The sequence below is a fragment of the Massilia luteola genome (assembly GCF_034420155.1).
Lineage (GTDB): Bacteria > Pseudomonadota > Gammaproteobacteria > Burkholderiales > Burkholderiaceae_D > Telluria > Telluria luteola.
In genome coordinates this window covers 1-56116 of the sequence record NZ_JAXOFN010000033.1, presented here as the reverse complement: position 1 = coordinate 56116, position 56116 = coordinate 1, and the positions used below count along the sequence as shown (strand labels likewise).

At 64.9% G+C, this 56116-nt stretch carries 46 protein-coding genes, 4 tRNA genes and 1 pseudogene; 14 read left to right on the top strand and 37 right to left on the bottom strand.

Annotation, left to right across the window (positions count from 1 at the left end):
* The first annotated feature begins 36 nt into the window (after positions 1–36).
* Genes U9J41_RS24740 through U9J41_RS24730 form a run of 3 tightly spaced genes read left to right on the top strand, consistent with a single transcriptional unit; the run spans position 37 to position 5381 of the window.
* On the top strand, positions 37–2526 hold the full coding sequence (locus tag U9J41_RS24740; protein WP_322404828.1) for a type VI secretion system Vgr family protein: 2490 nt from the start codon (positions 37–39) through the stop codon (positions 2524–2526).
* A gap of 18 nt (positions 2527–2544) precedes the next feature.
* Complete coding sequence (locus tag U9J41_RS24735; protein ID WP_322404827.1) at positions 2545–4707, top strand: glycoside hydrolase family 19 protein; 2163 nt, start codon at positions 2545–2547, stop codon at positions 4705–4707.
* On the top strand, positions 4704–5381 hold the full coding sequence (locus U9J41_RS24730; RefSeq protein WP_322404826.1) for a hypothetical protein: 678 nt from the start codon (positions 4704–4706) through the stop codon (positions 5379–5381). Before U9J41_RS24735 ends, U9J41_RS24730 begins: the two co-directional genes overlap by 4 nt.
* Before the next feature lie 329 nt (positions 5382–5710).
* Here U9J41_RS24730 and U9J41_RS24725 read toward each other — a convergent pair whose 3' ends face one another.
* The 9 genes from U9J41_RS24725 to U9J41_RS24685 all read right to left on the bottom strand — a co-directional run bounded on the left by U9J41_RS24725 (position 5711) and on the right by U9J41_RS24685 (position 13711).
* Complete coding sequence (locus tag U9J41_RS24725) at positions 5711–5995, bottom strand: hypothetical protein (protein WP_322404825.1); 285 nt, start codon at positions 5993–5995, stop codon at positions 5711–5713.
* Positions 5996–6083: 88 nt separating this feature from the next.
* A complete protein-coding gene (locus U9J41_RS24720) occupies positions 6084–6416 on the bottom strand; it encodes an HNH endonuclease signature motif containing protein (protein WP_322404823.1) in 333 nt (110 codons plus the stop codon).
* A 41-nt stretch (positions 6417–6457) separates the two neighbouring features.
* Positions 6458–7552 (bottom strand): tartrate dehydrogenase, encoded by a 1095-nt coding sequence (locus U9J41_RS24715; protein WP_322404821.1) that lies wholly within the window; start codon positions 7550–7552, stop codon positions 6458–6460.
* 25 nt (positions 7553–7577) lie between these two features.
* Complete coding sequence (locus U9J41_RS24710) at positions 7578–8963, bottom strand: MFS transporter (RefSeq protein ID WP_322404819.1); 1386 nt, start codon at positions 8961–8963, stop codon at positions 7578–7580.
* A gap of 131 nt (positions 8964–9094) precedes the next feature.
* A complete protein-coding gene (locus U9J41_RS24705; protein ID WP_322404817.1) occupies positions 9095–9244 on the bottom strand; it encodes a hypothetical protein in 150 nt (49 codons plus the stop codon).
* A gap of 184 nt (positions 9245–9428) precedes the next feature.
* Positions 9429–9504: transfer RNA gene (locus U9J41_RS24700), tRNA-Asn, on the bottom strand.
* Positions 9505–9526: 22 nt separating this feature from the next.
* Positions 9527–10630: an acyl-CoA dehydrogenase family protein gene (locus U9J41_RS24695; protein WP_322404815.1), complete on the bottom strand. Its 1104-nt coding sequence runs from the start codon at positions 10628–10630 to the stop codon at positions 9527–9529.
* 109 nt (positions 10631–10739) lie between these two features.
* Entirely contained in the window at positions 10740–13454 is a 2715-nt protein-coding gene (locus U9J41_RS24690) for a pectinesterase family protein (protein ID WP_322404813.1), read from the bottom strand.
* A 181-nt stretch (positions 13455–13635) separates the two neighbouring features.
* Positions 13636–13711, bottom strand: a tRNA-Asn gene (locus U9J41_RS24685).
* Positions 13712–13824: 113 nt separating this feature from the next.
* Here U9J41_RS24685 and purT point away from each other — a divergent pair.
* From purT to U9J41_RS24665, 4 genes are all read left to right on the top strand, one after another.
* Positions 13825–15039, top strand: coding sequence for a formate-dependent phosphoribosylglycinamide formyltransferase (gene purT / locus U9J41_RS24680; protein WP_322404811.1), 1215 nt, complete (start codon positions 13825–13827; stop codon positions 15037–15039).
* Positions 15040–15248: 209 nt separating this feature from the next.
* A complete protein-coding gene (locus U9J41_RS24675; protein ID WP_322404809.1) occupies positions 15249–16421 on the top strand; it encodes a hypothetical protein in 1173 nt (390 codons plus the stop codon).
* 54 nt (positions 16422–16475) lie between these two features.
* Positions 16476–17396 carry a hypothetical protein gene (locus U9J41_RS24670; RefSeq protein WP_322404807.1) on the top strand — a complete coding sequence of 307 codons (921 nt, stop codon included), beginning with the start codon at positions 16476–16478 and terminating at the stop codon, positions 17394–17396.
* Entirely contained in the window at positions 17393–18217 is an 825-nt protein-coding gene (locus U9J41_RS24665; RefSeq protein WP_322404805.1) for a hypothetical protein, read from the top strand. Before U9J41_RS24670 ends, U9J41_RS24665 begins: the two co-directional genes overlap by 4 nt.
* Positions 18218–18302: 85 nt before the next feature.
* Here the strand turns inward: U9J41_RS24665 and U9J41_RS24660 are convergent.
* The 3 genes from U9J41_RS24660 to U9J41_RS24650 all read right to left on the bottom strand — a co-directional run bounded on the left by U9J41_RS24660 (position 18303) and on the right by U9J41_RS24650 (position 19911).
* A tRNA-Asn gene (locus U9J41_RS24660) sits at positions 18303–18378 on the bottom strand.
* 66 nt (positions 18379–18444) lie between these two features.
* Positions 18445–18520 (bottom strand) — tRNA-Asn (locus U9J41_RS24655).
* Between the two features lie 179 nt (positions 18521–18699).
* Complete coding sequence (locus U9J41_RS24650) at positions 18700–19911, bottom strand: amino acid aminotransferase (RefSeq protein ID WP_322404803.1); 1212 nt, start codon at positions 19909–19911, stop codon at positions 18700–18702.
* Positions 19912–20019: 108 nt separating this feature from the next.
* On the opposite strand from U9J41_RS24650, the gene uvrB reads away from it, so the two are divergent.
* Positions 20020–22116, top strand: coding sequence for an excinuclease ABC subunit UvrB (uvrB, locus tag U9J41_RS24645; RefSeq protein ID WP_322404801.1), 2097 nt, complete (start codon positions 20020–20022; stop codon positions 22114–22116).
* 154 nt (positions 22117–22270) lie between these two features.
* Here the strand turns inward: uvrB and U9J41_RS24640 are convergent, their stop codons facing one another.
* Positions 22271–22696, bottom strand: a complete 426-nt coding sequence (locus U9J41_RS24640) for a hemerythrin domain-containing protein (protein ID WP_322404799.1) — start codon at positions 22694–22696, stop codon at positions 22271–22273.
* Positions 22697–22783: 87 nt separating this feature from the next.
* Between U9J41_RS24640 and U9J41_RS24635 the strand changes: the two are divergent.
* Positions 22784–23212, top strand: a pseudogene (locus U9J41_RS24635) (hypothetical protein); the annotation flags it as partial.
* A gap of 135 nt (positions 23213–23347) precedes the next feature.
* Positions 23348–24136 (top strand): hypothetical protein, encoded by a 789-nt coding sequence (locus U9J41_RS24630; RefSeq protein WP_322404797.1) that lies wholly within the window; start codon positions 23348–23350, stop codon positions 24134–24136.
* On the opposite strand, the gene U9J41_RS24625 is transcribed toward U9J41_RS24630, so the two are convergent.
* Positions 24133–25044, bottom strand: a complete 912-nt coding sequence (locus tag U9J41_RS24625) for a LysR family transcriptional regulator (RefSeq protein WP_322404795.1) — start codon at positions 25042–25044, stop codon at positions 24133–24135. The two genes, U9J41_RS24630 and U9J41_RS24625, sit on opposite strands and share 4 nt — an antisense overlap.
* Before the next feature lie 100 nt (positions 25045–25144).
* On the opposite strand from U9J41_RS24625, the gene U9J41_RS24620 reads away from it, so the two are divergent.
* The gene (locus U9J41_RS24620) at positions 25145–26248 is read left to right on the top strand and encodes an aldo/keto reductase (protein ID WP_322404793.1); all 1104 of its coding nucleotides are present in this window, start codon (positions 25145–25147) and stop codon (positions 26246–26248) included.
* A 105-nt stretch (positions 26249–26353) separates the two neighbouring features.
* Here U9J41_RS24620 and U9J41_RS24615 read toward each other — a convergent pair whose 3' ends face one another.
* The 23 genes from U9J41_RS24615 to ndk form a co-directional block, all read right to left on the bottom strand.
* Complete coding sequence (locus tag U9J41_RS24615; RefSeq protein ID WP_322404791.1) at positions 26354–26899, bottom strand: PEP-CTERM sorting domain-containing protein; 546 nt, start codon at positions 26897–26899, stop codon at positions 26354–26356.
* Positions 26900–26927: 28 nt separating this feature from the next.
* A complete protein-coding gene (locus U9J41_RS24610; RefSeq protein WP_322404789.1) occupies positions 26928–28817 on the bottom strand; it encodes a S53 family peptidase in 1890 nt (629 codons plus the stop codon).
* A gap of 328 nt (positions 28818–29145) precedes the next feature.
* Positions 29146–31407 carry an ATP-binding protein gene (locus tag U9J41_RS24605; protein ID WP_322404787.1) on the bottom strand — a complete coding sequence of 754 codons (2262 nt, stop codon included), beginning with the start codon at positions 31405–31407 and terminating at the stop codon, positions 29146–29148.
* Positions 31408–31504: 97 nt separating this feature from the next.
* Complete coding sequence (locus tag U9J41_RS24600; RefSeq protein WP_322404785.1) at positions 31505–32749, bottom strand: glycosyltransferase; 1245 nt, start codon at positions 32747–32749, stop codon at positions 31505–31507.
* Positions 32750–32818: 69 nt separating this feature from the next.
* A complete protein-coding gene (locus U9J41_RS24595; protein ID WP_322404783.1) occupies positions 32819–33655 on the bottom strand; it encodes a helix-turn-helix domain-containing protein in 837 nt (278 codons plus the stop codon).
* A gap of 14 nt (positions 33656–33669) precedes the next feature.
* On the bottom strand, positions 33670–34149 hold the full coding sequence (locus tag U9J41_RS24590; RefSeq protein WP_425261064.1) for an FKBP-type peptidyl-prolyl cis-trans isomerase: 480 nt from the start codon (positions 34147–34149) through the stop codon (positions 33670–33672).
* A gap of 19 nt (positions 34150–34168) precedes the next feature.
* Complete coding sequence (locus U9J41_RS24585) at positions 34169–34765, bottom strand: MarC family protein (RefSeq protein ID WP_322404781.1); 597 nt, start codon at positions 34763–34765, stop codon at positions 34169–34171.
* 314 nt (positions 34766–35079) lie between these two features.
* A complete protein-coding gene (locus U9J41_RS24580) occupies positions 35080–35622 on the bottom strand; it encodes a phosphoribosyltransferase (protein WP_322404780.1) in 543 nt (180 codons plus the stop codon).
* A 37-nt stretch (positions 35623–35659) separates the two neighbouring features.
* Positions 35660–36970 carry an adenylosuccinate synthase gene (locus U9J41_RS24575; RefSeq protein ID WP_322404778.1) on the bottom strand — a complete coding sequence of 437 codons (1311 nt, stop codon included), beginning with the start codon at positions 36968–36970 and terminating at the stop codon, positions 35660–35662.
* 3 nt (positions 36971–36973) lie between these two features.
* Positions 36974–38128 (bottom strand): ATP phosphoribosyltransferase regulatory subunit, encoded by a 1155-nt coding sequence (locus U9J41_RS24570; protein ID WP_322404777.1) that lies wholly within the window; start codon positions 38126–38128, stop codon positions 36974–36976.
* A gap of 431 nt (positions 38129–38559) precedes the next feature.
* Positions 38560–39438, bottom strand: a complete 879-nt coding sequence (gene hflC, locus U9J41_RS24565) for a protease modulator HflC (protein WP_322404775.1) — start codon at positions 39436–39438, stop codon at positions 38560–38562.
* On the bottom strand, positions 39438–40826 hold the full coding sequence (gene hflK / locus U9J41_RS24560) for an FtsH protease activity modulator HflK (protein WP_322404773.1): 1389 nt from the start codon (positions 40824–40826) through the stop codon (positions 39438–39440). Before hflK ends, hflC begins: the two co-directional genes overlap by 1 nt.
* Before the next feature lie 3 nt (positions 40827–40829).
* Positions 40830–41993: a GTPase HflX gene (hflX, locus tag U9J41_RS24555; protein WP_322404831.1), complete on the bottom strand. Its 1164-nt coding sequence runs from the start codon at positions 41991–41993 to the stop codon at positions 40830–40832.
* Positions 41994–42022: 29 nt separating this feature from the next.
* Positions 42023–42259 carry an RNA chaperone Hfq gene (hfq, locus tag U9J41_RS24550; protein WP_036168820.1) on the bottom strand — a complete coding sequence of 79 codons (237 nt, stop codon included), beginning with the start codon at positions 42257–42259 and terminating at the stop codon, positions 42023–42025.
* 346 nt (positions 42260–42605) lie between these two features.
* A complete protein-coding gene (gene der / locus U9J41_RS24545; RefSeq protein WP_322404772.1) occupies positions 42606–43943 on the bottom strand; it encodes a ribosome biogenesis GTPase Der in 1338 nt (445 codons plus the stop codon).
* Positions 43944–43949: 6 nt separating this feature from the next.
* Positions 43950–45104, bottom strand: coding sequence for an outer membrane protein assembly factor BamB (bamB, locus tag U9J41_RS24540; protein WP_322404770.1), 1155 nt, complete (start codon positions 45102–45104; stop codon positions 43950–43952).
* 168 nt (positions 45105–45272) lie between these two features.
* The gene (locus U9J41_RS24535; RefSeq protein ID WP_322404769.1) at positions 45273–45923 is read right to left on the bottom strand and encodes a YfgM family protein; all 651 of its coding nucleotides are present in this window, start codon (positions 45921–45923) and stop codon (positions 45273–45275) included.
* 63 nt (positions 45924–45986) lie between these two features.
* Positions 45987–47333: a histidine--tRNA ligase gene (hisS, locus tag U9J41_RS24530; RefSeq protein ID WP_322404768.1), complete on the bottom strand. Its 1347-nt coding sequence runs from the start codon at positions 47331–47333 to the stop codon at positions 45987–45989.
* 173 nt (positions 47334–47506) lie between these two features.
* The gene (gene ispG, locus U9J41_RS24525) at positions 47507–48787 is read right to left on the bottom strand and encodes a flavodoxin-dependent (E)-4-hydroxy-3-methylbut-2-enyl-diphosphate synthase (protein ID WP_322404767.1); all 1281 of its coding nucleotides are present in this window, start codon (positions 48785–48787) and stop codon (positions 47507–47509) included.
* 28 nt (positions 48788–48815) lie between these two features.
* Positions 48816–49838, bottom strand: a complete 1023-nt coding sequence (locus U9J41_RS24520) for a helix-turn-helix domain-containing protein (RefSeq protein ID WP_322404766.1) — start codon at positions 49836–49838, stop codon at positions 48816–48818.
* A 10-nt stretch (positions 49839–49848) separates the two neighbouring features.
* A complete protein-coding gene (gene pilW, locus U9J41_RS24515) occupies positions 49849–50661 on the bottom strand; it encodes a type IV pilus biogenesis/stability protein PilW (protein WP_322404764.1) in 813 nt (270 codons plus the stop codon).
* A complete protein-coding gene (gene rlmN, locus U9J41_RS24510) occupies positions 50661–51833 on the bottom strand; it encodes a dual-specificity RNA methyltransferase RlmN (protein ID WP_322404829.1) in 1173 nt (390 codons plus the stop codon). Before rlmN ends, pilW begins: the two co-directional genes overlap by 1 nt.
* A 117-nt stretch (positions 51834–51950) precedes the next feature.
* Positions 51951–52376, bottom strand: a complete 426-nt coding sequence (gene ndk, locus U9J41_RS24505; protein ID WP_322404763.1) for a nucleoside-diphosphate kinase — start codon at positions 52374–52376, stop codon at positions 51951–51953.
* Positions 52377–52632: 256 nt separating this feature from the next.
* Between ndk and U9J41_RS24500 the strand changes: the two genes are divergently transcribed.
* The 3 genes from U9J41_RS24500 (at position 52633) to U9J41_RS24490 (ending at position 56014) form a co-directional block, all read left to right on the top strand.
* Positions 52633–53316, top strand: a complete 684-nt coding sequence (locus U9J41_RS24500) for a Bax inhibitor-1/YccA family protein (RefSeq protein WP_322404761.1) — start codon at positions 52633–52635, stop codon at positions 53314–53316.
* Between the two features lie 266 nt (positions 53317–53582).
* Positions 53583–53927 carry a hypothetical protein gene (locus U9J41_RS24495; protein WP_322404760.1) on the top strand — a complete coding sequence of 115 codons (345 nt, stop codon included), beginning with the start codon at positions 53583–53585 and terminating at the stop codon, positions 53925–53927.
* An 83-nt stretch (positions 53928–54010) separates the two neighbouring features.
* Positions 54011–56014: a TonB-dependent receptor gene (locus U9J41_RS24490; RefSeq protein WP_322404759.1), complete on the top strand. Its 2004-nt coding sequence runs from the start codon at positions 54011–54013 to the stop codon at positions 56012–56014.
* Positions 56015–56116: the final 102 nt, after the last annotated feature.

Below are 56116 nucleotides of genomic sequence, written 5' to 3'. Positions count from 1 at the left end.
GGAAATCAGATACCTAAAAACGCTCGGAGGCAACACATGGATGGAAACCAAGCGATCGCGGCGGGCGCTGCGCTGTCGGCGTTCAGTCACAATGCCCAGCACGACCGCCTGATGCGCCTGGACTTCCCCCTCGATGATGGACCGGAAGCGATCCTTCTGCCGAACCGGATGACCGCGCGCGAAGAAGTCTCACGCTGCTTTCGCGTCGAAGCCGAACTCCTGTCGGACGACGCCCGAATTCCCCTGAAGGCGATGATGGCCAGGATGGTGACGATTTCCGTCGTGCGCGAAGACGGCTCTCTGCGTTACTTCAACGGCTACGTCACCGAATTCCGCTTCGTGCGCGCCGACGGCGGTTTCGCGTTCTACCGCATGGTGCTGGAACCGTGGCTGGCATTCACCAGGCTGCGCAAGGACAACGTATCGTTCCACGGCAAGAGCGTCATCGAACTGACCGAACTTACCTTCGCCCATTACCGCCAGGCCGACTGGCGGACGCACATCATCGACGACGATCCGCGGCTGACCTGTGCGAACCAGTACGACGAGACCGACTACAACCATTTGCATCGCCGCTGGGAGGCACTTGGGCTGATGTATTGGTACGAGCACCGGGCCGATGGACACACGCTCTGGCTCACCGATAGAAGCACGCTCGTGCAACCGATCGATCCGACCGGGAGCGACGATTCCGCCGCAATTCCGTTCCGCGACAAGGCCGGCTCGCTCGAAGACGATGGCATCCGCGAATGGAGCCCCGTGCGCCGCATCGGTTCCGGCCAGACGACCCTGGCCAGCTTCGACTACAAGAACCCGATTGTGCAGCGTTCGACCGCCGAATCCCTCAACAACCAGGGCGACGTCTATCCATACGAGGTCTACGAAAACACTGGGTCGTACGGTTTTCGCACCCACGACGACGGCGAAAAGCTCGCCTACCGGCGCATGGGCGAGCGCGACGCGAACACCCAATATTTCGAAGCGCGCGGCAACGATCGGACCGCCCAGCCGGGCCGGTTCTTCAAGCTCGGCGGCCACTTCAGCGCCGAGCTGCAGGCCGCCAGGTGGGACGAGGCGCCGCACCCCAGCATCGCCGACCGGGACTACCTGATCCTGTCCGTCGACCACGAGGCCAGCAACAACTACCAGGCCGGACCGGGCGCGCCGTCGAACTACGAGAACACGTTCCGCTGCGTGCGCAAAGATATTCAGTGGCGCCCGGGCCGCAACTACAACAGCCAGCCCTGCACCTATCCCGGCATCCAGACAGCCATCGTCGTCGGACCTGACGGGGCCGAGATCCACACCGATGGCTACGGGCGCGTCAGGGTCCAGTTCCACTGGGATAGGCTGGGCAATTACGACGAGAACAGTTCTCCTTGGCTTCGCATCATGTCGCCCGGCGCGGGCAGTCGGTTCGGAAATATTCGCCTACCGCGGGTCGGCGAGGAAGTGGCGGTGGTCTTTCTGGACGCGAACATCGATCACCCGGTCATTCTTGGTGCGCTGTACAACTACACGCACATGCCGCCGTGGAAGTTGCCGGGACAGCAGGCCTTGTCCGGGCTGCGGAGTCGGGAATTGCAGGGAGGCGAAGGCGGCAGGCGCGGCAATCACCTGATCCTTGACGACACGGCCGGGAAGATCCAGGCGCAGTTGAAAAGCGATCATCAGTGCAGCCAGTTGTCGCTGGGCCATATTACCCGCATCGAAGATACAAACGGACGCAAGGATGCCCGCGGGGAAGGCTGGGAGCTACGGACTGACGGCCACGGCGTCGCGCGCGCTGCCAAAGGTATGCTGCTCACCACCGAACCGCGCAACAATGCCGTTCTACACAGCAAGGACATGGGCGAAACTGTCGAGCGCCTGTCTGCGGCCGGAGATATTCACGAGAATCTGGTGGAAACGGCCAGACTGAACAGTGCGCAAGAGTCGCCGACACAGCAGGGCGCCATAGTCGAAGTCATCAAGAAGCAAAATAACGGTATCAAGGGTAGCGGAACTAACGACGCCAAGTTTCCGGAACTGGCCGAGCCGCACTTAGTACTGTCCAGCCCGGCCGGCATCGCGACCTCCACGGTTCGTTCGACGCATATCGCCAGCAATGAGAATACCGCGCTTACCACTGGCCGCAGCCTGTCGATCGCCAGCGGAGACAGCCTGTTTGCCAGCGTTCGTCAGACCTTCCGCTTGTTCGTACACAAGGCCGGCATAAAACTAGTTGCCTCGGCAGGAAACATCGACATGGAGGCGCTGTCGGACAGCATCAACCTTCTTGCCAAGCTAAACATTACACAAAGCGCCAATACGATCACCATTACCGCCAAAGAAGACGTAGTGATCAATGGCGGAGGAAGCTATGTGAAGTTCTCTGCCGGTGGAATTGAACATGGCACCAATGGCACCTTTGTCGCGCATGCGGCGACGCACAGCTTCGTTGAGGCCAAGACCATGGACGCCAAAGTATTGATCCCTAGGCAGGGCGGTCACGATCCAAAAGGTTCTTTTATCTTCTCGGCATAAGCGAGCGGTGCAATTAAGATGATCATTACCTATCCCATCAACATTCCGTACACCAAGGGCAGTGAGCAACGAGTAATGCCCGGTGCGATATTCAACAATAGCGAAATCCTGAGCGGCACCTACCCAATGGGAAAGAACCGCTTTTGGCACGGCGGTGTGCATGTGCACCCAAGCGACCGCGCCACGGCAATCCGGGCAATCGCCGACGGAGAAGTGATCGCCTACCGCTACGACGAGACCGACTCCACAGACCTCTATTTCGACAAGATGCCGTATTCGCGTAGCTTCGTCCTGCTCAAGCATGAAACTGAACTCGGCCAGACTACGCTCGGCACCGCGAAGCTGACTTTTTACTCGCTCTACATGCACCTGCGCGCGTGGGGCGAAGTCAAGGGCAAGAGCGGTACGGATGCGGTGAACTTCCTAAGAAAAGCTGTAGCGGAACATGCACAACTTGATGCGAATGGCCAACCAGTGCTGGGCAAACACAAACGCCCCGTCGTAGATAAAGCCCATGTCGAATTCGTCGTGCCGACTGTTGACGGTGCCTGCCATTGCGGCAGCGGTTATCAGCGCGTGCAGCGCGGCGATATCCTGGGCTACTGCGGTTGCATTCCCGACAATATGACCACGCCATCACGGGGCATCCATTTCGAAATTTTTTTGGACGACGTGGCTTTCCTCGACAACGCAATGAAAACGGTGTGGGGTCGCTGTGTTCTCACTAGCGAACTGAGCGTATTGAGGGAACTGCAAATCAAGGAAGTGATTGCCGTGGATCCCGCCAAGCCGCTGACTGTCGCCAATGACGAATCGGGCGACGGCTACAAAAAAGTCTCCGTCGGTAAGCATTCCTATTGGGTGAGCGACGACCAAATCACCAGCTTCGAAGTTGATGTGCCGCCCCTCAAGAACAAAAGGCAGACAATCAAGCTAACGCAGCACCACGCGAATACCGGGGAACTGCGCTGCTACACGAAAAATCCGAGCAAGAACCGCAAAACCTTGCCCAAAGGCACGCTGATCATTCCTTGGGTTGATCCATGGATGAAAGTTGGCGAATTCCGGGAAGAAAGAATTGACGGCAAAAACTGGGTCCAACTGTACATGCCTAGCACGAACGAATTGTATTGGACCGAAAAGTGCACACTTCATTACAGCAGCGACGCCGACTGGCCAGATTTTCACAAATTTGAGGAGCATGGTCTGTTCAGCAGGGACGGCTTCATTGACGACGGCGGCATCCGGACGCTATGCGATGCTTACGAAAAAGACCGCGCGACCAAAAATCTCGGCGCATTGGACACCGACGAAGACAAGCTGCGGCACCTGATCACTTGCCACCCGACCGAATGGAGCAACCAAGACATTGCGAAGCGCTTTGGGCGAGTCACACAAGAAGATGTTGGCGCGGCCAAACTGACACCCGAGCAATTCACCAAGCTGACCGCGCATATTGAACGGCTAACATTTTGGGAGCAAGTGCCGGGTTTACCTGCTGCAACTACGGTATGGCATGTTCACCCCGTAAGGTTTATTGAACAACTGGCGAAATGCATGTGGCTGTCAAAAAATGAGCTGGAACTGATTTATCCTGAAAAGAGCGCATCAGGTGAGGCGATCAGCCATGGTACGACGGCTGAAGTGCGGGAGAAGTATCGTGTCGATATCAACAAGTGCTGCTACCGCTATGGTGTCAATTCACGGCTGCGTCAAGCTCACTTCTTCGGTCAGGGCGCAATCGAAAGCAGGAGCCTGAACCTGATGGTGGAAACTTCTTCAGGCACTCAATATGAGAATAAACATAATCTCGGCAACTACCAGCCTGGCGATGGCTTTCGCTTTAAGGGGCGTAGTTTCAAACAATTAACTGGTCGCTACAATTATTCAGAATATTGGTGCTTCAAGGGATGGCTGAAAAAAGGCAAGGATTTCGATGTGGGCTGGGAGCACGACCCAACTAAACGTTACCCGAAGATCGACAACCCTGAAAGAGTGATCGAGAGCACTTTCAATTGCATTGACGCCGGATGCTGGTACATCACCGTATTCCGGCACAACACCGTGGCCGCCATGGATCAGGACGATGTCATTAAAGTTACCGAAGCCATCAATGGCGGAGATAATGGCCTAGAGGAACGCACAGAATTCACCAACCGGATAAAGAGGATTCTTTTATGAGAGCGTTAGTTTTGACAGTATGCATAGCGATGTCATCCTGGGGCTCACAGTCGCAAGCGGCGGCAGCGGTTAATTATAACGTCCGTGACAGCAAGCCGATGAAAGATGTCTCGATTCAAATAGTGTCGTTCGACGCGCTCGCCGGCTTGGACCAAAACGCTATCAAAAAGATCAATACAACGTTGATAGCTGCATCTGCTTCGTTCGGCAAGGAAGCAAAGAAATGTGGCGCCGCCGCTCAAGGTCACCCATGGGGATACGAATTAGCGCTAGAAAAGGTCCTTCGCTCTGAAAAATATCTAAGTGTAGTTTTTGACAAGTCGACCGTGTGCGCAGGGTCGCCAGATATAGAGAAAGAAGCGCGTGTTTTTTCGCTCCCAACTGGCGACCTTGTTCCAGCCAGAAATTTATTTAAGCAGATTTTCCCAACCACCAAACTCATTATCGGCGCGTCACCTAACAAAGAATTGATTCGACTCGACGACGAAATGGCCGAGACCATGATCGACGACAGCAAAGAGATATTAAAAATTTACGACAGCCGATGCGATTTTTTCCTGAAGAATACCTCGTACCGAATTTGGATGGATGGGAAAAATTTAATTCTTTTCCCTGAATTCATACAGCCTGAATCTTTCTGCCAGAAAGAATATTTAATCCAGCTCGAGGATTAAATTGCACGGTCAGGGCTATCGTGGCCCAACGATCCGACGGATCACCGCAGTAAGATGATCAGCCGTTCGCCACCGCTTGGTATGGATAGGAAACCCATCTCACAACTGGTCATCGCCATCGGCGGCGAAGCGGCCAAAGAGATTTTTGATTCCTCTACTCTAACGGTAAGGTGACATGCAGCGCCGAGCCGGGAGAATGTTTGCGGAGCAAAGAAAAAGTGGTCTGCATCTGCCAGCCGCGTAGCAACTATCGCTGTTTCTTGATGTGAATCTACGAACTGGCGAAAGAATTTCTGGTGTGGGTCGCTAAAGCGTCCGCTCGGCCACCTTCAACCGGCGCCAGCCCGGATGTGCAAAGCGGGAACCGGGACCGCTGCGATACCGGACTCAAATTCAGCCAGCCGCTCGATAACCGACGGATTCTTTGCATACCGTTTCTTCAGTCGCGCGAGTTCCTTGTCCGTTCCCTTGGACAGCTTTTGTATTTCACGATTCACCTCCCGCATGCGCCGCTTTTCATTGAGGTCGGGTATTTCGCCGCGCATGTGATCGCACCCTTCGAGCCGGTCAACGAAATGTTGCACACCACCAGGCATCGATTCGTATGCCAGCAATCGCTACATCGGCATGGGCATCGGCAAGTAAAAGCCGAGCAGCAGTTTTCGCATCTCATCCTCCAATCGAAAGATGACTATACCCACATCAGCCGCTCTTCTTCTTATTCGCCATAAACGTCCGCGCATAAAACCCCAGCGGCTTCTTCGCCACCCAGTCGATGAACGCGCGAATGTCGTCATCGCCCCGCAGCGCCTCCCACGTGTAGTAGGCGCGCAGCAATTCGCGTTCGGAAAAGGTCGCGTGGATCTTGCGATGGCAGATCTTGTGGATCGGGTATTGCTCCCTGCCCTTCAGCGATTTCGGGATCAGGTGATGCCGGTCGATGTTGACTGTGCCGAGCGGCCGGCCGCACAGCGGGCACGGGCCGTCCGCCGCGGGCGGTTCGGGAATATCGGGGAGAAAGGGACGGCGCGCCATGGATCTCATATCGGGGCGGCCGCGCCCGTTTCAAAGCGCCATCAGCCGCGCACGCGCGCCGCGATGGCGTCGCCGACCTCGACCGTCGTCGCCGTGCCGCCCAGGTCGCCCGTGCGCGGGCCGCTCTTAAGGACGTCTTCGATCGCGGCCACGATGGCGTCGTGCGCCTCGCCGCAGCGCGGGTCGGGGTCGGTGCCGGCGGCGAGGAATGCGAGCATCATCGCGCCCGACCAGATCATCGCGATGGGATTGGCGATGCCCTTGCCGGCGATGTCCGGCGCGGAGCCGTGCACGGGCTCGAACAGCGACGGGAACGTGCGGTCCGGGTTCAGGTTGCCGGACGGCGCCAGGCCGATCGTGCCCGTGCAGGCCGGGCCGAGGTCGGACAGGATGTCGCCGAACAGGTTCGACGCCACGACGACGTCGAAGCGGTCGGGCTGCAGCACGAAGCGGGCCGTCAGGATGTCGATGTGCTGCTTGTCGACCGTCACCTGCGGGTAGTCGGCGTGGACGGCGTCCGCGCGGCCGTCCCACCACGGCATGCTGATGGCGATGCCGTTCGATTTCGTCGCGACGGTGAGGTGACGGCGCCGGCGCGCGTTGGCCAGTTCGAAGGCGTAGCGCAGCACGCGGTCGGTGCCGTGGCGCGTGAACACGGATTCCTGGATCACCATCTCGCGCTCGGTGCCCGGGAACATCACGCCGCCGAGGTTCGTGTACTCGCCTTCCGTGTTTTCGCGCACGACGAAGAAGTCGATGTCGCCCGGCTTGCGGCCGGCCAGCGGACACGGCACGCCTTCGAACAGGCGCACCGGACGCAGGTTGATGTACTGGTCGAATTCGCGCCGGAACTTGAGCAGCGAGCCCCAGAGCGAGATGTGGTCCGGCACGAGCGCCGGCCAGCCGACGGCCCCGAAATAGATGGCATCCATCTCGGACAATTGTTCCTTCCAGTCGGGTGGCATCATCTCGCCGTGCTGGATGTACCAGTCGCAACTGGCCCACGGAAAATGCGTGAACTCCAGGTGCAGGTCGAAGCGTTCGGCCGCGGCCGCCAATACCTTCAAACCTTCCGGCAGGACTTCCTTGCCGATGCCGTCGCCGGCAATCGCGGCGATCTTGAAACGTCGTGTCATTGTTTTCTTTCTTGAATGGTGCGGCTCACACGGCCGGCGCCGCGACGACGAGGCGCGAGAAGCTTGCCACGCTGGCCGCGAACGAAAACGCGGCGGCGATCCCGAGGGCGATCCACGGTCCGCGCACGTGGGAGATGGTAAGGCAGAACGCGACGAGCGCGGCGCCCGTTGCCTGCCCCGTCAGGCGCGCGGTCGCGACCATGCCGCTGGCGCTGCCGCTGCGGGACGCCGGCGCGCTGCCCATGATCGCCTTCACGTTGGGCGCCTGGAAGAAGCCGAACCCGATGCCGCACACGGCCATGCGCCAGCCGATGTCGAGGGCGGACGGCGCCGCCGGCAAACGCATCATCGTGACCAGGCCGGCCGCGAGAATCATCAGGCCGATGCCGCCCAGTAATCCCGGCGAATAACGATCGGAGAGCCGTCCGGCCACGGGCGCCATCACGCCGACGAGCACGGGCCACGGCGTCATCAGGAAGCCCGTCTCGACGGGCGAGCGGCCCAGCGTCGTCTCGAAGAAGAACGGCAGCGCGACGAAGGCGAGCGCCTGCGCGGCGAACGTGCAGACGGCGGTGACGGTCGACAGTGCGAACAATGGCCGGCGGAACAGATCGACCGGCAACAATGGCGCCGGATGCCCGCGCTCGCGGCGCAGCAGCAGGCCGAAGAACACGAGCGCGACGAGCGCCTCGGGCAACAGCGTCTTCATGTCGACGCGGTGCGCGGCATCGCCCAGCGCCAGCACGGCCATCGAGAACGCGACGACGTTGTAGATGCCCGCGACACGGTCGACACGGTGGCTGGCACGGCGCGTGTCCGGCAACACCTTGCGCGCCATAAAAAACGCGACGATGCCCGGCAACACGTTAATGCCAAACAGCCATTGCCACGACGACGCAGCGAGAATGATGGACGCCAGGCTCGGCCCGAGCGCGAAGCCGATCGCGACGACGAGCGCGTTGTTGCCGAATCCGCGTCCGTGCAGCCGGGCCGGATACGTGGCGCGCAGCAGTGCCGTGTTGACGCCCATGATGGCGCTGGCGCCGAGGCCCTGGAACAGGCGCGCGACGATCAGCACGGGCAGCGACCACGCGAGCGCGCACGCGAGCGAGGCGAGCGTGAACAACGCCATCCCGGCGACGTAGACGCGGCGGTAGCCGATGGTCTCGCCCAGCGCCGCGATCGGCAGCAAGGTGGCGACCATCGCCAGCTGGTAGGCATTCACGATCCACACGGAATCGGCCGGCGTGGCGTGCAATTGCTCCGCCATCGCGGGCAGCGCGGTGTTGGCGATGGCGGTGTCGAGCGCCGACATGCCCACCCCAAGCGCGAGGGCGAAGATGGCCCAGATACGCGGCCCCGGGGGCAATCCGTCCTGTTCGAGAATTGTTGTATTGACTGTTGCTTGCATGCTCGATCCTGACGGCAAAGGATCGATTGTAGGCCTGTTGGGCGAAGCCTGCAGGGCCGCCTCCGTTTGCATACGGCCCGTATTCACAGGCGATTCGACGAACCGGCCAGGTTCGACCGGCGCGCGCGACGTCAGCAGCCGCCCGCTTTCACGCATTCGACGGCTAGCCCGAACAGCGGCCGCAACCGCGTACCGAAGACGTTGCCGGTGAACGCGGCATGGCGCGCGTCTTCGGCCTGTGCGAGATACCAGGCGCCGAGCACGATGAGCAGCAGGGGCACGCCGAGCGGTTTCGGATTGACGCCGGCGCGACGAGGGAGAGCCGAAGAAGCCAGAGTGGACATCGGGGAACGAGCGATGGATGACGTAAGTCGTTATTTTCGCTCGTTTTTTGTTTCCTGCCGGCGAACGCCGGGAAAACGAAAAAGCCGCGCAGTGAGACACACGCGCGGCCTTTTGACATTCTGGCTCCCCGACCTGGACTCGAACCAGGGACCTGCGGATTAACAGTCCGTCGCTCTACCGACTGAGCTATCAGGGAATTGAGGCCGCATTATAACGGCTCAGCCTTGCGGCATCAAGAGCGCATGTTGCGACGCCGTGTGGAAATCGCGCCAGACGCGGTTGATGTCGCTGTCCGCGCGCGCCGCGAAGAGGCCGCAGTACGGGTACAGCGTGTCGACCGCGTGGCGCGACGCCGCCACCCATTCCTGCGCCAGCGCCTGCATCTGCGCGGCCTGTTCGTCCGCAACGCCGGCGCCGGCGCAGACGTCGGCCCAGCACGCATCGAGCAGAGAGTAGAAACGGCCGCGCACCTCCATCAGGCGGCCGCGCGCGCCATCCAGCGCGGCGCGCACGGCCGGCACCTCGATCAGCGGCCCGTTGTGCCCGCCGAAGCGGTTGCGCCGGCGCGCGATGCAGTCGGCGGCGAGGTCGACGAAGTGCGCCGCCATGCCGGCCACGTTCGCCGCGAGCGTGACGAAGGCGAACGGCAGGAACGGGAAGCGGTACAGCGGCCCTTGCGCGCACGCGGCGGCCGGGTCGATGACGAAGCCGTGGTCGGCGTGGACCCACGCGGCGCGGATGCGGTAGGCGTGCGAGGCCGTCGCCCTCAGGCCGATGCTGCGCCAGCGCGGCACGATCTCGACGATGTCCCTGGGGACGACGAAGGCCAGCATGCGCGGCTGGCCGTTCGCGTCCAGCAGCGGCACGCCGTTCGCGCGCAGGTATGCGTTGAACGTGAAGTGGGTCGCCATCGGCGCGCCGCTCGCGTAGTCCCACTCGCCGTCGATGCGCCAGCCGTCGCCCTCGCGGTCCGCGTGGCCGGTCGGGGCGCCGCTGCCGGCGAGGCAGGCGCGCGGCGTGGCCAGGATGGCGCGCGCCAGGTACGGCGGCAAAAAGCCGGCGAACCAGCCGGCGCCGGCGCACAGGGTGACGGTCCAGCCGACGCTGCCGTCGATGCGCGCGATCGCTTCTTCCAGGCGCACGACGTCAGGCAGCGGCCGCTCGTCCCCGCCGACGGCGCGCGGCGCCAGCATGCGCAGCCAGCCGCGGCGGTGGATGAGGGCCTGGTGGACCGGATGCAGCCAGCCGTCCGCATCGGCGGCGGCGGCGTGGCGGGCGATGCGGGCGGCGTCGCGCGCAGGAAGTGGAGACAAGATGGACATCGTGACGGGCGCGGAAGTGGAAAAAGACCGCGCATCGGTGACATGCGTACGCGGCTTTGCGGATTCTAGCGCCCCGGCACGGGGTCGGGCCACATGAGATTGCGCGTGCTCAGGGCGCCACCTGCCAGTTGGCGTATTCGGCCAGGTAGGGTTCGCCGCTCCGGCCGTCGCGATAGGCCGTCTGCGCGCCGCCGATGGTCGTCGGATTCCACGGCCCCGAACCGAACGCGATGTGCTCGCCCAGCACCGAGTTCCGGACGATCATCTTACCGATGGCACCCGGGCCGTCGTCCCACTGGCGCGCAAAAAACACGCTGGCGGGCTGCGTCGCGGCGTCGGCCAGGAATACGCAGCCGTCGAACAGGAAGCCGTAGGGCTGCGACGCCAGCGTGGACGGCGCGGCGATGTAGCCGCCGGCCGGCTTGCGCACGCCGGTATAGCGCACCGCCACCCCCTCGAACACGCCGACGCCGGGACCGAAGATGAAGTCGACGTCGCCGCCGATCTCGCCGCCCGTGAAATAACTGCGCTTGCCGCTGTTGGACAGGTACAGCGTGTCCTGTTTGCTCAGCAGCCGGGTGTTGTCGAACTGGACGCGGTCGGCCTTGTCGATCATGACGGCCAGCGCCTGCCCGTTGCCCGCGTCCGTGTTCTGGAACGTCAGGTTCGCGGCCTGGAACCCGTTGTTGCGCACGCGGATCGCCGTCGAGCATTCCTTGCCGACCGCCGTCGTCTTGCGCGAACACGCCTTGTACAGCGCGGCGGCATCGCCGTTGCCCGCATACGTCGCGGCGCTCACCAGCGCGTTGTAGCTCGCGCCCGGGCTGTTCTGGTTCAGGGGGCTGGTCACCACGACCCTGGACGCGTCGGCCTCCGTGCTGTACAGGGTGACCGGCGTGGCGGTGTTGGCCACGACCAGCAGCTCCGGGTAGGTGCCCGGCATGACGCGGATGGCGACGCGCTCCTTCGTCACGGTGCTCGCGGCGTTCAGGGCCGCCTGGATGGTCGTGAAGTTGCCGCTGCCGTCCGGCGCGACCGTGAAGTCCGGCACGATCCGGCCCGTGTCGACGTGGCCGGCATTCACCGCCTGCGGCGCCCAAGAGTCGGCGCCGGCGAGCGCCCTGGCGACCGTGTAGCCGGCGGCCTGCGCGTCGCTCAGGAACGGGCGCCTGGCGTTGGCGACCGCGTCCGGGTCGATGGCGAGCCTGCCGGCGCCGGAATAGGTCAGGTTGTGCAGCTTCAGGGCCGCGGCCGACGTGGCGCGCTTGTACGGATAGGTCGGCGTCCAGCCCAGCTCGTTGGTATAGGGGCCGACCGTGAAGTGGCTCGCGGCGGCCGCGGCGGTGGCCTTGGTCCAGTTGGCTTCCAGCGCGGCCCTGGCGGCCGCTTCGAGGTCGGCGGACGCGTGTACGCCGTTGATCCAGGAACCGACGTCCTTGAACTGGTAGCCGTTCGCATTCGCGATGACCCGGGACGCGGTGGCGTTCGGCCCGCTGATCTCGAAGACATTACCTTCGGACAGGATCTTCGATTCGGCGCCCATGCCGATGAAATAGCTGAGCCGGTAATCCGCGGCGGCGGTGTCGCCCTTGTAGTAGTTGTTGTAGACGTGGATGCGGCCGAAGCGGGCGCGCGGCGCGCGCTGCACGGAGTTTTCCCAGACGTCATTGCTGAACGTGAGGTGGTTGTAGTCACGCTCCTTGTAGCCGTTCTGGTCGCCCGAGCCGCCCACCATATTGGTCTTGTCGTGGTTCCGGAAGACCGTGTACGAGATGGTGACGTAGTCCGAGCTGTCCTCGATGTCGATCAGGCCGTCGTGCCGCTGCACTTCGCTGGTGACGCCGTTGATCGTCACGACCTCGGCCGAATCGAAGTGCGCGCCGTCGCTCAGCGTGCAATGGTCGATCCACAACTGCTTGCCGGTCACGACCGAGATCGCCTTGTAGCTGGAATTCCACTCCTTGCCGTTCCAGTTGGCGGTGAGGTCCTGCGGCGCCTGGAATTCCAGGTTGCGGATGACGATGTTCCTGGTCGCATTGACGGAGAAGTAGCCGTCGATCAGCTTCGCGTCCGTGCCCACGCCGAGGATCGTCGTGTTGGAGGGGATGATGGCCTGGATCTGCGCCTTCTGGTAGCGGCGCAGCGTGCTGCCCGCCGAGCTCAGCGCCGAGATCCGGGCACGCTGTGCGATGGCCGCGGCGTCGCCCTGCGCCACCCTGGCGTTCAGCGCCGCCATGTAGGCCGTGTCCAGGCTTTGCAGGTAGAGGTTCCAGTCCCACTTGGCCGCGGTGGCATTGAGCGTCTTGTAGTAGGCCTCGTCGGCCCGCCTGCCGTTGCCGAGGTCGGTACCGTAGATGGTGCCGGCGACGTAGACGATCTTCGGTTCGGCCTTGGCCGCCGCCGGATTCAGTGCGTAGGTGGGACTGTTGACGTTGGCCAGCGCGGCGTTCAGCTCTGCCCAGTCGTGGACGACATACACGTTGCTGGCCGGCGCGCCCGCGCCGCCCGTCGTGCCCTCGCCCTGCGAGGCCCAGCCGCTGACCGTCGTGGACTGCACCGGCATGTGCGGGATCGCCGGGGTGGCGGGCATGGCGGGCGTTGCCGGCGTACCCGGTCCGCCCGGCGTGGCCGGGGTGGCGGGCGTCGCCGGCGTCGCCGCAGGGACGGTGGACACGCTGGCCGCCGTCACCGCCTGCGCGCCGTGGCTCTCCGGTTCGCCGCCGCCGCCGCCGCACCCCTGCATCAGCATCGCGACGGCGAGCGCGCCGACGCCCGCCCCGCGCACCCGCCAACCTCGCTCGAACCCGATCGACTGCATGTCCATCTCGCCTCCTCATCGTTGGTATTGGTCGAGCCAGTTTAGCTGCGGTCGGACCAAAGATGAGAAACGTGGCCAAAAACATAATGCCGTCGGTTGGATTTCACAATGTCGGCATGCGCATCGCGCAGCACGGCGCCGGAAATAAGAAAGGCCGCTTCTGCAAAGAAGCGGCCTTCCGGAATTCTGGCTCCCCGACCTGGACTCGAACCAGGGACCTGCGGATTAACAGTCCGTCGCTCTACCGACTGAGCTATCAGGGAATTGAGGCAATATTATAGCAGGAAATCGGGGATTGCCAAATGCCCCTCCGGCGTGCGCACGGCGGCGCGGTTTGCTATAGTCGCCACTCCGCGCGACTTACACTATTCTCTCAATGACCACCGCACGCACCTTCGGCACGCCCCTCTCCCCTTCCGCAACCAAAGTCATGCTGCTCGGCTCTGGCGAACTCGGCAAGGAAGTCATCATCTCGCTGCAACGCCTCGGCGTCGAAGTGATCGCCGTCGACCGCTACCCGAACGCGCCCGGCCACCAGGTCGCCCACCGCGCGCACGTGATCGACATGACGGACGGCGATGCGCTGGCCGCGCTGATCGAGCGCGAGCAGCCGGACCTCGTCGTGCCCGAGATCGAGGCGATCGCCACCGGCAAGCTGGCCGAACTGGAAGCCGCGGGCCGCATCACCTGCATCCCGACGGCACGCGCCGCGCAGCTGACGATGAACCGCGAAGGCATCCGCCGCCTCGCCGCCGAGGAACTGGGCCTGGCCACGTCGCCGTACCGCTTCGCCTCCAGCCTCGACGAACTCGAGGCCGCATGCGCCGAGATCGGCTTTCCGAACATCGTCAAGCCCGTGATGTCGTCGTCGGGCAAGGGCCAGTCCAGGCTGGACAGCGCGGCTGACGTCGAGAACGCCTGGAACTATGCGGCGTCCGGCAGCCGCGTGGATGCGGGCCGCGTGATCGTCGAGGGCTTCATCGACTTCGATTACGAGATCACGCTGCTGACCGTGCGCGCGATCGGTGCGGACGGCGCAATCGAGACGCGGTTCTGCGAACCGATCGGCCACAAGCAGGTGCATGGCGACTATGTCGAATCATGGCAGCCGCAGCCGATGGCGCCGCTGGCCTTGCTGCGCGCGCAGGAGATCGCCGACAAGGTCACCGCGAACCTGGGCGGCCAGGGCGTGTTCGGCGTGGAGCTGTTCGTCAAGGGCGACATGGTGTGGTTCTCGGAAGTGAGCCCGCGCCCGCACGACACCGGCATGGTGACGATGGCCACGCAGGTGCAAAGCGAATTCGAGCTGCACGCCAAGGCCATCCTCGGCCTGCCCGTGAACCCGGCACTGCGCGCGCCGGGGGCGTCCGCCGTGATCTACGGCCAGCTGGAGGAAGCGGGCATCGCGTTCGACGGCGTGGCCGACGCGCTGCGCGTGCCGGGCTGCGATATCCGCCTGTTCGGCAAGCCGGAATCGTTCGCCCGCCGCCGCATGGGCGTGGCGCTGGCGACGGCGGACGATGTCGACACGGCGCGCGCGCGGGCGCTGGAAGCGGCGGGCAAGGTGAAGCCGATTCCTGGAAACAAATAACGCTCGCGTTTCGAAAACGCAAATAATAAAAAGGGGCATCGAGCGATCGATGCCCCTTTCTCTTTTTCCCATCCGCATTTCAATCGGGCGGCGCCGCCCATTCGATACATCACAAATTCCCGCCAATCGAAAAGCAGAGAATGCATGAAGCCCCGGTATTGACTGCCGTGCCTGAGCGTCCATAAGGAAATAATCTTTAAGGAATTATCATGCGATCGCTACCTGCAATATTGTTATTGATCGGCACCATGACATGTCGAATGGCGGAAGCGCAGGCACAGTCTTGCAGTCCGGTAGGCACCTGGACAGACGATTACGGTTATACCTATCAGATCAACCCGCAATTGACCGGGTCGGTGGCCGTCGTCGGATGCGGCGGATTATGGTCGCTCAGCGTCTCGGGCACGAATCCATTTACCGCAACGGCGACCAATCCCGCGCCCAGCGGGACCTGCGCCGCGTCGTTCACCATGGTCATGACGTTTTCCGCGACGTCATGCGACAGCGCGAGCGGCACCTGGACCAATTCCGCGGGATACTCTGGCACGGATACCTGGACCAGGCGTACGGGACTGAAGATTCTCGCGCCGGTCAGCGCCGCGACCTACCAGATCGCCACGCCCGTGCCGTTCGACGCGACCGGCGCCGACAACGTGCCGATCGACTGGAATCTCGCACTGGCGTACACGACGTCGGGCGGCCGCGGCCCCTTCACGAATGCCAGCACCCTGACGACAAGTTCCGGCGTCACCCAGACCAGGACATTCGATGCGATGGGCGGCCAGTTGACAGCGACGGCAACGCAAAATTCCAGTTCCGATCGCACGGTGGTCACGATTACCGGCATCACCATTTCTGCCGACGACATTACGAACAGGCTCGTCGGCCTTTACGCCGGCGGCAGCACACCGCATTTATTGACCGGTATTGCGCAACGAGAAAGCTCGTATGTGCAGTTTTCCCAGCTCACGTTATATGGGCAATCCGCATTATGGCCCCGCGAAAGTTTCGACGGGGGGAGTCATATCGGTCTCATGCAAATGCCGGTCAGCATGCAAATGGCGTGGGACTGGATGGCGAACACGCAGGGAGGCGCCGCGCTCTTCAAGCAAAAACTGACGTTCGCAACACGATTCGAAACCCGCATCCGGAATGCCCACCCCGGCCTGCCCGCGCTCACCGGCACGCAATCGGAAAACATGGCCCTGGTGTTCTATGGCCCCTATGCGACGGGCTCGATCACCGGCCAATACTACGACGCGACATGCGTCGGCGGCACCGGCCCCCAGTGCACCGGCGGACAATGGCAATGGATCGTCAATACCGCGGGCAACGGCAGCGGCGTGGGTTACGCCGATTCGATACGCTCGCTGATGCATTAACCCCGAACCCGCATGTGACCGAAAGTGAGAACTGAAATGAATACATGGAGAATCATGACGGTGGCGGCCGGGCTGTCCGCACTGTGTGCCCTGCCCGGCCAGGCCGGCGCCAGCGCCGGCGACGCGTCGCTGGCCGCGCGGGACTGGCGCGTCGACGGGTCGGCCGGATCGCTGCAGGCGAAGCCGCCGAGCAATGCGGACGTCCTGGCCTTTCTCGGCGGCCTCGGACAGGAAGGCATCCACCTCTGCGATTTCCGGATCGCGGATCTCGACGCCGACGGCCGGTACGAACTGGTCGCCTCGGTCGACTATTCGGGCAGGCAATTCTGCAATACGGTCCTCGTCACCGGTCCGGGCGCCGCGAAAACGGCACACTTCTTCGTTAGCACCGTCCAGGCATGGAGCGTGAACGATGTCGGCAGCATGTTCAAGTCCGACGGCCCCGGGCGCCGGGTCACGCTGGCGATTCCGCAGCCGCTCACCGATTACGACGGCGTCGAATGCGTCGCCACCTGGCCGGTCCTGTACCGGCTTGATCGCGGTCGCCTGAACGACGTGTCGGCGGCGCCCGAGTTCAACGCGTTCTACCGCAGCCAGTATGACGCGCTCGGCAGGGACACCGGCGCCGAAGGCTTCGGCACGACACCGGCGAGCCTCGCCAGTCCGGTCCAGGCGAAGAAAACGATCGCAGACCCCGATGCGGCCTGCAAGCTGGTCACGCAGGACAAGCTTGCCAGGTTTCTCGGATTTCATGCCACGGCGGGCTTCGAACGCGCGCAGCAGTGGATGAACAGCGGCGACACGGCGCTCAGACGCAAGGCAGTGCGCGTGTTCGCCGACATCGGCACGGACGCCGCGAAGCGCGGCCTGGCCACCATGTCGCACGACCGCGATCCCGTCGTGGCGCAATCGGCGCGATCCGAACTGGCGCACGCCGGAGGCTCGACCGCAAAACTCAACTGGGGGCAGCGATGAAAACATTGTTCAAATCAGGCGCTGCGGCGTTATTCCTGTGCATGGCGTCCGTCGCCGGCGCCGGGGGCTTACCGCAAGGGTGGACGTTATCGGATGGCGGCACGGGCGGCATTGCCGCTGCCGTCGCGGATCTGCCGCCGTCCGAAGGGCAGCAATTCGCCTTCATCGACAATACCGGCGCCACCGATCTCTCCGTCACCGGCGTCGCCGGCGCCACGACCGGGAGCGCCCTGCTGTCGTCGGTGTTCAGCGTCGATACGGCGCGCACGCTATCGCTGGATTTGAACTTTCTCACCAACGATGGCGAGGACTTCCCCGATTTCGCCGTCGTCCAGCTCATCGATGCGACGACCATGGCAAACGTGGCGACGCTGTACACCGCGAATACGACCTGCGACGTCTGCCGCGCGGTGCCGGCGATCGGCGGGCCGGGCGACGTCAGTGCCGGCGTGTCGCTGAATCCCGGTGCCGCCTATTTCGATGGCCAGTTCGCCGGATTGCTGGGCGGGATCCCGTATGGGCCCGGCAAATGGGTAAGCGGGACCGGCGGCGCGACGGGTTGGGTGACGACGTCGTACGATCTTGCGCCCGGGAGCTACCAGCTGGCGTTTTTCGTCGGAAACGTAGCCGATCCCGGCCTGGAATCCGCGCTGGCCATCGACAACATCCGGACCGATGCCGGCCTCATCGAAGGCTTCGAGATGGCGCCGCCCGTTCCCGAGCCCGGCGCCTGGTCCTTGCTGCTGGGCGGCTTGGCACTTCTGCTGGGAAGGCGGTTCGTCGGCCGGGGCCCACGCGCGCATCGAGGCGTGCCGGCCTGATCGCGGCGGCGCGGCACCAACGACAACGGCCGCTTCATCGAAGCGGCCGTCTTGCGTCTTGCGTCTTGCGTCTTGCTGATATTCTTGGCTCCCCGACCTGGACTCGAACCAGGGACCTGCGGATTAACAGTCCGTCGCTCTACCGACTGAGCTATCAGGGAATAGGTGTTGCTATTATAGCCGCTCACCAACGGCTTGCACAGGTTGAAGGTCAACCGTGCGAATTCTGGCTCCCCGACCTGGACTCGAACCAGGGACCTGCGGATTAACAGTCCGTCGCTCTACCAACTGAGCTATCAGGGAATTGGTGGGGCCTCGAATAACCTGCTGCGCGTTGCATTTTTGTCCTGCGATGCTCCGCTACGGCGGACCGGCCGTACCGTAAGTACGGCTGCGCTTCTCGGACAAAACTGCCGCCGCTCGCGACGGTTCTTCGAGGCCCTGATCCGCCAACAATGATTGCTTAGCGGAAGGCCGCGATTTTAGAGAACTTTTGCGATGGCGTCAACGACGGTGTCGATGTTCTTCGAGTTCAGCGCGGCCACGCAGATGCGGCCGGTGTCCACGGCGTAGATCGATTCCGCGCGCAGCTTCTCGACCTGCTCCTTCGTCAGGCCCGAGTACGAGAACATGCCGACCTGCTCGCGCACGAACGCGAAGTCCTTGCCCGGTGCCTTTTCGGCGAGCTTCTTGACCAGTTCGTCACGCATCTGCTTGATGCGCACGCGCATCCCGGCCAGCTCGTCTTCCCACAACTGGCGCAGTTCCGGGGTCGACAGGACGGTCGCGACGACCTTGCCGCCGTGCGTCGGCGGGTTCGAGTAGTTGGTGCGGACGATGCGCTTCAGCTGCGACAGCAGACGAGCAGCCTCTTCCGTGGTCGAGGCGACGACGGACAGCGCGCCCACGCGCTCGCCGTACAGCGAGAACGACTTCGAGAACGAGTTCGAGATCAGCAGGGGGCCGGCCGTTTCGGTGAAGCGGCGCACGACGGCGCCGTCTTCGGTGATGCCGTCGCCGAAGCCCTGGTAGGCCATGTCGAGGAACGGGATCAGGTTGTTGGCGCGCACGACCTGGATCACCTGGCCCCACTGGTCGGCGTTCAGTTCGGCGCCGGTCGGGTTGTGGCAGCAGGCGTGCAGCAGGACGATCGCGCCTTCCGGCATCGCTTTCAGGTCGGCCAGCATGCCGTCGAAGTTGACGCCCTTGGTGGCCGGATCGTAGTAGGCGTAGGTGTTGACGGTGAAACCGGCGCTTTCGAACAGCGCGCGGTGGTTTTCCCAACTCGGGTCGCTGATGTAGACTTGCGAATCCGGCGAGAAGCGCTTGAGGAAGTCGGCGCCGATCTTCAGTGCGCCGGTGCCGCCCAGGGCTTGCACGGTGACCGCGCGCTTCTCTTGAATTACGGCGCTGTCGGCACCAAATACGAGTTCTTGCACAGCCTTGTCGTACGCACCGAGGCCTTCGATCGGCAGATAGGTGCGCGGCGTCGGCTGTTCCATCAGCTTCGCTTCCGCTTTGCGTACGCAATCCAGCAGCGGCACTTTCCCGTTGTCATCGTAGTAGACGCCGACGCCCAGATTGATCTTGGCGGGGTTGGTGTCTGCATTGAAGGCTTCGGTGATGCCGAGGATGGGATCGCGCGGGGCCATGGCGATGGCGCTGAAGATGCTGGCAGGAGCTGGGGAATTCATCGTGATAAACTTGGTTTGTCGGCTGGGTTTCGCAGCGGTTGTATAGACAGCGACCTCGAACAATGCTGGGTCGCAGGCGGATTCTCATTCTAGCAAAGGTCTGATCCAATGGCAGATTTATCGGTTGCAAATTCACCAGCACCCACCGTCATCACGTTCCCGGATTCCCCGTTCAAGCTGCACCAACCGTTCCCGCCGGCGGGCGATCAGCCGACCGCGATCGAGGGCCTGCTCGAGGGCATCGGGGACGGCCTGATGTACCAGACGCTGCTCGGCGTGACCGGTTCCGGCAAGACCTATACGATGGCCAACGTGATCGCCCGCGCGGGCCGTCCGGCGATCGTGTTCGCCCCGAACAAGACGCTCGCGGCCCAGCTGTATGCGGAGTTCCGCGAATTCTTCCCGCAGAATGCCGTCGAGTACTTCGTCTCCTACTACGATTACTACCAGCCGGAAGCGTACGTGCCGCAGCGCGACCTGTTCATCGAAAAGGACTCGTCGATCAACGAGCACATCGAACAGATGCGCCTGTCGTGCACGAAGTCGCTGATGGAGCGGCGCGACGTTGTCATCGTCGCGACCGTGTCCGCGATCTACGGTATCGGTAATCCGAACGAGTACCACAAGATGATCCTGACGTTGCGCACGGGCGACAAAGTCGCGCAGCGCGACGTCATCGCGCGCCTGATCCAGATGCAGTACACGCGCAACGAAATGGACTTCGCGCGCGGCACGTTCCGCGTGCGCGGCGACACGATCGACATCTTCCCGGCCGAACACGCCGAGCTGGCGATCCGCGTCGAGATGTTCGACGACGAGATCGAGTCGCTGCAATTGTTCGACCCGCTGACGGGCAAGGTGCGCCAGAAGATCCCGCGCTTTACCGTCTACCCCGGCTCGCACTACGTCACCGGCCGCGCCACCGTGCTGAAGGCGGTCGACTCCATCAAGGCCGAGCTGCGCGACCGCCTGGAAGAATTCCGCCAGCAGGGCAAGCTGCTGGAAGAACAGCGCCTCGAGCAGCGCACCCGCTTCGACCTCGAGATGCTGGCCGAAGTCGGTTTCACGAAGGGCATCGAAAACTATTCGCGCCACCTGTCCGGCTCGATGCCGGGCGAGCCGCCGCCGACCCTGATCGACTACCTGCCCAAGGACGCGCTGATGTTCATGGACGAGTCGCACGTGATGATCGGCCAGCTGAACGCCATGTACAACGGCGACCGTTCGCGCAAGGTGAACCTCGTCGACTACGGCTTCCGCCTGCCGTCCGCGCTCGACAACCGGCCGCTGAAGTTCTCGGAATTCGAGAGCAAGATGCGCCAGTGCATCTTCGTGTCCGCGACACCCGCCGATTACGAAAAGGGACGCGCCGACAACGTCGTCGAGCAGGTGGTGCGTCCGACCGGCCTCGTCGACCCGCAGGTGATCGTGAAACCCGCGCGCTCGCAGGTGGACGACCTGATGAGCGAGATCACGGACCGCATCAAGAAGGACGAGCGCGTGCTGGTCACCACGCTGACCAAGCGCATGGCCGAGCAGCTGACGGAATACCTGTCCGACCACGGCATCAAGGTGCGCTACCTGCACAGCGACATCGACACGGTGGAGCGCGTGGAAATCCTGCGCGACCTGCGCCTGGGGACGTTCGACGTCGTCGTCGGCATCAACCTGCTGCGCGAGGGCCTGGACTTGCCGGAAGTGTCGCTCGTCGCCGTGCTCGACGCCGACAAGGAAGGCTTCCTGCGCTCGGAACGCTCGCTGATCCAGACCATCGGCCGCGCGGCGCGTAACCTGAACGGCGTGGCGATCCTGTACGCCGACCAGATGACGGATTCGATGAAGCGCGCGATCGACGAGACGGAACGCCGCCGCGCCAAGCAGATCGCGTTCAACGAAGCGAACGGCATCATCCCGAAGGGCGTGCAGAAGAAGATCAAGGAAATGATCGACGGCGTGTACAGCGCGGCCGCGCAGAAGGCCATGCTGAACGACGTCGGCCTGTCGGAGGACGCCGCCAAGGTCGAGGGCATGAGCGAGAAGCAGATTTCGAAAGAAATCAAGCGCCTCGAAAAGCTCATGGTCGACCACGCCAAGAACCTCGAGTTCGAAAAGGCGGCGCAGGTGCGCGACCAGCTGCACGTGCTCAAGCAGCAGGCGTTCGGCGCGCCGGGGGCGGACAATGTCGTGTCGATTCTCGGCAAGTAAGCGCTGACGCTCAACATCAGGCAAAACGGCTCCGCGGAGCCGTTTTTTCATGCCTGCGCCGGACGCAGTCGACACGGTCAAACGATAAAGTCACCCCTCGGCAGCCGGCGGATTGCGGGTCGCGTACCCAGGTCATTCACGCCCCTCCGCGCGCTCAGACCGTCGCCGCGGCCGCGTCGATCGCCGGATAGAATTCGGTGTCCTCGCGCCGCATGCGTTCGAACAGCACGCGCAGGACGCGGTTCGCGTCGGCGCGGAAACCTTCGGGATCGGCCTTCAACCGCGCCGGCAGGTTCCAGCGCGACGCGAACTCGAAATACTCGCCTGCGATACCGTTCATCTCGCGCTGGTAGGCCTCGCCCAGCCGGGCGAGTTTGCGGTCGGCGCTGTCGGCGACCGCGGGATACAGCACCGTGTCCTCGATAGCAAGATGCAGTTTGATCACGCCGCTGATCTTGACAATGCGCGTGGCGATGTCGTCGGCGTTCTCCGCGATCCCCGCGCGGACGGCTTCGCGCAAACGCCCGATACCATCAAGGATGGCCACGTGCTGGTGTTTGAACTTATCGATATTCATCATGGGACTCCTGAAAAACCACAACCGGTAAATGCCATTGAGCAATACTTATACCTGCGCAGTGTAGCCTGCCATCTTTAAATATGCAAATTAAATGCATATTTAACCAAGGCGCGTTACCTGCACAGCGACATCGATACGATTGCGCGCGTGGCAATCCTGCGCGACCTGCGCCGGGCACGTTCGACGTCGACAAGGACGGCTTCCCGCGCTCGGAGCGCTCGCAGATCCAGACCATCGGCCGCGCGGCGCGCAACCTGGACGGCGTGGCGATCCTGTACGCGGACCAGATCACGGATTCGATGAAGCGCGATCGACGAGACCGAGCGCGGCCGCGCCAAGCAGTTGATGGTCGACCACGCCAGGAACCTCGCGTTCGAAAAGGCGGCGCAGGTGTGCGACCAGTTGCACGTGCTCATGCAGCGGGCGTTCGGGGCGCCAGGGCGGACAACGTCGTGTCCATCCTCGGCAAACAAGACGCCGCCACCGCAAGCGTCGCAGCGGCACTGTCTTGATTGATCCAGGCTGTGCTTCGGCGCCCGGCGCAAGGCTTCGCTTTTGTGTCGCGGCCCGGCCGGCCCGATCTTTTACGCTTTACCCCAGGAATTGCACGATCAATATCTAATCGTAAGGGGTTAAGCCATGGGAAATACAATGCAGGCCGATAGCTGGCTCCACTCGGCGCTCCACGACATCAATCAGTTGAAAGCGGAGCTGCATAAAAAAGGCAGCACGCTCACCAGGAACGAGTATGAGAAGCTTCTCCAGCGCATACTTGCGAGTCTTCATAAAAAGCTCAACCACGCAGCGCAAAACGACGACACCCCGTCAGAGAAGAAACGCGATCCGGTCACACAGGTGCCGCCTGCGCCATCGACGCCGCACAATGTGGCCGGAACATATCGCCTGGCCGAATCGAAGGTTCGCGTGGATCGGGTCGGTACAAATTATATTTCCGACAGCATGCTGCGTGATGCTCAATCCAGTCGCGGCCAGTTGAAAACCAAGGCGGAGTATGACGCCTTTATTGATGCAAACGCGGCCAAGTTCGGCCTGGATCCGGAAGTCGTAAAACGGGAATATCGCGTGGAATCCAACGGAGACCCGACGACGATGGGGGATTCCGGCCGGAACTGGTCTCAGGGTGGACCGTCGATCGGTTTGCTTCAAGTGACCAGCGGGATTCTTGCCGGCGGGGTGTGGGCAACACCTGGAATGACCACGAGCTCGGGCGTGAAATTGTCGAGCGGCGATTTGAAGAATAGCACTGCCGTCCAATTGCTTGCTGGCATGCAGCACTTGGCGGATTACAAAAATCAGGCGGGCGCGCATTTGGGAGCGGGCGCCTCGCCACAATCCGTTTACACGCAAGCGCTTGGCAATTATGTCGGCCACGATCAAGCCGCTTACATCCGCAATATTGAAAATACAAAGCTGCATTAAGCGTGGGCGTGCTCTCCCAACCGCTCGCCGCAGTAATCGATGAACGCCCGCAGCTTCGCCGGCAAATGCCGCCGCGTCGGATAGTAGAGATGAAAGCCCGGCTGTGTCGACCAGCATTGCGGCAGCACGGGCACCAGCCTGCCCGCGGCAAGGTCGGCGTCGACCTGCCGCAGAAAGACGTGGGCGATGCCGATGCCGTCGCGCGCCGCGCCCGCCATTGACGCGCTGTTCGTGACGATCAGCGGCCCGTCCACCTCCACATCGACGAGGCGGTCGTCGCGCATGAGTTCCCAGCGGTAGATCGCATTGTTCTTGCGAAACCGGTAGCGGATGCAATCGTGCTGTTGCAATTCCTCGATGGTGCGCGGCAGGCCGCGTCGCGTCGCATAGTCCGGCGCCGCCACCATGCACAGCCGTTCCTGCCGCGTGAGCGGCACGGCCACCATGTCGAGCTGGACGGATTCGCCGAGGCGCACGCCGGCATCGAAGCCGCTTGCGACAATGTCCACGAAGCCCTCGTCGAAGCCGAGTTCGACCTTGATGCCGGGATGCCTGGCAAGAAAACCGGGCAACAAGGGACGCAGCCATACGGCGTAGACGATGTTCGCCATGTTCAGCCGCAGCACGCCGGTGGCGCCGCTCCTGAATTCGTCCAGCTCGGCGGCCGCCTGCGTGAGCTCGGCCACGGCCGGCGCCACGCGCGCGAGAAACTGCTCGCCCGCTTCCGTCAGGCGCACGCTGCGCGTCGTCCGGTGCAGCAGGCGCACACCCAGCCGCTCTTCGAGTTGCCGGACCGTCTGGCTGACGGCCGACGGCGTGACTTCCAGCGCGGCCGCCGCGGCCGTGAAGCCGCCGCGCTCGGCGACGGTCGCGAACGCCAATAATCCATCCAGTTGGGTCAGTTTCATTATTAAGCAACTCTTAATAGGTACTCAAGATTATGGCAGTTTTTCTTTCCTATCGCACCGGCTATGCTGACGTTCATTCAACCAGACAAGGAGAAACGTCATGCAACAACCCGTCTACTACACCCTCGGCCGCACGGGCCTGCGCGTGAGCCGCCTGTCGCTGGGCGCGATGACTTTCGGCACGGAATGGGGCTGGGGTTCCGACAAGGCGGCGGCCGAACGCGTGTTCAACCTGTATCGCGACCATGGCGGCAATTTCATCGATACGGCCGACGTCTACACGAACGGCACCAGCGAGACGTGGCTGGGCGAATTCATCCAGTCCAGCGGCGCGCGCGACGAGCTCGTCCTGGCCAGCAAATACACGTTCAACCTGGCCGCCGCCAATCCGAACGGCGGCGGCAACGGCCGCAAGAATTTGATGCGCGCCGTCGAAGGGTCGCTCAAGCGCCTGCAGACGGATTACCTGGACGTATTTTATGTGCACGCCTGGGATCAATTGACGCCTGTGGAAGAAGTGATGCGCACGCTCGACGACCTCGTGCGCGCGGGCAAGATCCGCCACATCGGCCTGTCGGACGTACCGGCCTGGTATGCGGCACGCGCGCAGACGCTGGCCGAATGGCGCGGCTATGAACCGGTGTCGGCATTGCAGCTGCAGTATTCGCTCGTCGAGCGCAACATCGAACACGAATACTCGCGCCTGGCGACCGAGCTCGGCATGGGCATCACCGTCTGGAGCCCGCTGGCCAGCGGTGTGTTGGCCGGCCGCTATCGGCGCGACGCGGCCACGCAAGGCCGTCTCGCGGCCATGCAGGGGAACGGCAATCCCGCGTTCCAGCACCTCACCGAGCGCAACTTCGAGATCGTCGACGAGCTGGAAAAAGTGGCGGATGCCGTCGGCCGGCCGATGGCGCAGGTCGCGCTCAACTGGGTCGCGAACCGGCCGGGCGTGGCCAGCGTGATCGTCGGCGCGTCGCGGCCGGAGCAGCTGGCGACGAATCTCGGCGCGCTCGATTTCGAACTCCCGTCTGAACTCGTACGCCGCCTGGACGACGTGAGCCAACCCGCGACGCCGTTCCCCTACTATTTCTTCACGAATGCGATGCAGGGCATGATGTACGGCGGTGCGCGGGTCGGCGACAAGCCGGCGGGCTATCGCGCGCCGGTACTCGTCGAAGGGTCGGGCAGCGGCGTCGACTAGGGTGTGTCCGACCGTCCGCGGGGACGGGCGGCAGGCAAACTTGGGCCCCTGCCTTCGCAGGGGCGACGGTCTGCCTGCTGGCGGAACAAGTCGGTCCGACAGATCCTAGGCGTGTTCCAGCTCCGCCACCGCGGCGGCCTTGCGGCGGCGCGCGCCGATCAGCCCTGCCAGGCCGACGCCCATCAGCGCCAGGCTCACCGGCTCAGGAATATCGGACAGCGCCTGCCCCGTGAAGCCGGCGCCGTCGACGAGGAACGTCCCGGCCAGCCGCAAATCATACGTGCCGCTCGTGATCGTGCCATGGCCGCCGGCCAGCTCGCTCGTCAGCGACAGGGCCAGCGCGTCGATGGGCGTCACGAAGTCGCCGGCGAAAAAGCCGAGGTCCGAAAAGGCCAGCGAGCCCACCAGGTCCGGGAACGCCGTGAATTCGAACCACGCGGGCTCGGGCGGCGTGTTGAACAGGAAGTCATAGACGAACGTGTCGCCCGACACGGCGCCCGGTTCGGCGACGCCGAAGCTCCAGGTCTGCGTCGTGGCCGGCCCGAAATCGGGCACGACGAAGAACGTGTCGCTGAACGTCGGCGTGGCGGAGGCGAAGGCGGCGCAGGTGGCGAGCACGAGGCCGAGCAGGGTTTGTTTGATCGATTTCATCGCAATCTTTCGTAGCTGGTTATCGGATTCACAGGCTCACGCCGAAGGCACGCGCGAGGTTCGCCACGTCGAGCGAGCCGAGGCCCGTCGCCGGATTGAACGTGTTCGTGCTCTTGTAGTAGAGGTTGGTGCCGGCCGTGATCGCGCGGAACGGCGACGTGGCGCCGTAACCGTAGGTCTTGAACGCGCCGTACAGTTGCGGATGCAGCATGCCGAGGCGGCTGTTCTTGCCGGCCGCGATCAGCGTGAAGATGCCGTTCAGCTGCGGCGCCACGAAGCTCGTGCCGCCGCTGCCCGCGCCCCACTGCCCCTCGAAGTACACGAGATAGCCACTGTACGGGTCGGCGTTGAGCGACACGTCCGGCAGGTTGCGTCCGGCGACGCCGGGCGGCAGGTCGATCAGGCCTTCATAACCCGAGCCCGGATCGCCCAGCAGCGACGCCTTGCAGTACAGGCTTTGCGCCGCGGCGCTCGTCATCGCGCCGGCCAGGCCGGTCTGGTACGACGGCCGGGCGAAGTCCACGCTGACGCCGCCGCCGCCGCCCACCGGGAAGTAATCCGAGTAGTACAGGGTCTGGCCGTAGTGCGACGTGATGTAGCCGCGCAGGTAGTCCCAGGCCCAGGCGCGCTCGGTCGGGATCGTGATGCTGCCGTATTTGTGGACCTGCGTATGCGGCAGGGTCGTGCCGCCGGCTGCCAGCACGGCCGTGTCGGATGCCGGGTGGTCCGCCGTCAGCAAGGTGGTGCAGGTGGGGTACGGGAAATTGCTGTTGATGTCGAACGCGCCGGCATCGCCCGACGCGGCGATCACGGGTATGCCCTGCAGCGCGGCCTGGACGAACACGGCGTGGAAGGCGGCCAGGTCGGCGGGGCCGTTGAAGACCTCGGCGGCGCCCCAGCTCACGGACAGCGTGTCGACGATGTTCTCGTCGACGGCCGTCGCAAACATGTCCAGGAAGCCGTTGTTGGCGTTCGGCGCCAGGTAGACGCGGATATTGGCGCCCGGCGCCACGCCGCCCGACTGCTGGACGTCGAGGGTGGTCTCGCCGGCGCCGCCGCTGCCCGGACCGTCGTCCGCCAGCGGACCGCCGTCGACCAGCACGTCGGTAATGCGGTTCGGCGCGACCGGGAGGCCCAGCGCATTCCAGTAGCCATACGCGTCGGACTGGCGATAGCCGGCCAGCGTGGCGATGCCGATGGTCTTGCCGGCGCCGGTCACGCCGGCCGCATACAATGGGCTGACGTCGTATTTGGCGGCCAGGTCCAGCACCGTGTACTCGCCCGGCAGCGAGGCGGCCGTGGCGTTCGGGGTCGGGATGCGGCTCGGCACCAGGTTCGATTCGCCGGTGGCGATGCCCGACGCCGGCTGGCGCGTGATATTGCTGCGGAACAGCGGGCGGCCGTTCAGGCCGTGCACGGACTTGACGATGCCGGCCAGGTTGGCGGGCATCGCCGTCGTGCCGGCCGGCGCCTCATAGGTGCGGCCCTGCGTCTGGTAGGCGTGGATAGTACTGCCGAACACGGCCGCGAGCTGCGCATTCGTGCCCTGCGCGGAAATCAGCAGGTTGTTCGCATAGACTTTCGTCACCGTCAGGCCCTGCGCCTTCAGGAAATTGACCACCTGGGCGATCGACGTGGCGTCCTGGCCATACAGGCTGCCCACTTGCGCCGGCGTCAGGAATTGCCGGTACTTCGGGCTGGCCGGGTCGGCGACGGCGGCGGCATGCGCCTCCATGGCGGCGAGGTTCTTGACGGCCAGCGACAGCGTGACCTGCCTGACCTCCGACTGGGGCGCGAGCCCGAGATCGACGATGCGCGCGTCCTTGTCGACGCGGAACTGCGTGGAGGTCGTGGCGCCGTAAGCCAGCGACGTGGTCAGCACACCGATGGCAACGGTAATTGCGGTGAGGGTTTTCAATGCGGACTCCCTGATGATTGTTAAGGGTCCTGCCGGTGTCGGCAGGCGCATCGATAGCCCAAGCAAGGGGTATGCCATTTTCCGTAACCAAGAGTTATTTCCTTGATTAATCAAAAACTTGTCACTTCCCCGTCACTTTTTTGTGTCCAGAAAATTGTTGTGGTGTAAATTTCTCCGACACACATGTAATTGATTGTCATCAAATTGCCGGGGCTACACGGCAGCGCGGCGACGTGCTAGAAGACACGCGAATCCGTGTACGGGAGCAGGCAAATGTGAACGACGACGACGGGCGGATGCGCGGCGCGGCGCATGGCGCCGGCGCCGGTCACAGCGGCGGCAGCGCGTTTTCGGCCCGGAAGCGCGCCACGAAGGCGGCCAGGCCCTTCGAATGGTAGCCCTGCGCGAGGGCGTGCAGGCGATTCGCGAAAGGCGCATAGGCCGGATCGAGCGACCGCAGATAGTCCGCGTGCTCCCTGATCTTGCGCATGTTGCCGATCCGCGCCAATTGCCAGAGTTCCTCGATCTCCTGGGCCGGCGGGGCGACCAGGACAGCGTCGTCCTCGGCGTCCGGGGTGAGCGGTTCCTGCGGCGGTTCTCCGACAATCCAGTTCAGCGACAGTTGCAGGCCGATGGTGCGGAGCAGGATTTCGTGTTCGACCGGCTTGGCGAGAAAGGCGTCGGCGCCGGCGTCGCGGCAGCGCGCTTCGTCTTCCTGGCTGGCGCTGGCCGTCACGGCGATGATCGGGACCTTGTCCCATTCCGGCATCCGGCGTATCCGGCGCGTCGTTTCATTGCCGTCGATGATAGGCATCATGACGTCCATCACGATCAGGTCGGGCCGGAAGCTGTCGAGCAATACCAGGCATTCGAGGCCGTTCTCGGCCCCCGCCACGACGAATCCCACCGTTTCCAGCAGATCGATCAGCATCGCGCGATTCTGCGGCACGTCGTCGACAATCAACAAGCGCTTGCGCTCGCCTTCGTAGCCGACGATGGCATGGTGCGACGGCTGGATGGCCGGGCTGCCGGCGGCGGCCGGCGCCGGGATGTCGAACCAGAACGTGCTGCCCTTGCCCGGTTCGCTGGCGACGGCGATGTCGCCGCCCATCAGGTGCACCAGTTGCCGGCTGATGGCCAGGCCCAGGCCCGTGCCGCCCTCGCGCCGCTGCTTGTCGGCCACCTGTTCGAAAGGATGGAACAGGCGGCCGAGTTGTTGCGCGCTCATGCCGATACCGCTGTCGGCCACTTCGAAACGCAGGCGCAGGGTGTCCGGTTCGTCGGCGGGCGGTGCCGCCAGCACCCGCAAGGAAACCGTGCCGCGATCGGTGAATTTCACCGCGTTGCCCAGCAGGTTGAGCAGCACCTGGCGCAAGCGCGTCTCGTCGATCGTGACCACGGGCGGCAGGTCGGCCGCGAGGTCGTAGCTGAACGACAGGCTTTTTTCTGCGGCCTTGACGCCCATGATGTCCACCACGACCTGCAGGAAAACGCCGAGGTGGACGGCGGCCGGATGCAAGACCATCTTGCCGGCCTCGACCCGCGCCAGGTCCAGGATGTCGTTGATGAGGGTGAGCAGATGCTGGCCGCTCTCATGAATGGTGGCCAGGCCGGCGGCCTGCCGTTCGGTCAACTGGTGGCGCTCACGCCTCAGCAACTGGGCATAGCCGATGATGGCGTTGAGCGGGGTACGCAATTCGTGGCTCATTTGCGCCAAAAAATTGCTGCGCTGGCGCGCCAGTCCGACCGCCTCGGCCAGCGCGGCCTCGTGCGCGGCCTCGGCCGCCTTGCGTTCCCGAACGATGGCGGCCAGATGTTCCAGGCGTGCATTGCTGACCGACAGGCTGGCCCGGAAATGCAGCAGGCCCAGCGACAAGCCGAGAACGCCGCAGCCGATCCACGCGGACACCAGCCACATGAGCAGCGTCGTCTGCGAGATCCATTTGCCGCGAAACTGGAGCGACCGCAGTTCGATCGTGATCAGTTGCCCCGGTGGGACGGCATCCGTCGAGATTTCCACGGCCGTCACATGGTCCAGCCGCGGATAGCTCTTGGACAGCGGAACGTTGTACAAGGTTCGCCACCAGTCCGCCGTGCGCAAGACATTGACCGGAATCGTGAACGTGGGCTGGGCGGGAAGTTCGATGCGGGCTTCGTTGAACCGCTGCGAGTTCCAGTTGCCCAACCGCGAAAACTCCGGCTCGAAATTCAGGACGTGAAGCTTGATCAGTTGCGGGGGCCGGCCGGCATAGCGCATGTCGAACGCGATCGTGTCGAATCCGGACAGGTCCACGCCCTTGCCCGGATTGCCCAACAGGAATTGCATCTTGCAGAATGGATACGTGGCGTTCGCTCCCAGCGCGCAACGCAGGACGATGGCGTCCCGGGTACGCATCAGCGAGGCGACGGAATTGCCGTGCATGTCCTCGCGGTCGTCGGTGATCCGGACGCCGTGCGGTTGGCGCGGCGAAATCTCGACGGTCCGGATCATCCCGACGTGCTGCCAGACCAGCAGGGCGGGCGTCGCCACCACCAATGAGATCACCAGGTAGTAACTGATCGTTGTCCGGCGGGAAAGCGACTGGTTCATCTGACGGCCGACAGGTTCTTGCACTGGAAATCAGGCAGCGGAGTTTCAGTATATACCCAGGATATTCCCAGCCGTCAGCTTGTTCGATTCCCCGCGTTCAGCCGTCCAGCCGGCGCGCGGCGCCGCCCAGCAGCCGGTCGACGGCCGTGCGCACGCCGTCTTCGTGCCGCATCGCCTGCGCAGTGCGGCGTGCCGCCGCGCACATGCCGGGTGCCGACGCGACGGCGACCGCCCGCACGAGCCGCGCACCGTCGAGCCTGGCCGCCGGACAGGTCGCGGCGATCCCCCGTCCGGCCATGCGTCGCGCCCAGAAGAACTGGTCGCCGGCGAACGGCACGACGACCGACGGCACGCCCGCGCGCGCGACCGCGTGGCTGGTGCCGGCGCCGCCGTGGTGGACGACGAGCGCCGTGCGCGGGAACAGCCAGTCGTGCGGCGTGTCGCCCAGCACGAACACGCCGGGCGGCAGGCGCGCCGGATCGATGCCGCTCCAGCCCGCGTGGAACAGCACGCGCCGTCCCGCGGCGACGGCAGCGACGGCATCGACCAGCGTCGCCTGGGCGATGCCGGCCATGCTGCCGAAGCCGACGTAGACGGGCGCGGGGCCGGCGCCGAGGAAGTCCAGCAATGCCTGCGGCGGTTGCCAGTCCTGCCCTGCCGGCAACGCCCAGGCGCCCGTGAGTTCGGCGTTGGCCGGCCAGTCGGCCGGGCGTGCCAGCAGCGTCGGGGAGCAGCCGTACAGCATCGGCACGTCGCGCCACGGACGCCGCCGCGGCGCGGCGCCGAACACCTGGTCGCGCGCACGGTTCAATTCGGGGCCGAACATCGACCACGCGAGGCGCTCGAACGCGCGATGGGCCAGCAGGTTGGCCCAGCCCGGCATCCGATACATGGGCAGGAATGGCGGCGCGAATGCGCGCGTGGGCGTCATCGGCCACATCGCGGCGCCGATGCACGGGATGCCGAGACCGTCCGCGACCGCCAGGCCGACGAAGCCGGCGAGGCCCGAATACACGAGCGCGTCGCTGCCGTGCGCGACGGCGCACGCCGCTTCCATCCACGGCCGCGTGTGGTCGCGCGCGAGGGCGGCGCAGGCGCGCATGAGCCGCGTCATGTCGGCGCCGTCCTTCATCAATGCGCTGAACGCGCCGCCGGGCCGGAACGCGGCGCGCATGTCGCCGGGCAGCACGGTAAAGGGAATGCCGAGCGCCCGCGCGTGCGGCGCTCCGGCCACGTCGGCCAATACGTGCGCGTCGTGGCCGCGCGCGATGACCTCGTGCGCCAGGGCCAGCATGGGCCGGGTGTCGCCGTCGGTGCCGTAGGTGAGAAAGGTGATGTGCATGGTCGTGCCTCGTGGTGGAAGGCACGATTGTGGCCGGCGGCATTCGCGCCGGCTTGAATAAACCCGACATCAGAGCCGATAGGGCCAGTACTCGCGGTCGGTGTCGATGTGCTCTTCCAGCCGCGACGGCGGCAGGCCGGCGAGCTGGCGCAGTTCGCGCGCCATGTGGGCCTGGTCGGCATAGCCCAGTTCCGCGGCGAGGTCGGCCAGCGTGCGGGCGGGCGCGTCCGGGTCGCGCAGCGCGACGACGGCCGCGTTCATGCGCTGCAGGCGGCGCGCCTGCGCCGGGCTCAGGCCGACGCGCGCCCGGTACTGGCGCTGGGCCTGGCGTGCGCCGACGCCCAGTTCGGCGCCCAGCGCGGGGACGGTCGCGGCGCCATCGGGCGCGGCGATGCGGCGCAGGCTGGCGCCCAGGCCCGCATCCCAGCGGTCACGCACGGCCCGCCAGCGTGCGCCCAGCCGCGCTTCGATCCATGCAAGTTGCGCGGCTTCGTCGGCGCACGCGCGCAGCGCACGCGGCCAGTCGGCCCAGCCGGCGTCGAGAAGCGCGCCGGCCGGATCGTTGCGGTCCTGCAGCGCGGCCGGCGCGACGCCGGTCAACAGCGCGAACGCGTCCGGATACAGCACGACGCCCAGCGTGCGCAGCGGGGCCAGCGTGAACGACGCGACGGGCCGCGTGCGCGGTCCGGAAACGACCCAGTCGGGCAAGGCGCGCAGTGCGCCATCGGCGCCGGGCAGCGCGACGGCGCCTTGTGTGAAAAAGTTCAGGCTGCAGTACACCATCGCCGGAAACCGGTTCAGCTGGGGCTGGGCCGGCGGCCACGGGTCATCGACGGTCGACACGAACCCGATGCCGTGCACGGCCTCGGCCAGCTCGCCCTGCGGCGTGTGCATCCAGGCCCGCATGACCGGCAGCGCCGTTACTGCACGTCGAGCAGCTCGACGTCGAAGATCAGGTTGGCGTTCGGCGGAATCGGGCCGGCGCCATCCGCGCCATACCCCAGCGACGCGGGAATGACGAGCGTGCGCTTGCCGCCCACCTTCATGCCGTCGACGCCCTGGTCCCAGCCGGGAATGACGCCGCCGCTGCCGAGGCGGAACGTGAACGGTTTGCGGCCGATCGAGCTGTCGAACTGTTCGCCGTGGTGTTGCGGCGCGTCCGGCAAATACATCCAGCCCGTGTAGTTGACGGTGACGATCTTGCCGGCCGTGGCGACGGCACCCGTGCCGGCCGTCGTGTCGATCTTCTGGAAGGCGACCGGCGCCGTGTCGACCTTGACCTCCGCCGGCGCGGACGCGGGCCCGGACGCGGACGTGTCGTTGGAACGCTTGCAGGCGGCCAGCGTGAGCGTGAGGGTCAGCGCGAGGCCGAGGGAGCAGACGCGGAACATCGTGTTCATATTGGATTCCTTGTTGAAGTCAGAGGGTCTTGACGAAGGCGCGCACGCCGCCCAGCAGCATCTCGATCGACATCGCCGTCAGGATCAGGCCCATCAGGCGCTCGAATGCCGTCATGACCTGCGTGCCCAGCACGTTCTGCAGGCGTTCGGCGCCGAGGAAGACGGCGAGCCAGATCACGGCCACAAACGCCAGCGCGGCCACGTGCACCATCACTTCCTCGATCGAGCCCGAGGTGAACAGCAGCACGGTCGCCAGCGCGGACGGCCCGGCCAGCGCGGGAATCGCCAGCGGCACGATGAACGGCTCGCCGCCTTCGCTGCGGCCCAGCACGCCGTCCGGATGCGGGAAGATCATGCGGATGGCGATGATCAGGAGGATCACGCTGCCGCCGATGCGCAGCGAGATGTCGGTCAGCTGCAGCGCGGCCAGGAAGTGGCGGCCGAAGAACATGAACAGAAGCAGCAGGACGAAGGCGATGGCGCATTCGCGGATCACGATGCGCGGGCGGCGGGCCGGGTCGACGTCCTTCAGCGCGGTCACGAACAGGGGGACGTTGCCGAAGGGGTCGGTGACCAGCAGCAGCAGGATGAAGGTCTGGAAGAAGCTCTTGGTCATGTGGGCGTTGTTATTGTTTTTGCGACCACCGATATTAACCGATCTATACATGTCGTGGTCCGCCCGCGTCTGGTGGGCGGAGGCCGCCCACCGTACTGCAGCGTGGGACCGTACGGTGGCAACCACGCGTCGCGGGATCGTAGGGTGGGCACCCCGTGCCCAAGCGTTCACGCGGCGTTGGCGACGTCGAATGGTATCTCGTCCACGCGAGCGCCCATCCAACGCGTGGGAGGATAACCGCCCACCCATCGGGCGCACGAAATAAAAAAGGCGGCACCATGGCGCCGCCCTTCTCTTGTCGCAGCCGCCGTGGATCAGCTCTGCTCGAACTTCTTCAGCCACGACGTCAGCTGATGCGGTCGCAGCCCGTCGTAATCCTCGAACGGCTGGTGAATCCACGGATTGTGCGGCAGGTCGACCAGGTGGTAATCCGGCTTGATCGACGACGTGCCCTTGACCCAGATGACGGCCGAACGCACTTCCGACACGTCGGCATAATTCTCCTGGAGGTGCTCGCGCACCTTGCGCAAGGTGACGCCGGAATCGGCCAGGTCGTCGACCAGCAGGATGCGGCCGGCCAGCGGGCCCTTGGTCATCGTCATGTACTTGGCGATGTCCAGGTCGCCCTGCTTGGTGCCCGCTTCCTCGCGGTACGAACTGGTCGACAGGATCGCCAGCGGCACGTCGAAGATGCGCGAGATCGCGTCGCCCGGGCGCACGCCGCCGCGCGCGAGGCACAGCACCATGTCGAACTTCCAGTTCGATTCGTAGACCTTGAGCGCCAGGCGCTCGATCAGGCGGTTGTATTCATCCCAGGAGACCCACAGGTCCTTGTCGGTCGATGAAGGCGTCGTCATTGTCGAATATCCCTAGTTTCTGCTTGTGGCTGAAGTATCAGGCTGCGAACGGGTGGCGCAGCACGATGGTTTCTTCGCGGTCCGGACCGGTCGACACCATGTCCACCGGGATGCCGACCAGTTCTTCGATGCGCTTGATGTAGGCGCGGGCATTGGCCGGCAGGTCGTCCATCGACTTGGCGCCGACGGTCGTGCCGGTCCAGCCTGGCATCTCTTCGTACACCGGCACGCAGGCGGCGGCTTCTTCGGCGCCGACCGGGAAGATGTCGACGTCGCGGCCGTCGATCTTGTAGCCGGTGCACAGCTTCAGCGACTCCAGGCCGTCCAGCACGTCCAGCTTGGTCAGGCACATGCCGGTCACGCCGTTGATCTGCACCGAGCGGCGCAGCAGCGCGGCGTCGAACCAGCCGCAGCGGCGGGCGCGGCCCGTCACGGTGCCGAACTCGTGGCCGATGCGCGACAGGTGCTCGCCCACGCCGGCGTCCGTCGGCAGCTCCGACGGGAACGGGCCCGAACCCACGCGGGTCGTGTAGGCCTTGGTGATGCCCATGATGTAATGCAGCATGCCCGGACCGACGCCCGAACCGGCGGCGGCATTGCCGGCCACGCAGTTCGACGAGGTGACGAACGGATAGGTGCCGTGGTCGACGTCCAGCAGCGAACCCTGCGCGCCTTCGAACAGCAGGCTGCCACCGGCCTTGTGCGCGGCGTACAGCGCGGACGACACGTCGCCCACCATCGGACGCAGGCGCGGCACCAGGGCCATCGCGTCGTCGAACACCTTCTGGAAGTCCAGCGCCTCGCCGCCGAGGAAGCCGGTCAGCACGAAGTTGTGGTACTCCAGGTTTTCGCGCAGCTTCTCGGCGAAGCGGGTCTCGTTCAGCAGGTCGGCGATGCGGATCGCGCGGCGCGCGACCTTGTCCTCGTAGGCCGGGCCGATGCCCTTGCCCGTCGTGCCGATCTTGTTCACGCCGCGCTTCGCTTCGCGCGCGACGTCGATGGCGACGTGGTAAGGCAGGATGACCGGGCAGGCTTCCGAGATCTTGAGGCGCGACGCGACTTCGATGCCGGCGGCTTCCAGCTTGTCGATCTCGCGCATCACGTCCGGCACGGACACGACGACGCCATTGCCGATATAGCAGGCCACGCCTGCGCGCATGATGCCCGACGGGATCAGTTGCAACGCGGTCTTCTGGCCCTTGATCACCAGCGTGTGGCCGGCGTTGTGGCCGCCCTGGAAACGCACCACGCCGGCGGCATGGTCGGTCAGCCAGTCGACGATCTTACCCTTGCCTTCATCGCCCCACTGGGTGCCGATGACAACGACGTTCTTAGCAGTATTTGACATCACTTAACCTAAGTTTTTGAGAATCCAATTTCCTTGTTCGAGGACGAGCACACGGTCGCACTCGAACTCGTCCTGTACATTGTCGTGACCCGGCATGGACTGGATCACCACTTCGCCGCTCTTGCGCAGGGCGGCGATTTTTTCGCGCAGCTCGGGCGCGTTGCCCCACGGGGCACGAATGGAATGCTTGCGCTCGGCGGTCGGCAGCAGCCGCGCCAGTTCGCGCAGGTCGAGCGAGAAACCCGTCGCCGGACGCGCGCGCCCGAAGGCTTCGCCGACGTGGTCATAACGGCCGCCGCGCGCAACGGCGTTCGGCAGGCCCGGCACGTACAGCGCGAACATGGCGCCGCTTTCGTACTGGTAGCCGCGCAGGTCGGCGAGGTCGATGGCGATCTGCGCCCGGCCGAGCGCCGAACCGGCCAGCGCGGCGAGTTCCGCCAGCGCGCGGGCGATGCCCGGCAGCGCCGGCAGCACGTCCTTGGCGCGTGCGAGCACGTCGATGTCGCCGTACAGGTTCGGCAGCGCCAGCAGCGCGGCGCGGGTCTGCGCATCGTAGCCGACGGTCGCTTCTTCCAGGCCCGGCACGTCCTTCGAGCGCAGCAGCGAATACAGCAGCTGCTCGTCGCGCCTGGCGGCCGGATCCTCGGCGAGGATCGCGCGCAGCACGCCGACGTGCGACAGGTCGAGGCGCGGCTGGTCGAAGCCCGCCAGCGCGAGCGATGCGAGGGCCAGTTCCTGGATCTCGGCGTCCGCTTCGAGGCCGGCGTGGCCATAGATCTCGGCGCCGATCTGCAGCGGCTCGCGCGTGGCGTGCAGGCCGGACGGCTGCGTGTGCAGCACGCTGCCGGCATAGCACAGGCGGGTGACGGTGTCGCGGTTCAGGAGGTGGGCGTCGATGCGGGCGACTTGCGTCGTCATGTCGGCGCGCAGGCCGAGCAGGCGGCCGCTCATCGAGTCGACGAGCTTGAACGTCCGGAGATCGGTGTCCTGTCCGGCGCCGGCCAAGAGCGAATCGACGTATTCGAGCAGCGGCGGCATCACGAGTTCGTAGCCGTAGGTACGGAAGGTGTCGAGCATCAGGCGGCGCAGCTCTTCGATCTTGCGCGCTTCGGACGGCAGGACGTCGGCGATATTCTCGGGCAGGAGCCAGGTGGGCATGGGCAAAGCGGGTCGGATTATTAAAGGTCGGACAACATTCGGGCGGCATGAACGCGGCTTTGCACGCGTCCACTGCGCCGAATCGACGATTTTAACCGAAAACGCGGATCGGTTGGCGATGAAACCAGAGCCAACGTTGTCGATATTCCACGTGACCGGCCGTCGGCGGTTGCATTTCCGGTGGGGTGGACGGGTCTTCCGTCCACGCGTTCAAAACGGTTCGCCCGGCCAGCCACGCCGATTTGAACCGGCGGGATGCACCGTGGGCACGGGGTGCCCACCCTACCGCAGGAGGGCCGCATGGTGAACACGGCGTGCCCAGCCGAACGCAAGAGGGAGGCATGGTCGGCACCGCGCGCCCATCGGAACGCAAGAGATCACGTAGGGTGGGCGCCCCGCGCCCACCAAACGCGACCGGCTCCGCGGCGGGGTTATTTGCCCGCGCCGGGACCCTTGAAATACTTGAAGAACTCGGAACTCGAATCCAGCACGATCACGTCGTTGCGTCCCTTGAAGGTGGCCTTGTAGGCCTCCATCGAGCGATAGAACCGGTAGAACTCCGGATTCTTGCCGAACGACTTGGCATAGATCTGCGACGCCTGCGCATCGCCCTCGCCCTTGATCGTCTCGGCGTCGCGCTGGGCGTCGGCCAGGATCACGCTGCGCTGGCGCTCGGCGTCGGCGCGGATCGTTTCCGCCTCGGCCACGCCGGTCGCGCGCAATTCGTTCGCCACGCGCACGCGGTCGGCCTTCATGCGTTCGTACACGGCATTGTTGACCTGGTCGACGAAATCGATGCGCTTCAGGTGCACGTCGACGACTTCCACACCCAGGTCGCGCACGCCCGGCACCAGGTCGGCACGCACGGCGTCGGCGACGTCCGCGCGCTTGCCGCCGGTCAGCACGTCGGCCAGGTTGCGCTTGCCGATCTCGGCGGTGAGCGCATTGCGCACGAGCTGGGTCAGGCGCTCGCCACCGCGGTCGGCGTTGCTGCCGATCGCGATCAGGTACTGGCGCGGATCGACGATGCGCCATTTGATGAACGCATCGACGAGGAGGTCCTTCTTTTCCGCCGTCATGAAGCGGTCGCCGTCCGGCGTGTCGAGCGTCTGCAGGCGCTTGTCGAGGTAGACGACGCTCTGGAACGGCCGCGGCGCCTTGAAGTTCAGGCCCGGTTCCTTGATCACTTCGCGCAGTTCGCCGAGCGCATACACGACGGCGTAACGGTGCTGGTCGACGACGAACATGGACGACGCCACCAGCGCGACGACGATGGCGGCCCCGATCAGGGCGGCTAGCAGGCGGCTCATCAGCGGCTCTCCCGTTCGCGGCCCGTGTCGCGGCTGCGCAGGTCGCGCGTGCGGTTCGATTCGCCGTTCGATGCTTCCGGCTGGGTTGGCGCAGCCGGTGGTTGCGCTTGTTGCGGCTGTTGCGGCTGCGCCGGGTTCGGCGCCGGCGCCATCATCGGGCCGGAGCCCGAGCCGCGCGCGGCCTCGTTGGCCGTCGACTGGGCCAGCAGGCGGTCGAGCGGCAGGTAGATCTGGTTGGTACCGGCCTTGGTGTCGATCATGACCTTGCTCGTGCTGGAAAGGACTTGCTGCATCGTCTCGATATACATGCGGTCGCGCGTGACGGCCGGGGCCTTGGCGTACTCGGCCACGATCTTGTCGAAGCGCGCGGCATTGCCGGTCGCGACGCTGACGACGCTGGCGCGGTAGGCTTCCGCGTCCTGCACGAGGCGCGCGGCGCGGCCCTTCGCCTGCGGCAGGATGTCGTCGGCAAAGGCCTGCGCTTCGCTGCGCGAGCGGGCGCGCTCTTCCTGCGCCTTGCCGGCATCCTCGAACGCGGCGGCGACCTGGTCCGGCGGCTGCACGGATTGCATCGTCACGCCGACGACGTCCGCACCGAGCTTATAGCGGTCGATCATGCGCTGGATCGCTTCGCGGGCCTGGGCGGCCAGCTTGTCGCGGCCGTCGTACAGGACGGTGTCCATCTTGTTCTGGCCCACGAGTTCGCGCACGACGGTCTCGGCCGCGTCACGGACGGTCTCGACCTGGTCGCGGTTGTTGAACACCCACGCGACCGGATCCTTGATCTTGTACTGCACGGAGAACTGGACGTCGACGATGTTCTCGTCGCCCGTCAGCATCAGCGCTTCGCTCGGCTGTTTGTTGCGCACGTTGGCGCGGTAGCCGATCTCGGCGGTCTGCACCTGCGCCGTGTTGACGGTCTCGTGCGCCTGGAACGGCGCCGGCCAGCGCCAGTTGAAGCCGGCCCCGGCGACGTGCGACAGGCGGCCGAACGTCGTCACGATGCCGACCTGCCCTTCCTGCACGATGAACGCGCCGCTGGCGAGCCAGATCAGCACGGCGATGGCGCCGACGACGGTGGCCGTCAGGCCGATGCCGCGCGCGTCCGGGCGGAACGAGCCGCCGTCGCCGCCGCGCTTGCCGCCGAACAGGCGGTTGAGGCGCTGGTTGAAGTCGCGCCACAGCTGGTCGAGGTCGGGCGGACCATCGCTGTCGTTCTTGTTGTTCGGGCGGCGGCCTTCGTTCGACTTGGGTTTGTGGCCCCAGCGGGGCGGTGCGGCGGGCCGATCGTTGAGGGACAACATGGGGACGGCGGGCTTGCGCGCGCCGGCATGACGACCGGTCGGCGCCAGCCGCGCGCCGATCCGTTTGATCAGAGAAACAAGCATAGACTAGTGTGGTCCGGGATGGGGAGTCGCGGGCAGCAGGTCGGCATGCGCGAAACCGGCTTCCTCGCCTTCCTGCTCGTCGGCGTCCGGTACGGCGGCGCGGCTTCCGGCCGCTTCGGCGATCGCGTCGCGCAGCAGGTCGAGGCCGGCGCCGCTCCTGGCGCTGATGAAAACGCGGCTGATCTTACCATATTCATCACGCTCGATCCCGGGCTCGAGGCCCGCCGCATCGATCTTGTTCCAGACGAGGATCTGGGGAATATGGTCGGCACCGATCTCGCGCAGGACCCCGTTGACCTGCTCGATCTGCTCCATCCGCACGGGCGAAGCGCCGTCGACGACGTGCAGCAGCAGGTCGGCGTGGATGGTTTCTTCCAGCGTGGCGCGGAACGCGGCGACCAGCTGGTGCGGCAGTTCGCGCACGAATCCAACGGTATCGGACACGACGACGTTGCCGACGTCCGGACCGAGGTACAAACGGCGCGACGTCGTGTCCAAGGTGGCGAACAACTGGTTCGCGACGTACACCCCGGCCTTCGTCAGGGTGTTGAACAGCGTCGACTTGCCGGCGTTGGTATAGCCGACGAGCGACACGGAAAACGTCTGGTTGCGCCCGCGCGAACGGCGCTGGGTCTCGTGCTGCTTGCGCAGCTTGGTGAGGCGGGTGCGCAGCATCTTGACGCGCTCGCCGATCAGCCGGCGGTCGGTCTCGAGCTGGGTTTCGCCGGGACCGCGCAGGCCGATACCGCCCTTCTGGCGCTCCAGGTGGGTCCAGCCGCGGATCAGGCGCGTGGCCAGGTGCTGCAGCTGGGCCAGCTCGACCTGCAGCTTGCCCTCGTGGCTCTGGGCCCGCTGGGCGAAGATGTCGAGGATCAGGCTGGTGCGGTCGACCACGCGCACGTTGAGGCGCCGCTCCAGGTTGCGCTGCTGGGCGGGCGACAGGGCGTGGTTGAAAATGACGATCTCGACCTTGTCGGCCAGGCAGGCCTGCGCGATCTCGTCGGCCTTGCCGCTGCCGACGAAATACGCGGGATCGGGACTGTTGCGCTTCGCAGTGATCGTGGTGACCGGTTCGGCCCCTGCCGAGCGTGCCAGCAGGGCCAGTTCTTCCAGGCTGGCCTTGAAGTCGCCAACGTTGAAATCGATACCGACCAATGCGGCGCGCATGGTGTTGCCGGAAACGTCAGCCATCGACCTCACTCGGCGTCTTGCTCGAGGTTGAGATTGACGGCGCGGGCCGGGACGACTGTGGAGATGGCGTGCTTGTAAACCATCTGGGTGACCGTGTTACGCAGCAGGACCACGTACTGGTCGAAGGATTCGATATGGCCCTGAAGCTTGATCCCGTTGACGAGATAGATCGAGACAGGGACGTGCTCTTTGCGCAAGGCGTTGAGGAATGGGTCTTGTAACAGTTGCCCTTTGTTGCTCATGACAGCTCCGTGATGTTGTTGTCGTATAAAAATTGTGGCGGGATGCCGGATTTCAAGTGGCTGCGCCAACATTCTCAAGCTGTGAATGTTCGCCCAGGCTCACTGTAACCTGTTTTGCTCTTTTTTGTCGTACCGCTATGGTTAAACCTGGCTTAAAAACACCCTGCCGTGCCGGAAAATTTCACGATGTACGGATTTATTCGCGTGGGGTGGGCACCCGTGCCCACGCGGACGGCGGCGTTACGCGGACGTCGCGCCAGCGCGGGCGACGTGGTGCGTGCGTCGCGCGTCATCGTGGGCCGGCCAACGTGACGCACGCGTCACGCGTGGACACGGGGTGCCCACGCTACGGCTTGGCGAACGGGTTTTTGCCGCTGCGCAGTTCGATCCTGAGCGGCGTGCCGACCAGGTCGAACGTGTCGCGGAAATGCTTTTCCAGGTAACGCTTGTACGGCTCCGTGATGCCATCCAGCGCATTGCCGTGGATGACGATGATGGGCGGGTTCTGGCCGCCCTGGTGGGCGTAGCGCATCTTCGGACGGGTGCTGCCCTTGCGCTTCGGTTCCTGCTTCTCGATGGCTTCCTGCAGCGCACGCGTCAGGCGCGGCGTCGACAGGTTCGCGGTCGCCGCGGCATACGCCGTGTCGATGGCCTTCATCAGGTGGTTGATGCCCGTGCCCTTCAGCGCCGAGATGAACTTCATCTCCGCGAAGCCGAGGAAGTCCAGCTTGCGGTCGATGTCGTTCTTGACCTGGTCGCGCTGGTCGGACGTGAGGCCGTCCCACTTGTTGACGGCGACGACGAGCGCGCGGCCCGTCTCCAGGATGAAGCCGGCGATGTGCGCGTCCTGCTCGGAGATGTCCTGCTGCGCATCGAGCATCAGCACGACGACGTTCGCCTCCGAGATCGACTGCAGCGTCTTCACGACCGAGAATTTCTCGATCGCCTCGAACACCTTGCCGCGGCGGCGGATGCCGGCCGTGTCGATCAGCGTGTAGTTCTTGCCGCCCTTCTCGAACGGCACCTCGATCGAATCGCGCGTGGTGCCCGGCATGTCGAACGCGATCACGCGCTGCTCGCCGACCAGGGTGTTGATCAGCGTGGACTTGCCGACGTTCGGACGGCCCACGAGGGCGATCTTGACGCCGCGGTCGGCCGGCTCCAGCTCCTCGGCTTCGGCGGGGCGCTGCTGCACGGCTTCGTCGATGGCCTCGTTGACCAGGTCCAGCACGCCGTCGCCGTGGGCGGCGGAGATCACGTACGGATCGCCCATGCCCAGTTCGTAGAAATCGGCCGTGACCGAGGTGTACTTCATGCCCTCGCTCTTGTTCACGACCAGCATGACCTTGCGGCCCGACTTGCGCAGGAAGTCCGTGATGGTCTTGTCGTGCGGGGTCAGGCCCTGGCGGCCGTCGACGATGAACATCACGACGTCCGCCTCGGCGACGGCCTGGCGCGTCTGCAGCGCCATTTCGTGCATGATGCCTTCCTTGGCGACCGGCTCGAAACCGCCGGTATCGATGACCAGGAACGGCCGTTCGCCCATGCGCCCTTCGCCGTAGTGGCGGTCGCGCGTGAGGCCAGGCAGATCCGCCACCAGCGCGTCGCGCGAGCGGGTCATGCGATTGAATAAGGTCGACTTTCCGACGTTGGGACGACCTACGAGTGCGATTACCGGCTTCATTGAATCTTATTCGACCGCGATTGCGGTCACGGTTCCATTTTGTGTTTGAAAAATCAGGTTCGAACCGACGACCAGAGGCGTCGATTCGATGGCGCTGCCGTCGGTCGCGGCACGGGCCAGGAAGGCACCGTCCTCGCGCGACAGGAAGTGTATATAACCCTGGTAGTCGCCGACGGCGACGGCGCGGCCGTACGACACCGGCGTGGACAGGCGGCGGTAGGCCAGCTTGTCGTTCTTCCACGCGCTCGTGCCGCTGTCGCGGTTGTACGCGAACACGGCGCCCTTGTCGTCCGGGACGAATACGAAGCGCTGGTCGGCGGCCACGCCCACCTCGGACGAGATGTCGCGGGTCCAGCGCGGGCTGCCGGTGGCCAGGTCGAAGCAGCCGACGCGGCCCTGGTACGACACGGCGCACACGTCGTTGTCGATCACGACCGGCGTGCCGCCCATGTCGGTGACGCGCTCCAGTTCCGTCGCGCCGTGCGCCACGCCCACTTCGATCTCCCAGCGCGGCGCGCCGGTGGCGAGGATCAGCGACATCAGCTTGCCGCCCGGCTGGGCGATCAGCACGTCCTTGTCGTGGATGACCATGCCCGGCGCCAGGCGCAGCGTGAGCGCGGGCGCGGTGCGCTGCACGGTCCACTTCTTCTGGCCGGTCTTGGCGTCATACCCGTTGATGCGGTTATCGATGCTGCGCGCGACGACGATGCCCTCGCCCACGACCGGCGACGACAGGATCTCGGAAGAGAGCTGGGCATCCCACAGCTTCTTGCCGTCCATGTCGAACGCCAGCAGCTTGCCCTTGGCGCCGCCCAGCACGATGACGCTGCCGTCCGTGCCGACGCCCGCCGTCAGGTCCATGCCGGCCTTCGTGCGCCAGATCTGGCGGCCCGTGGCGGCTTCCGCGCGCACGATGGTGCCGTCGCCGCCGGCGGCGACGATGGTGTTGTCGGCGATGGCCGGCGAGAACATATAGCTCTGCGACTTGCCGACTTCCAGCTTCCACGCCGTGCGCACGGCCATCGACCCTTTGAGGTCGACCAGCGGCGCGGGCTGGTTGCCCTTCGGTTTGGACGCGAACGGATTCAGCGAATGCATGGTGGAGCAGCCCGTCATCAGGGCGAGGACACCGACACCAACGAGCTTGCGGCTAATACGCATATTCTTCTTACCTTGTTCTATGGGGTACTGCAAACATAGCTACATGCATCTGCACGTCGTCCCCGCGGAGGCGGGGACCCAATTTTGCATGCGTTTCGACAGCGCGTAAAACTTGGATTCCCGCCTCCGCGGGAACGACGGTCATTGTTACGCAGCCACGAGCTTAACTTACGCGGCGGCTTTCTGTGCCGGCGCGCCACCGATCGCATCCAGCTTGACCTGCACGACCTGGCGGCCCGGATGGTTCTTCTCCATCTTGTCGAGCGCGGCCTGGTACGCGGTGCGGGCCTCGGCCAGCTTGTTCTGCGCGACCAGGACATCGCCCTTGCGATCCTGCACCTCGGCCGCGAACTGCGCCGGGAAGTCGCCGTTCAGCAGCGCGAGCGCCTGGTCGTAGGCCTTCTCGTCCAGCAGCACGCCGGACAGGCGCAGCCTGGCGATGGACTTGTACTCGTCGTCGCCATGGTCGGCCGCCCATTGCAGCTGGGCCTTGGCGGTCTTGAGGTCGTTCGCGTCGAACGCGGCCTTGGCGGCGGCCAGGGCGGCCATCGGGCCGTAGGCGGTCGAGCCGAACTTGTCCTCGATGTCGCTCGTGAAGCGCTGGACCTTGGCCTTGTCGCCCGCCTCGATCGCCGCCGTCAGGCCGTCGTACAGGCCGGACGCTTCCGCGGCCTGCGTGCGCTGGTGCGAGTTCCAGAAGTTGTAGGCGGCATAGCCGCCCAGCGCGAGGATCAGCACCCAGCTGATGAGGTTACCAAAGCGGTCCCAGAAGGCCTTGAAATTGGCTATCTGTTCCTGTTCTTCGAGATCGTATGCCATGGACGTCGGTCTTTGTCTTGTCGTTGGTTGAGAAGGCCCCCGCGCGCCTGCGCGGGTTCGTGATTATGGATGGTAGTGCACGTGATCATGGTCGTGATCGTGGTCGTGTCCGCCCACGATCTGGTCGACGATGAAGTCGACGGCGTCGTCGAACGGCACGCTGGACTGCTGCTGGCCACCTTCGGCTGCGCGCAGCGCCTTCACGGCCACGACGTTGTTGGCCACTTCGTCCGCGCCGATGATCACGGCGAACGCCGCGCCGGAACCGTCGGCCTTCTTCATCTGGCTCTTGAAGCTGCCGGCGCCGCTCGGCGTCGCGCAGTGCAGGACCACGTCCAGGCCGGCGTCGCGGATGCGCTCGCCGAGGATGAACGCCTTCATCTGCGCATCGACGCCCTGGTGCACGAGGTAGACGTCGCACTGGGCCGGCTCGGCCGGCTCGCCCTGCGCCTTCATCAGCTCGATCAGGCGCTCGATGCCCATCGCGAAGCCGATGCCCGGCGTCGCCTTACCGCCGAAGGTCTCGATCAGCGGATCGTAGCGGCCGCCGGCGCAGACGGTGCCCTGCGCGCCCAGCAGGTCGGTGACCCACTCGAACACGGTGCGGTTGTAGTAATCGAGGCCGCGCACGAGGCGCGGGTTGACCGTGTACTGGACATTGTTCGCGTCCAGGATCTGCTTCAGGCCCTCGAAGTGCGCGAGCGATTCGTCGCCCAGGTAGTCGAGCAGCCTGGGCGCGGCGTTGACCAGGTCCTGCATGGCCGGGTTCTTGGTGTCGAGGATGCGCAGCGGGTTCGCGTGCAGGCGGCGCTGCGCTTCGGCGTCGAGCACGTCGACGTTCGCTTCGAAGTAGGCGATCAGGTCGGCGCGGTGGCGCTGGCGCTCTTCCGCATTGCCGATCGAGTTCAGTTCCAGGCGGATGTTGTCCAGGCCCAGGTCGTCCCACAGGCGGCGGCACAGCATGATCAGCTCGGCGTCGATGTCCGGACCGGAAAAGCCGATGGCTTCCGCGCCGAACTGGAAGAACTGGCGGTAGCGGCCGCGCTGCGGACGCTCGTGGCGGAACATCGGGCCCTTGTACCACAGGCGCTTGGGGCCGTCGTAGGCGAGGTTGTGCTCGATGACGGCGCGCACGACGCCGGCCGTGCCTTCCGGACGCAGGGTCAGCTGGTCGCCGTTCATCGAATCGGTGAAGGAATACATTTCCTTTTCGACGATGTCGGTGACGGCGCCGATGGCGCGCGCGAACAGGCCCGTTTCCTCGACGATGGGCGTGACGATCTTCTGGTAGCCGTAGCTCTTGAGCACGGATTCCGCGGTGTTTTCGAACAATTCCCACAGCGGCGCGTCGGCCGGGAGGATGTCGTTCATGCCTTTGACGGCGACAATCTTTTCTTTTTTATCGGACATTTCTATTTCTTCCTTCGTACCGCTCAAAAACCGTCGTTCCCGCGCAGGCGGGAACCCAAGTCTTCCTTCGCACCGCTCAAAGACCGTCGTTCCCGCGCAGGCGGGAACCCAAGTTCTGCGTGCGCCACGATAGCGCGTGCAAACTTGGGTCCCTGCCTGCGCAGGGACGACGATTATGCGGTCTCGGCCTGCTTCGAATAATTCTTTTGTACGTAATCGAGCACGATCGTCTTGAACTCATCCACGATCCGCTCGCCCCGCAGTGTAGCGACCTTTTGCCCATCCACAAAGACCGGCGCCGCCGGCGATTCGCCGGTGCCCGGCAGCGAGATGCCGATATTCGCGTGCTTCGATTCGCCCGGACCGTTCACGATGCAGCCCATCACGGCCACGTTCATCGCTTCCACGCCCGGAAAGGTCTTCTTCCATTCCGGCATCTGCTCGCGCAGGAAGGTCTGGATGTTGTCGGCCAGTTCCTGGAACACGGTCGACGTCGTCCGGCCGCAGCCCGGGCACGCGATCACCATCGGCGTGAACTTGCGCAGGCCCATCGTCTGCAGGATTTCCTGGCCGACGACGACTTCCTTCGTGCGGTCGCCGCCCGGTTCCGGCGTCAGCGAGATGCGGATCGTGTCGCCGATGCCTTCCTGCAGCAGCACGGACAAGGCCGCGGTCGACGCGACGATGCCCTTGCTGCCCATGCCCGCTTCCGTCAGGCCCAGGTGCAGCGCGTAGTCGCAGCGGCGGCCCAGTTCGCGGTAGACGGCGATCAGGTCCTGCACGCCGGACACCTTGCACGACAGGACGATCTTCTCGCGCGCCAGGCCGATTTCCTCGGCGCGCTGGGCGTTCTCGATCGCCGACGTGATCAAGGCTTCGTACATGACGGACTGCGCGCTCCACGGCTGCGCGCGCGACGCGTTCTCGTCCATGATGCGCGCCAGCAGCGCCTGGTCGAGGCTGCCCCAGTTGACGCCGATGCGCACCGGCTTGTCGTACCGGATCGCGGTTTCGATCATCTGGGCGAACTGGGTGTCGCGCTTGGCGCCCTGCCCCACGTTGCCCGGATTGATGCGGTATTTCGACAGCGCCTGCGCGCACGCCGGATAATCGCGCAGCAGCAGGTGGCCGTTGTAGTGGAAGTCGCCGACGAGGGGGACGTCGACGTCCATCCGGTCGAGCTGCTCGCGGATCGCCGGCACGGCGGCCGCGGCTTCCGGCGTGTTCACGGTGATGCGCACGATCTCGGAACCGGCGCGCGCCAGCTCCTTGACCTGGATCGCGGTACCGATCACGTCGGCCGTGTCGGTGTTCGTCATCGACTGCACGACGACGGGGGCGTCGCCGCCGACCATCACCTTGCGCGCGCCGTGCTGCACGAGCACGCCGCGGCTGGCGCGGCGCGGCAGCGGGCCGGAACCGATCGGCTCGTTGGCGTTGTTCGAAAAAGTCATCTCTATGTATTCCGTTTATTGCACGCTTTTACTGGAGGTTCACGCGCGACAGCGTCTTGCCCGGCACCGCCGGCAGCGCGACGGCGGCGCCGCGCAGCGTGGCCGTGACGCCGGCCGGATTACCGACCGTCATGCGCACCGGCTGCTCGACGTTGACGGTCTCGGTGCTGCCGGCCTTGACGAGGCGCGACAGCAGCGGTGCGCCGCCCTTGGCCGGCCGGACTTCGATCCACGAATCCTGGCTGACGTTCAGCACGAGGGCGTTGGCGCCCACCGGCGCCGCGGCCGGTGCGGCGGTGGCGCCGGCCGGCGCCTGGGTCGCGGCCGGCGTGGCCGGTGCCGCGGGGACGGTCGCCGGCGGTGCGCCCGTCGCGGCCGTGCCCGGCACGTTGACGACGGCGCCCGGCGCCGCATTGTCCGCGGCCGCGGCGGGCGGCGCGGATGCGCTGGCGCCCGGACCCGGCACGGAAATCAGCGGCACGGCCGGATTCTGCAGCGGCTCGACGGCGTTGCCGTTGGCGGCTTCGGTGACGCCGTTCGCCGCCGGCACGGTCACGCTGGTCATGGCCGTTTCGCCGCGCGGCGCACCCGGGACGAGGCCGAAGTGCCAGGCCGCGGCGGCGGCCGCCACGACCACCACCACGGCGCCGGCGACCCAGCCCAGCGGCAGGCCCGAACGTTTGCCGTGGCTCGGGAACTTGGATTCCGAGAACGAGGCCGGGGTCGGACGCCGGTTCGCCGTGACGGCGCTCGTGTCGGGCGCGGGCTCGGTCTCCATGGCGATCTGGGCCACCAGCGGCGCCGGATCGACCTTTACCAGCTTGGCGTAGGCCCGCACGAAGCCGCGGGTCACGGCGGGGCTGGGCAGCGCGGCGTAATCGCCCGCTTCCAGTGCGATGACCTGGCGCACGGCCAGTTTCAACTGGTCGGCCACCTGTTCGACGGACCACCCCAGCGCCTCGCGCTGCGCGGCCAGGGCCTGGCCCGGGACGCCGCGCACGGGCGGTTGGTTGTCGGGCGTCGCCGGCTGATCTGCACGCTCGGAACTCATTGTCGTTGTCTCACTCACTAAATGCACCGCGCTCGAACGCCGCATACTCGGGCGAACCGGGGAAGCGCTTGCGCAGCTGCGCCGCCAGCGACGCCTCCGTGTCCCGGTCGCCGAGCATGTGCTTGACCCGGATGGCCAGCCACAGCACGTCGGCCGGCAGCACGTCGAGCTTCGCTGTCTCCGTCAGGCGGTTAATGAAAAACCCGGCGCGGGAATAATCGCGCCGCTCGAAATACACTCTTGCCAGTCCGGCGCTCGTGGCCGGCAGGTCGGGATCGTAACGCAGGGCGTCGAGCAGATAGCGCTCGGCCGCGTCGACATTCTTCATCTTCAGGCTGCAATTGCCCGCGTTGATCATGGCTTTGGCCGGCGACACGTAGTTCGGATTCTTCAGCGCCGTTTCGAAATAGCCCATGGCCTCGCGCGGCTTGCCGCCGGCTTCGCACAGGAACAGCCCGTAATTGTTGGACAGGTCCGGATTGCCGGGCGCCAGGCGCAGCGCGTGCCGGTAATTCTCGTCGGCGAGGAGGTTCTCGCCCATCGCCGTGTAGATCAGGGCGCGCACGCCGTACGCATCGGCCGAGTCCGGGTTGGCGGCGATGGCCCGCTTCACCTCGTCCAGCGCGACTTCGTACTTGCGTTCCTGATAATAGCCGACCGCCAGTTGCAGGCGGATCTGGGCGCGTTTTTCCGCGGCCGTCTGGTCGGACAGCGTCTTGAGCTCGTGCGTATCGCCCGCCAGGCCGTCGTTGTTGCCGGCGCAGGCCGACAACAGCAGCGGGAAGGCGAGCGCGCAGGCCAGGCGTCCGGACAGCCGCGGCATCAGGACGCGATCTCCACGATCTTGCCGAAGTCCGGGCCGAATTTCTGTTGGTATTCGGCCATCTTGCTCATGCGCTCGTTCACGCGGGTACGGTCCTGGACCTCGCCCGCCAGCTGGCCGCAGGCGGCGTCGATGTCGTCGCCGCGCGTCTTGCGGATCGTGGTGACGAGGCCGGCGTCCATCAGCACCTGGGCGAACGCCTTGATGCGCGGGTTCTTCGAGCGCACGAGGCCGGATTCGGGGAATGGATTGAACGGAATCAGGTTGAACTTGCACGACACGCCCACGACGGGGTCGTTGACGAGGGCGACGAGTTCGCGCGCGTGCTCGTCGGTGTCGTTGACGCCGTCCAGCATGCAGTATTCGAACGTGATGAAGTCGCGCGGGGCGAATTCGAGGTAGCGCCTGCACGCGGCCATCAGCTCGCGCAGCGGGTATTTCTTGTTCAGCGGGACGAGCATGTCGCGCAGCGGATCGTTCGAGCCGTGCAGCGACACGGCCAGCGCCACCGCGCATTCCTGCGCCAGCTTGTCCATGTTCGGCACCACGCCCGACGTCGAGACGGTCACGCGGCGGCGCGACAGGCCGTAGGCGTTATCGTCCAGCATCAGCTTGAGCGCGGTGACGGTCGGGTCGAAGTTCAGCAGCGGCTCGCCCATGCCCATCATGACGACGTTGGTGATCTGGCGCTCGCCCTTCGGACCCGGCTCGATGCCTTTCGTGCGGCGCAGTTCGAACTCGGCCATCCACAGCTGGCCGATGATCTCGGCGACCGAGAGATTCCGGTTGAAGCCCTGCTTGCCCGTCGAGCAGAAGCGGCAGTTGACGGCGCAGCCGGCCTGGGTGGAGATGCACAGCGTGCCGCGCGTTTCTTCCGGGATGAACACGGTTTCGACGGCGTTGCCGTTGCCCACGTCGACCAGCCATTTGCGCGTGCCGTCGCTCGACGTGTGGTCGCTGATGATGGCGGGCGAGCGCACCTCGGCGCGCGTCTTGAGCTTTTCGCGCAGCGATTTCGCCAGGTCCGTCATGGCGTCGAAATCGGCGACGCCGAACTGGTGGATCCAGCGCTGCAGCTGCTTGGCGCGGAACGGCTTCTCCCCCAACTCGGCGCAGTAGGCGACGAGCTGCGCGGGATCGAAGTCCAGCAAGTTGGTGAGAGTTGCCATGATTGAATCCTGTGCCTTCAAAATAAGTTCCGCCCGCCGGGCTCCGGGAGCGTGGGCGAGCGGGATATTGCGATGTTAAGCCAGCTTGCGCCGCTCAACGAAAAAAATTTGCTACGAAGATTAACGCGAGTAGACGTTCAGTGCCGGAAAGTAGTAAGCGATCTCGACGGCTGCGGTCTCGGCGGCGTCCGAACCGTGCACGGCGTTGGCGTCGATGGAGTCGGCGAAGTCGGCGCGGATGGTGCCCTTGTCGGCCTTCTTCGGATCGGTTGCGCCCATCAGTTCGCGGTTCTTGGCAATCGCGCCTTCGCCTTCCAGCACCTGGATCATGACCGGGCCCGAGATCATGAAGTCGACCAGATCCTTGAAGAACGGACGCTCTTTGTGGACGGCATAGAAACCTTCGGCTTCGGCGCGCGACAGCTGGGCCATACGGGCAGCGACGACCTTCAGGCCCGCGCCTTCGAAACGGCTGTAGATTTGGCCGATCACGTTTTTAGCGACTGCGTCAGGTTTGATGATCGACAGGGTGCGTTCGATTGCCATTTAAAAACTCCAATAAAAAGAAAGGTTTAAATCGAGATTTGGGAACTCAATCAACCTTCTATTTTACCATACATCCGTCATGCCACCGATATTGCGCCGCGCCGACACGAGATGTTAGAGTGGCATCGATAGACCTCGTCCATACGGGCGCCGCTTATGCAAGGCTTAAATCTTGCGTTTCCGGCACACACCCCCTGTTGACGCGGAGACCAGACCCCATATGGGGAGCAAAGCGATTTCTTCCAACGGAGGCATTATGATTCCCAGCCTGCAAAAAACCTACGACGTCCCGGCCACCCGCGCCACGCGTCACCGCGTCCTGCGCAATACTTACTGGCTGCTGGCCCTGTCCATGGTCCCGACCGTATTCGGCGCTTACATCGGCCTGCAGATGGCCCTGCCGATCTTTGCCAGCGGCATGGGCGTGCTGCTGTTCCTCGCCATCGCGTTCGGCTTCATCTTCGCGATCGAGAAGACCAAGAACTCGGCGGCCGGCGTACCGATCCTGCTCGCCTTCACGTTCTTCATGGGCCTGTGGCTGACCCCGCTGCTGCGCTACACGCTGCACTTTTCCAACGGCGGCACCCTGATCATGACCGCGTTCGCCGGCACCGCGGTCGTGTTCGCGACGATGGCGACCATCGCCACCGTCTCGAAGCGCGATTTCTCGGGCATGGGCAGCTGGCTGTTCGCGGGCGTCATCGTCGTGATCCTGGCCAGCCTGGCCAACATCTTCCTGCAACTGCCGGCGCTGATGCTGGTCGTGGCGGCGATGGCGATGGTGATCTTCTCGGCCCTCATCCTGTTCGACGTGAACCGCATCGTCAACGGCGGCGAAACCAACTACATCAGCGCGACGCTGCGCATCTACCTGGACATCTACAACGTGTTCACCAGCATGCTGCAACTGCTGGGCATCGGGTTCGGCAACCGCGACTGATCGACGCGCACCGCGCTGAAGAGCCGGCCCGTCGGCCGGCTTTTTTACGCCCATGAACTCGTGAATTCGGGGTCAGAGCACATTTCTGATCAATGTAACCGAGGCAAGCTTGCTCCGAAGATCGTGCACCAAAAAGGGCTCTGACCCCGAATTATCCCAAAAAGGGCTCTGACCCCGAATTATCCTGACCCCGAATTATCCGAGTCCCATTGGCAGAACCGCACGGCCCTGCGTACAATAGCCGTTCGCCTTCGATTCCGCCCTCCATGTCCCGTAGCCTGGTCCACGTACTGCTGTCGCTGTTGCTGCTCGTTTCGCAGCAGCTGTCGCTCGGCCACGGCTATACGCACTGGGCCGAGATCGACGAGACGCTCGTCCGGCAGGCCGCGGCCAGCGCGGCCGGTGGCAACGGCAAGCTGCCCAAGCCGGGCCTGCACGACCTGTGCGGCCAGTGCGCGGCCAGCGCCCAGATCGCCTTTGCGCTGCCCACCACGCTGCGCCGGTTCGTCCCCGCCAGGCTCGCCTATGCCGCCCCGGTCGTGCCGGCCACCCCGGGCATCTGCCTGATCACGGCCTGCCCGTTCCAGTCGCGCGCCCCACCCCAGGCTTGAATAACGCTCAGAGTTTTCCGCACCGCCCGGCACGTCCCGGCGGTGCGGGTCGTTATCCATCCGCTTGAGGTTTTAAAAAGATTATGAAAATCGAACGTACGCTGCTCGCCAGCGCGCTCCTGCTCGCCTTCCACCCGGCCGTCCGCGCGGCCGACGACCAACAAACCATCAACGAAGGCAAGATCCAGCAAGTCGTCGTCACGGCCAGCCCGCTGCGCAACGGCGAAGGCGACCAGATCCTGACCCCGGCCAAGGTGCTCGCCGGCGACGAGCTGCGCGACAAGGTCGGCAGCTCGCTGGGCGAGACGCTGCAGAACGAACTGGGCGTATCGGCCTCCGCGTTCGGCGCCGGCGCCTCGCGCCCGATCATCCGGGGCATGGAAGGGTCGCGCGTGAAAATGCTGGAAAACGGGATGGCGACGTCCGACGTGTCCGGCCTGTCGAACGACCACGCCGTCGCGTCCGAAGGCGCCGTCGCGCGCCAGATCGAGATCCTGCGCGGCCCCGCCGCCCTGCTGTACGGCTCGGGCGCGATCGGCGGCCTCGTCAACGTCGTCAACGAACGCATCCCGACGGCGCTGGAACCCAGGCTCACGGGCCAGGTCGAGACGCGGCTCAGCACCGTCGACGACGGCAAGGACATGTCCGGCACGCTGGACGGTGCCATCGGCAAGCTCGGCCTTCACCTCGACGGCAATATGCGCAACACGGACGATTACCAGATTCCCGATCTGCGCGTCGTGAACGACCCGGCCTCGCGCATGAACCGCCTGCCGAATTCCGACACGAAAGAGCGCAACATCGGCGTCGGCGGTTCGTACATCGACGACTGGGGTTATGCGGGCCTGTCGGCGTCGCACCTGACGAATTTCTACGGCATCCCGACGAACGAGGGCTCGCACATCAGCCAGCGCCAGAACCGCTACGACTTCGACAGCATCGTCAAGAACCCGCTCGACGGCCTCGAAAGCGCGCGCGTCAAGGCAGGCTATACCGATTACCACCACACCGAACTGGACGACGGCGTCCCGGCAACGCTGTTCGCGAACAAATCGTTCGAGTCGCGCATCGAGCTCACGCACAAGCCGCTGACGAGCCTCGGCCTGCACGGCACGTTCGGCATGCAGACCGAAAACACGCACTTCTCGGCGCTGAGCGCACAGGGCGGCCCGGACACCGTGCCCGTCACGCACTCGACGACGCAGGCCGCCTTCGTCGTCGAGGAATGGAAGCAGGGTCCGCTGCGCTGGAACGCCGGCCTGCGCTACGAAAACGTCGACCGCAAGCCGGTCTCCAACCGCGAGCGCAGCTTCGACCTGCAATCCGGGTCGATCGGTGCGCAGTGGCCGTTCACGAAGAACTATGCGTTCGGCACGACCCTGTCGTACGCCCAGCGCGCGCCCGCGACGGAAGAACTGTATTCGGGCGGTCCGCACGACGCCACGCTCACGTTCGACGTCGGCAATCCGGACCTGCACAAGGAAATCTCGCGCAACCTCGAACTGTCGCTGGCAAGGACGAGCGGCCTCCTGCGCTGGCGCGTGAACGCCTATCGCAACAACGTCAACAACTTCATCTACGGCCACATGACGGATGCGATGTTCGACGAGGACGGCAACCCGGGCGGCGATTTCCGCCAGCGCCTGTTCCTGCAGGCCAAGGCCCACGTCCAGGGCGCGGAAGCGGAGATGACGTGGAACCAGATCGGCATGGGCTGGAACGGCCGCGTGTTCACGGACACCTCGCGCGGCTACCTCGACGATGCCGGCAACCTGCCGCTGCAGCCGGCCGACCGCGTCGGCGCCGCCGTCGGCTACCGCCAGCCGAACTGGCGCGCCGGCCTCGACTGGACGCACGCCCGCGGCCAGGAACGCCTCGCCGCGTTCGAATCGACGCCGACGTCGTCGTATAACCAGGTCGACGCCAATCTGTCGTACACGCAAAAACTCCAGAACATGGACCTGACGTACTTCCTCACGGCGAAGAACCTGCTGAACGAAGACATCCGCCTGTCGACGTCGCTGCTCAAGGACATCGCACCGCTGCCGGGCCGGAACATCACGTTCGGCGTGCGCGCCAAGTTTTAATGGACGCGATCGGTTGAGACACGTCGGGGGGGGGCCGGGGGGGCGCCCCCCCGGCCCCCCACAAACTGAGTGTGGTCGCGGGGGCGCGGCCGCCGCGGCCCG

Excerpts from the sequence above, each read along its gene's own strand:
- U9J41_RS24630 (WP_322404797.1), top strand. The coding sequence starts at position 23,348 with ATGCAGGCCGATAGCTGGCTCCACTCGGCGCTCCACGACATCAATCAG.
- U9J41_RS24600 (WP_322404785.1), bottom strand. The coding sequence starts at position 32,749 with ATGCACATCACCTTTCTCACCTACGGCACCGACGGCGACACCCGGCCC.
- pilW (WP_322404764.1), bottom strand. The coding sequence starts at position 50,661 with ATGCCGCGGCTGTCCGGACGCCTGGCCTGCGCGCTCGCCTTCCCGCTG.
- U9J41_RS24520 (WP_322404766.1), bottom strand. The coding sequence starts at position 49,838 with ATGAGTTCCGAGCGTGCAGATCAGCCGGCGACGCCCGACAACCAACCG.
- U9J41_RS24535 (WP_322404769.1), bottom strand. The coding sequence starts at position 45,923 with ATGGCATACGATCTCGAAGAACAGGAACAGATAGCCAATTTCAAGGCC.
- hflK (WP_322404773.1), bottom strand. The coding sequence starts at position 40,826 with ATGCTTGTTTCTCTGATCAAACGGATCGGCGCGCGGCTGGCGCCGACC.
- der (WP_322404772.1), bottom strand. The coding sequence starts at position 43,943 with ATGAAGCCGGTAATCGCACTCGTAGGTCGTCCCAACGTCGGAAAGTCG.
- U9J41_RS24605 (WP_322404787.1), bottom strand. The coding sequence starts at position 31,407 with ATGAACCAGTCGCTTTCCCGCCGGACAACGATCAGTTACTACCTGGTG.
- U9J41_RS24665 (WP_322404805.1), top strand. The coding sequence starts at position 17,393 with ATGAAAACATTGTTCAAATCAGGCGCTGCGGCGTTATTCCTGTGCATG.
- U9J41_RS24720 (WP_322404823.1), bottom strand. The coding sequence starts at position 6,416 with ATGGCGCGCCGTCCCTTTCTCCCCGATATTCCCGAACCGCCCGCGGCG.
- U9J41_RS24690 (WP_322404813.1), bottom strand. The coding sequence starts at position 13,454 with ATGGACATGCAGTCGATCGGGTTCGAGCGAGGTTGGCGGGTGCGCGGG.
- uvrB (WP_322404801.1), top strand. The coding sequence starts at position 20,020 with ATGGCAGATTTATCGGTTGCAAATTCACCAGCACCCACCGTCATCACG.
- purT (WP_322404811.1), top strand. The coding sequence starts at position 13,825 with ATGACCACCGCACGCACCTTCGGCACGCCCCTCTCCCCTTCCGCAACC.
- U9J41_RS24590 (WP_425261064.1), bottom strand. The coding sequence starts at position 34,149 with ATGAACACGATGTTCCGCGTCTGCTCCCTCGGCCTCGCGCTGACCCTC.
- U9J41_RS24500 (WP_322404761.1), top strand. The coding sequence starts at position 52,633 with ATGATTCCCAGCCTGCAAAAAACCTACGACGTCCCGGCCACCCGCGCC.
- U9J41_RS24650 (WP_322404803.1), bottom strand. The coding sequence starts at position 19,911 with ATGAATTCCCCAGCTCCTGCCAGCATCTTCAGCGCCATCGCCATGGCC.
- U9J41_RS24570 (WP_322404777.1), bottom strand. The coding sequence starts at position 38,128 with ATGCCCACCTGGCTCCTGCCCGAGAATATCGCCGACGTCCTGCCGTCC.
- U9J41_RS24625 (WP_322404795.1), bottom strand. The coding sequence starts at position 25,044 with ATGAAACTGACCCAACTGGATGGATTATTGGCGTTCGCGACCGTCGCC.
- hisS (WP_322404768.1), bottom strand. The coding sequence starts at position 47,333 with ATGTCCGATAAAAAAGAAAAGATTGTCGCCGTCAAAGGCATGAACGAC.
- U9J41_RS24595 (WP_322404783.1), bottom strand. The coding sequence starts at position 33,655 with ATGCGGGCCTGGATGCACACGCCGCAGGGCGAGCTGGCCGAGGCCGTG.
- hflC (WP_322404775.1), bottom strand. The coding sequence starts at position 39,438 with ATGAGCCGCCTGCTAGCCGCCCTGATCGGGGCCGCCATCGTCGTCGCG.
- bamB (WP_322404770.1), bottom strand. The coding sequence starts at position 45,104 with ATGCGTATTAGCCGCAAGCTCGTTGGTGTCGGTGTCCTCGCCCTGATG.
- U9J41_RS24615 (WP_322404791.1), bottom strand. The coding sequence starts at position 26,899 with ATGAAATCGATCAAACAAACCCTGCTCGGCCTCGTGCTCGCCACCTGC.
- U9J41_RS24715 (WP_322404821.1), bottom strand. The coding sequence starts at position 7,552 with ATGACACGACGTTTCAAGATCGCCGCGATTGCCGGCGACGGCATCGGC.
- hflX (WP_322404831.1), bottom strand. The coding sequence starts at position 41,993 with ATGCGCGCCGCATTGGTCGGTATCGATTTCAACGTTGGCGACTTCAAG.
- ispG (WP_322404767.1), bottom strand. The coding sequence starts at position 48,787 with ATGACTTTTTCGAACAACGCCAACGAGCCGATCGGTTCCGGCCCGCTG.
- U9J41_RS24710 (WP_322404819.1), bottom strand. The coding sequence starts at position 8,963 with ATGCAAGCAACAGTCAATACAACAATTCTCGAACAGGACGGATTGCCC.
- U9J41_RS24620 (WP_322404793.1), top strand. The coding sequence starts at position 25,145 with ATGCAACAACCCGTCTACTACACCCTCGGCCGCACGGGCCTGCGCGTG.
- U9J41_RS24670 (WP_322404807.1), top strand. The coding sequence starts at position 16,476 with ATGACGGTGGCGGCCGGGCTGTCCGCACTGTGTGCCCTGCCCGGCCAG.
- ndk (WP_322404763.1), bottom strand. The coding sequence starts at position 52,376 with ATGGCAATCGAACGCACCCTGTCGATCATCAAACCTGACGCAGTCGCT.
- U9J41_RS24490 (WP_322404759.1), top strand. The coding sequence starts at position 54,011 with ATGAAAATCGAACGTACGCTGCTCGCCAGCGCGCTCCTGCTCGCCTTC.
- U9J41_RS24730 (WP_322404826.1), top strand. The coding sequence starts at position 4,704 with ATGAGAGCGTTAGTTTTGACAGTATGCATAGCGATGTCATCCTGGGGC.
- U9J41_RS24740 (WP_322404828.1), top strand. The coding sequence starts at position 37 with ATGGATGGAAACCAAGCGATCGCGGCGGGCGCTGCGCTGTCGGCGTTC.
- U9J41_RS24675 (WP_322404809.1), top strand. The coding sequence starts at position 15,249 with ATGCGATCGCTACCTGCAATATTGTTATTGATCGGCACCATGACATGT.
- U9J41_RS24580 (WP_322404780.1), bottom strand. The coding sequence starts at position 35,622 with ATGACGACGCCTTCATCGACCGACAAGGACCTGTGGGTCTCCTGGGAT.
- U9J41_RS24575 (WP_322404778.1), bottom strand. The coding sequence starts at position 36,970 with ATGTCAAATACTGCTAAGAACGTCGTTGTCATCGGCACCCAGTGGGGC.
- U9J41_RS24495 (WP_322404760.1), top strand. The coding sequence starts at position 53,583 with ATGTCCCGTAGCCTGGTCCACGTACTGCTGTCGCTGTTGCTGCTCGTT.
- U9J41_RS24585 (WP_322404781.1), bottom strand. The coding sequence starts at position 34,765 with ATGACCAAGAGCTTCTTCCAGACCTTCATCCTGCTGCTGCTGGTCACC.
- U9J41_RS24640 (WP_322404799.1), bottom strand. The coding sequence starts at position 22,696 with ATGATGAATATCGATAAGTTCAAACACCAGCACGTGGCCATCCTTGAT.
- U9J41_RS24735 (WP_322404827.1), top strand. The coding sequence starts at position 2,545 with ATGATCATTACCTATCCCATCAACATTCCGTACACCAAGGGCAGTGAG.
- hfq (WP_036168820.1), bottom strand. The coding sequence starts at position 42,259 with ATGAGCAACAAAGGGCAACTGTTACAAGACCCATTCCTCAACGCCTTG.
- U9J41_RS24695 (WP_322404815.1), bottom strand. The coding sequence starts at position 10,630 with ATGTCCATCTTGTCTCCACTTCCTGCGCGCGACGCCGCCCGCATCGCC.